Below are 57,671 nucleotides of genomic sequence, written 5' to 3'. Positions count from 1 at the left end.
CGCATCGTTTACTTGCAGAGGAAACGTATGTTGTTTTCGACGTTGAGACGACAGGTTTATCAGCTGTATACGATACAGTCATTGAGTTGGCTGCCGTAAAAGTAAAGGGTGGCGAAATTATTGATCGCTTTGAATCTTTCGCAAATCCACATCAACCATTATCAGCGACGATTATTGAATTGACAGGTATTACGGATGATATGTTAACTGATGCACCTGAAGTGGACGAAGTGTTTAAAAAGTTTGAGGAATGGATGGGCGACCATACACTTGTTGCCCATAACGCGAGCTTTGATATGGGCTTTATTAACGTAGGTTTTAAAAAGGCTGGACTAGAAAAAACGAATAATCCAGTTATTGATACGTTAGAACTTGCACGATTTTTATTCCCAGAAATGAAAAATCATCGATTAAATACGATGTGTAAAAAACTTGATATTGAATTAACACAACATCACCGTGCGATTTATGATACAGAAGCGACGGGATATTTACTTGTGAAAATGTTGAAAGACGTAATTGAAAAGGGATTTGAATATCACGATCAATTAAATGATAGCATGGGACAAGGGGATGCGTATAAGCGTGGCCGTCCAAGTCATATGACGTTACTTGCCACATCAGATGTTGGATTGAAAAATTTATATAAACTTGTTTCATATTCTCACCTTAATTACTTTTACCGTGTACCACGTGTGCCGAGATCACTATTAAAAAAATATCGTGAAGGGATTTTAGTAGGAACGGCTTGTGATAAAGGTGAAGTGTTCGAGGCAATGATGCAAAAGGCACCTGAAGAGGTAGAAGAAATTGCCCAGTTCTATGATTACATTGAAGTAATGCCTCCAGAGGTGTTGCGTCATTTAGTAGAACGTGAGCTTGTTCGAGACGAAGGTCAATTAAAAACAATTATTTCTAATTTAGTAAAACTAGGTGAGACGTTAGATAAACCAGTTGTTGCTACAGGAAACGTGCATTATTTAGACCCTGAGGATGCGATGTATCGTAAAATTCTAGTCAGTTCGCAGGGCGGAGCCAATCCGTTAAATCGACATTCATTACCGCCAGTACATTTCCGTACAACTGATGAGATGTTAGAATGTTTTTCATTCTTAGGTGAAGACAAAGCGAAAGAAGTTGTTGTAACAAATACACAAAAGATTGCGTCATTAATTGGTGATGTGCATCCAGTAAAAGACGATCTATACACACCGAAAATTGAAGGTGCTGATGATGAAACGCGTGATATGAGTTATAAAATGGCGCGTAGCATTTATGGTGAAGAGCTACCGGAAATTGTAGAAGCACGTTTAGAAAAAGAATTAAAAAGTATTATTGGGCATGGATTCGCCGTAATTTATTTAATTTCACATAAGCTTGTGAAAAAATCGTTAGTAGACGGATATCTAGTAGGTTCGCGTGGATCGGTAGGGTCATCATTTGTTGCAACGATGATGGAAATTACAGAAGTAAACCCATTACCACCACACTATGTATGTCCGAAGTGTAAGCAATCAGAATTCTTTAATGATGGTTCTGTAGGTTCTGGTTTTGACTTACCAGATAAAGAATGTCCTGCTTGTAATATTCCATATGTAAAAGATGGACATGACATTCCTTTCGAAACGTTCCTTGGATTTAAAGGAGATAAGGTGCCCGATATCGATTTGAACTTCTCCGGGGAATACCAACCACGTGCCCATAACTATACGAAAGTCCTGTTCGGTGAAGACTATGTATATCGTGCAGGAACGATTGGTACAGTTGCGGAAAAAACTGCTTACGGATATGTAAAAGGTTATGCAAATGATCATAACTTAACGATTCGAAATGCAGAGATTGATCGCTTAGTAGCAGGGTGTACCGGTGTAAAACGTACAACAGGACAGCATCCAGGCGGTATTATCGTTGTGCCAGATTACATGGATATCTTTGATTTCTCACCAATACAGTACCCAGCTGATTCAATTGGTGCTGAATGGAGAACAACGCATTTTGATTTCCACTCGATTCATGATAATTTATTAAAACTTGATATACTAGGACACGATGATCCGACCGTTATTCGTATGTTACAAGATTTAAGTGGTATTGATCCGAAAACAATCCCAACGGATGATCCAGAAGTAATGAAAATTTTCTCTGGTCCAGAATCGTTAGGGGTAACGGAAGAGCAAATTAACTGTAAAACAGGTACACTTGGTATACCAGAGTTTGGTACAAAATTCGTAAGACAGATGTTAGAAGAGACAAAACCGACGACATTCTCAGAGTTAGTCCAAATTTCTGGACTATCACATGGTACTGACGTATGGCTTGGTAATGCAAACGAGTTAATTTATAACGGTACATGTACGCTGAGCGAAGTTATCGGTTGTCGTGATGACATCATGGTATATTTAATCTATCAAGGTCTAGATCCATCATTAGCCTTCAAAATCATGGAGTCGGTTCGTAAAGGTAAAGGTGTACCGGAAGAATGGGAAGAAGACATGAAAAATAATAATGTACCAGGTTGGTATATTGATTCATGTAAGAAGATTAAATACATGTTCCCTAAAGCCCATGCGGCTGCTTACGTACTTATGGCTGTACGTATCGCATACTTTAAAGTACATTTTGCACTGTTATTCTATGCCGCATATTTTACAGTTCGTGCAGATGATTTTGATGTAGAGGCAATGGCGAAAGGTTCAGCATCTATACGTGCAAGAATTGATGAAATTGCTCAAAAGGGACTCGATGCTGCGCCGAAAGAGAAGAGTTTATTAACAGTACTAGAAATGACACTTGAAATGTGTGAGCGTGGATACTCATTCCAAAAGGTGGATTTATACCGCTCACATGCAACAGAATTTATTATTGATGGAGACACATTAATTCCTCCATTTAATGCGGTACCTGGTCTTGGTACAAACGCAGCTTTAAGTATTGTGGAAGCACGTAAAAATGGAGACTTCTTATCAAAAGAGGACTTGCAGCAGCGTAGTAAGGTTTCGAAAACAATTATTGAGTATTTAGATAGTCAAGGTTGTTTAGGAGATTTACCGGATCAAAACCAGTTATCACTGTTCTAGTAGGTAGGAAAAGTCTTTGCAAATCAACATTTCCTATGATATACTATTAACCGAGATAACCATGTCATGTATATTGTGTAAAGAAAAGAGTGGGGAAACCCACTCTTTCGTGTTACTATCTATGTTTTCTCTACGTAGATAGGTAAAAGATTTCTGTCGTATATACATATTTTGTTACAAGTTTTACTTCTTAAATTTGGTAATACTAAGACAGATAATCCCTGCTGAACAGCAGGGGCTTTTGTTAGCTAACGAGAAAGAATAAGATAGACCGTTTTTAAAGTGGCGGGGTCTTCTTCTTTTAAATGGTACATGACGGCAGGAAGGAGGCTGTTTATGGATAAGAAAGTCACAGAAGTTGTAGAAGCATTTGCGCAGCCGATCGTTGAAGAGTTAAATCTTGAACTTGTAGATGTAGAGTATGTGAAAGAAGGACAAGACTGGTTCTTACGCGTATTCATCGATTCTGAAAAGGGAGTCGACATTGAAGAATGCGGTGCGGTAAGTGAACGTTTAAGCGAAGCTTTAGATAAAGAGGATCCAATTCCTCATCTTTACTTTTTGGATGTATCATCTCCTGGAGCGGAACGCCCATTAAAGAAAGAAAAAGACTTCCAGCAAGCGGTAGGAAAACAAGTGGCAATTAAAACATATGAGCCGATTGATGGTGAAAAGATGTTTGAAGGAAAACTGCTTTCTTACGATGGTACAACAATAACATTATTATTAACAATTAAAACACGTAAAAAAGAAATCCAAATTTCGATGGATAAAGTCGCAAATGCGCGACTTGCTGTTACGTTTTAGTTAGAAGGGGGATCTTCATGAGCACTGAGTTATTAGATGCTTTGCTCGTATTAGAATCTGAAAAAGGCATTAGCAAAGACATTATTATTGATGCGATTGAAGCAGCTTTAATCTCTGCTTATAAGCGCAATTTTAATCAAGCACAAAACGTTCGTGTGAGCTTTAACCCAGAAGTGGGAACAATTCAAGTTTTAGCACGTAAAGACGTAGTAGACAATGTGTTTGATCCACGTCTTGAAATTTCTGTAGAGGAAGCAAGACAAATTAATCCAAACTACCAAGATGGTGACGTACTAGAAATTGAAGTAACACCAAAAGACTTTGGTCGTATTGCAGCACAAACTGCAAAACAAGTTGTCACACAACGAGTGCGTGAAGCAGAGCGCGGTGTTATTTACTCTGAGTTTAGTGACCGTGAAGAAGATATTATGGTAGGTATTGTACAACGTCAAGATGCTCGTTTCATCTATGTAAGCTTAGGAAAAGTAGAAGCTTTATTACCTGTAAGTGAGCAAATGCCTAATGAGCAATACAAACCACATGATCGTATTCGCGTATTCATTACGAAAGTAGAAAAAACGACAAAAGGACCACAAATTTACGTATCACGTACACATCCTGGTCTTTTAAAACGTTTATTCGAAATGGAAGTTCCTGAAATCTATGATGGAACTGTAGAAATTCGTTCTGTAGCACGTGAAGCTGGCGATCGCTCTAAGATCTCTGTATATGCAGAGAACACTGATGTTGATCCAGTTGGTTCTTGTGTAGGACCAAAAGGGCAACGTGTACAACGCATTGTAGACGAATTAAAAGGTGAAAAAATTGACATCGTCCGCTGGTCAAATGATCCAGTTGAATATGTTGCAAATGCATTAAGCCCATCACAAGTTGTTAAAGTACTTGTAGATGAAGAAGAAAAAGCGACAACAGTAGTTGTTCCAGACCACCAGTTATCATTAGCTATCGGTAAGCGTGGACAAAATGCACGTCTTGCAGCTAAATTAACAGGCTGGAAAATTGATATTAAGAGTGAGTCTGATGCGAAACAACTTGGTATTGTAACAGAAGAAGATAGCGTAATCGCATTTGGATTCGATTCAGTGGAAGACGAAATCGAATAGAGGTGATGAGTATGAGCAATCGAAAAGTTCCGTTACGAAAATGTGTTGCAACGCAAGAAATGAAATCAAAACGAGAGCTCGTTCGCATTGTTCGTTCCAAAGAGGGAGAAGTGTCCATTGATTTAACTGGGAAAAAATCAGGACGAGGTGCTTACTTGTCGAAGGACAAGGAGAGCATTCTTCAAGCTCAAAAGAAAAATGTTTTGGAACATCATCTAAAAGCGAAAATCGACGGTTCTTTATATGAAGAGCTTCTTGAGCTTGTTGAGAAGGAGTCGAAATAAGTGTCCGATTGGAAATCGTTTTTAGGACTAGCAAACCGGGCTCGGAAAATTATTTCGGGTGAAGAACTCGTTTTAAAAGAAGTACGAAGTGGCAAAGCAAAACTTGTATTGCTATCTGAAGATGCGTCAGTAAATACTACAAAACGCATCACAGATAAAACTAAGTACTACAACGTACCAATGAGAAAGGTCGAAAATCGACAACAATTAGGGCATGCGATTGGGAGAGATGAGCGAGTCGTTGTAGCTGTGTTAGATGTAGGCTTTGCGAAAAAGCTGCGTAGCATGCTCGATACAAATTACCGGGGGTGAAGGTATGAGTAAAATTCGAGTGCATGAATATGCAAAAAAACATAATATCTCAAGTAAAGATCTTATGACAAAACTAAAAGAAATGAATATCGAGGTTTCGAATCATATGACAATGTTAGACGATGAAGTAGTAAATAAATTAGATAATGAATATCAAACTGAAAAACCTTCTGTTGCAGATGAGTTTGAAGTAGAAGAAAAAGTTGTTCGCAGTAAAAAGAACAGCAATAAGAAAAAGAAAAAAGGCAAAGGAAACGAAGACAAACGTCAAGAGAACTTTGCTGGTAGACAACAAACTCAAATTGTAGAAACACCAGATAAAATTACTTTCTCTGGAAGCCTTACAGTAGGAGATCTTGCTAAAAAATTAAGCAAAGAGCCATCTGAAATTATTAAGAAGCTCTTCATGCTTGGAATTATGGCAACAATTAACCAAGACTTGGATAAAGATACAATTGAGTTAATTGCTAACGACTACGGTATTGAAGTAGAAGAAGAAGTAATTGTAAGCGAGACTGAGTTTGAAACATTCATTGATGAGCAAGATGATGAAGAGAACTTAAAAGAACGTCCAGCTGTAGTTACAATCATGGGACACGTTGACCATGGTAAAACAACATTACTGGATTCTATTCGTAACTCAAAAGTAACTGCAGGCGAAGCGGGTGGAATTACTCAGCATATCGGTGCATATCAAGTTGAAGTAAACGATAAGAAGATTACATTCTTAGATACACCTGGTCACGCAGCATTTACAACGATGCGTGCTCGTGGGGCACAAGTAACGGATATTACAATCCTTGTTGTTGCAGCGGATGACGGTGTTATGCCACAAACGGTTGAAGCAATTAACCATGCGAAGGCAGCAGGAGTACCAATTATTGTTGCTGTGAATAAAATGGATAAACCAGCTGCAAACCCTGATCGCGTAATGCAAGAACTAACTGAATATGAATTAGTTCCAGAAGCTTGGGGCGGAGATACTATTTTCGTACCAATTTCTGCAATTCAAGGCGAAGGCATTGACAACTTACTAGAAATGATCCTTCTTGTAAGTGAAGTAGAAGAATATAAAGCAAATCCAAACCGCTATGCAACTGGTACAGTAATCGAAGCACAGCTTGATAAAGGTAAAGGAACTATCGCGACATTACTTGTTCAAAATGGTACGCTTCGAGTTGGAGATCCAATCGTTGTTGGAACTTCATTCGGACGTGTTCGTGCAATGGTAAGTGATATTGGTCGTCGTGTAAAAGTTGCTGGTCCATCAACCCCTGTTGAAATTACTGGTTTAAACGAAGTACCACAGGCTGGAGATCGTTTCATGGCATTTGCTGATGAGAAGAAAGCTCGTCAAATTGGTGAATCACGTGCACAAGAAGCGTTAGTTGCACAACGTGGTGAGAAATCTAAATTAAGCCTTGAAGATTTATTCCAACAAATCCAAGAGGGCGATGTAAAAGAAATTAACTTAATCGTAAAAGCAGACGTACAAGGTTCTGTTGAAGCGATGGCAGCATCACTTCGTAAAATTGATGTTGAAGGCGTAAAAGTTAAAATCATTCACACTGGTGTAGGTGCGATTACAGAATCTGATATCATTTTAGCTTCTGCATCTAATGCAATTGTAATTGGATTTAACGTACGTCCAGATGTGAACGCGAAGCGTACAGCTGAATTAGAGAACGTTGATATTCGTTTACACCGTATTATTTATAAAGTAATCGAAGAGATTGAAGCAGCTATGCAAGGTATGCTTGATCCAGAATTCGAAGAAAAAGTAATCGGTCAAGCAGAAGTTCGTCAAACGTTTAAAGTAACAAAAGTTGGAACAATCGCAGGTTGTTACGTAACAGACGGTAAAATTACGCGTGATAGTGGCGTACGTATTATCCGTGACGGCGTAGTAATTTTCGAAGGACAACTTGATACGTTAAAACGTTTCAAAGACGACGTAAAAGAAGTTGCACAAAACTATGAGTGTGGTATTACAATTGAGAGATATAATGATCTTAAAGAAGGGGACATCATTGAAGCGTACATTATGGAAGAAGTGAAGCGATGATTATCGCTTCACTCTCATTCGAGTGTATGATTTACGATGTGCATTCTTTAAAAGAGAAACGTGCAATTTTACAACGTGTGTTAACTCGTGTAAAACAGCGCTATAATGTAGCTGTTTCTGAAGTTGGGCACCAAGATGTATGGCAACGTACAGAAATTGCAGTTGTTTCCGTATCCTCAAATCGTGTTATCTGTGAGAAAGAAATGAATCGTGTACTTGAGTACATCGATTCATTTCCTGAAATTGAACGTACAATAACACATTTGGAATGGTATTGAATGAGGTGAAGAGTTATGAAATTACGTGCGAACCGTGTGGGCGAGCAAATGAAAAAAGAATTAGGCGACATTATCAGTCGTAAAATTAAAGACCCACGTATTGGATTTGTTACAGTAACTGATGTACAAGTGAGTGGTGATTTACAAATTGCTAAAGTATATATTTCTGTTTTAGGTGATGAAGAACAGAAAGAAAATACTTTAAAAGGTTTAGCGAAGGCAAAAGGCTTTATTCGTTCAGAAATTGGCCAACGTATTCGTCTTCGTAAAACACCAGAAATTACCTTTGAGTTTGATGAGTCTATCGGATATGGTCATCGAATTGATACACTTTTACATGAAATTAATAAAGACGGTAAACGTGAAGAATAATGGATAGACATTTGTCTATCCATTTTTTCAATGCAAAATAAGTTTTGGATATTTACTACGAGAGAATTATGATGAGGTGAACATATATGGAAGGTGTAGTATTATTACATAAGCCAAAAGGCATGACATCACATGATTGTGTATTTAAATTAAGAAAGATATTGCGAGAAAAGAGAATTGGTCATACGGGAACATTAGACCCTGATGTAACAGGAGTATTACCAATTTGCGTTGGAAGAGCAACGAAAATTGCACAATTTTTAACAAGTGAAACGAAAACATATGAAGGTGAAGTAACATTAGGGTTTTCAACGACAACTGAAGATGCTTCTGGTGAGGTTGTTGAAACGAAAAATGTAGATCGTACTATTACTCGTAAGGAAGTAGAGAAAGTCCTTGCGGAATTAACAGGCACGATTGAACAAATGCCACCAATGTTCTCGGCTGTAAAAGTAAACGGGAAAAAATTATACGAATATGCAAGAGCAGGGCAAGAGGTGGAACGTCCAGTTCGTACAATTACAATTCATGAATTCATATTACTTGATGATCGTGAAGTTTTTGAAGGAGAAAATATTTCATTCCGTTTCCGTGTAACGTGTAGTAAAGGAACATATGTAAGAACGTTAGCTGTAATGATCGGGGAAAAACTTGGTTTCCCATCACATATGTCGCACCTTATAAGAACGGCATCTGGTGAATTTTTATTAGAAGATTGCATATCATTTGAAGAAATTGAAGAAAACGTGCAAAATGGAACAGTAGAGTCTATCTTCATTTCAATTGATGAAGCATTAAGTAAGTTTCCAAAAATGGTTGTAGATGAAAAGCAAGCAGAGAAAATAAAGAATGGTATGTTCTTAAAAAATGAATTAGAAATAACAGCACCATTTATTACAGTGTTTGATAAAAATGATCGTTGCTTAGCAATTTATGAACATCATCCGAAACATCCTGGTATGTTAAAGCCGATGAAAGTACTTGTGAATAATCAAGAACTAAAGCTATAATGAATTATTGGAAGGATTATTACAGAAAAAGGTGAATTCAAGCGTGAAACTTATTCATTTAACTCATCCACATGAACAAAATAAATTAGAATTACCACCTACTGTAATGGCATTAGGATTTTTTGATGGCATTCATTTAGGACATCAATGTGTAATTCGAACTGCGAAAAAAATAGCGGACGACCGAGGATATAAAAGTGCAGTTATGACATTTCATCCTCATCCATCTGTTGTTTTAGGAAAAAAGGATGCGCATGTGGAGTATATTACACCGATGCGCGATAAAGAAAAAATAGTCGAAAGCTTAGGAATCGATATATTATATGTAATTAAATTTGATGAATCATTTGCAGGGTTATTACCGCAACAATTTGTAGATGATTATATTATTGGTTTAAATGTAAAGCATGTAGTAGCAGGGTTTGATTATTCATATGGACGTTTAGGAAAAGGAAAGATGGAGACTTTACCATTTCATGCAAGAGGGGAGTTTACACAGACTGTGATTGAAAAAGTTGAATTTCAAGAAGAGAAAGTAAGTTCTACAGCATTACGAAAGTTAATTCGAAATGGCGAAATGGAGCAAATTCCATCTATTTTAGGTAGAGCCTATACTGTAGCGGGAACAGTTATACACGGCGACAAACGTGGACGTCAAATTGGTTTTCCAACAGCTAATGTAGGTTTAAGTGATGAGTATTTATTGCCACCTGTAGGTGTTTATGCAGTGAGATTAAAAGTTCACGGTGAATGGTACGATGGTGTATGTAATATTGGATATAAACCGACTTTTAAAGAAGATGAGCGTCAATTATCAATTGAAGTGCATTTATTTGAATTTAACAAAGATATATACGATCAAAATGTTACAGTAGAGTGGCATATGCGTATAAGAGCAGAAAAGAAATTCAACGGTATTGATGAGTTAGTTGAACAAATCGCAAAAGATAAGAAAACAGCCCAAGAATATTTTGTGAGCGAAAAGAATATACTTGCTTTTTCAAATGAAAAGTAGTATTCTATGTTATGTACTTTATGACAACCATTGCTTGGCATTGCGACTCACCGACGCTTGCTAGGTAATTGGGGGTTTAATTAATAGGAGGTGAAATAGGATGGCTTTAACACAAGAGCGTAAAAATGAAATCATTGCACAATTTAGAACTCATGAGACTGATACTGGTTCTCCAGAGGTTCAAATTGCTGTCCTAACGGAGCAAATTAACACTCTAAACGAGCACTTACGTACTCACAAGAAAGATCATCATTCACGTCGTGGTCTATTAAAGATGGTTGGTAAACGTCGTAACTTACTAACTTACCTTCGTAATAGCGATATCACACGTTACCGTGAATTAATCACAAAGCTTGGCTTACGTCGATAGTCAAAGAAGCGGGAATATTCCCGCTTTTTTGTTAGGTAAAAATATATCTTCTACGCTTTATAGCTTACTTAATTTTAGGCAATACTAGAGGTAGAATATTGTGATATACTATCCATTTACATAGAAGAATTGAATACTTTAAATTGAGAGGGGTACTTAAATGAGTCAAGAAAAGCAAGTCTTCTCGATAGATTTAGCTGGTCGCCAGCTAACAGTTGAAACTGGTCAGCTTGCAAAACAAGCGAACGGAGCAGTATTAGTAAGATATGGCGATACAGCGGTTCTATCTACAGCAACTGCATCAAAAGAAGCAAAAAATGTAGATTTCTTCCCACTTACAGTAAACTATGAAGAGCGTTTATATGCAGTCGGAAAAATTCCTGGCGGTTTCATTAAACGTGAAGGTCGTCCAAGTGAAAAAGCAATTTTGGCAAGTCGTTTAATCGACCGTCCAATCCGTCCACTTTTCGCAGATGGTTTCCGTAACGAAGTACAAGTTGTCAGCATCGTAATGAGTGTTGATCAAGATTGTTCTTCTGAAATGGCAGCTATGCTTGGTTCTTCATTAGCGTTATCGATTTCAGATATTCCATTTGAAGGTCCAATCGCGGGTGCAACAGTTGGTCGTATTAACGGCGAATTCGTTATCAACCCAACAGTAGAACAGCAAGAACAAAGTGATATTCACCTTGTTGTAGCTGGTACGAAAGATGCAATTAACATGGTTGAAGCAGGAGCAGATCAAGTGCCTGAGGAAACAATGTTAGAAGCAATTATGTTTGGTCATGACGAAATTAAACGTCTAATTGCATTCCAAGAAGAGATTGTACAAGCTGTAGGTAAAGAGAAATCAGAAGTGAAACTTTATGAAGTTGACGCTGATCTTAACCAAGCTGTACGTGAAATGGCTGAAGAAGATATGCATTCAGCAATTCAAGTACATGAGAAACATGCACGTGAAGATGCAATTAACGAAGTGAAAAAGCGTGTTATTGAGCATTACGAAGCGCAGGAAGCTGACGCTGATACATTAGGACAAGTAAATGAGATTTTATATAAAATTGTAAAAGAAGAAGTACGTCGTCTTATTACAGTTGAAAAAATCCGCCCAGATGGCCGTAAAGGTGACGAAATCCGTCCATTAGCATCAGAGGTTGGCATTTTATCTCGTACACACGGTTCTGGTTTGTTCACTCGTGGACAAACACAAGCATTAAGTATTTGTACATTAGGTGCATTAGGCGATGTGCAAATTTTAGATGGTCTTGGTGTAGAAGAATCAAAACGCTTTATGCACCATTACAATTTCCCATCATTTAGTGTTGGTGAAACTAGACCAATGCGTGGACCAGGTCGTCGTGAAATCGGTCACGGTGCACTAGGAGAACGCGCACTTGAGCCTGTAATTCCATCTGAAAAAGATTTCCCATACACAGTACGTCTTGTATCTGAAGTTTTAGAATCAAATGGTTCTACTTCACAAGCAAGTATTTGTGGTAGTACTTTAGCAATGATGGATGCTGGTGTTCCACTTAAAGCTCCAGTTGCAGGTATTGCAATGGGTCTAGTTAAAACTGGTGAGCATTACACAATTTTATCTGATATTCAAGGTATGGAAGATCATTTAGGTGATATGGACTTTAAAGTAGCAGGTACAGCACAAGGTGTAACTGCACTACAAATGGACATTAAAATCGATGGTCTATCTCGTGAGATTTTAGAAGAGGCATTACAACAAGCGAAAGTTGGTCGTGTGCACATTCTAAATCATATGTTATCTGTTATTCCAGAGCCACGCACTGAATTATCAGCGTACGCTCCAAAGATTATTACAATGACAATTAATCCAGATAAAATCCGTGACGTTATCGGACCGAGCGGTAAACAAATCAATAAAATTATTGAAGAAACTGGCGTTAAAATTGACATCGAGCAAGATGGCACAGTATTCATTTCTTCAATAAACCAAGAAATGAACGACAAAGCTAAGAAAATTATCGAAGATATCGTTCGCGAAGTACAAGTAGGTGAAATCTACGAAGGAAAAGTGAAACGTGTTGAGAAATTCGGTGCTTTCGTTGAATTATTCAGCGGTAAAGATGGATTAGTTCACATTTCTGAACTTGCACTTGAGCGTGTAGGTAAAGTAGAAGACGTTGTAAAAATCGGTGACGTAATTACGGTTAAAGTTATCGAGATTGACAAGCAAGGTCGTGTTAATCTATCTAGAAAAGTATTGCTAAAAGAAGAGCAAGAAAAAGAAGCTGCTAAAGAAGAAAACAAACAAGAGCAGCAATAAGCGAAAGCCAGTTTAACTGGCTTTTTTTGTTATGTAAAAATATGATTTATATATATTTTTATGTCAGTATAGGTATAGTTTTCATTATAACGCTCAAATTAACAAAGATAAGAAGAAAAATGTTTTTTTATATAGTTAATTTGGGAGGGTTTATATGAAAGTTCGTATATTGGCATACATATGTATATTTTCTTTATATGTCAGTTTAGGCTCTTATTCTGTTTTTGCACAGGATAACTTATATGAAGAAATTCAAAAGCATGCAAAACAATATGAGATTGCACCTCAAAATGCGATGATTGATAAGATATGGAAAGCAACACCAGGATATAATGGAAGACAAGTTGATATGGAAGCATCCTATAACAATATGAAGAAGCTAAAGGAATTTGATCAAAAACACCTTGAATTTAAGGAAGTATCACCGAGTGTCCACTTAGAAGATTTATCACCTGCTCCAATTTATAGGGGGCATCCGAATAAAAAGATGGTGGGATTAACAATAAATGTGGCATGGGGAAACGAGTATTTGCCTCGTATATTAGAAATATTGAAAAAGCATGATGTGAAGGCGACTTTCTTTTTAGAAGGACGTTGGGTGAAAGAAAATTTACGATTTGCAAAAATGATTGTCGATGCAAATCAAGAAGTCGGAAATCATTCTTATACGCACCCTAATATGAAAACGCTATCGTCTGATGAAATACGAGAGCAGTTACAAAAAACAAATCGAATGATTGAAGCTGCTACGAATCAAAAGGTGAGATGGTTTGCCCCGCCGAGTGGAAGTTTTCGGGATGAAGTCGTGAAAATCGCTGATGATTTCCAAATGGGAACGATTATGTGGACTGTCGATACAATCGATTGGAAGCGACCTGAGCCAGATGTACTATTGCAGAGAGTAATGAGAAAAATACACCCAGGTGCTATCGTATTAATGCATCCTACTTCGTCAACGGCAGAAGCATTAGATACAATGATTAAAAAATTGAAGGAACAAGGATATAAAGTAGGGAATATAACAGAATTACTGGATGAAAAACGTGTGGATTAAATACATTTGCATGACATTCATCCTTAAACTTGTTATCATTAAATAATAGCACTTATTTAGAGAAACTGGCAGTAGGAGGAAAGTTTTTGATTAAAAAATATACTTGTAAAAATGGTGTAAGAATAGTTATGGAGAATATACCAACTGTAAGATCGGTTGCGATTGGTATTTGGATCCATGCGGGATCAAGAAATGAAAATGAAAAAAATAACGGGATTTCTCACTTTTTAGAGCATATGTTCTTTAAAGGGACAGAAACACGTAGTGCACGCGAAATTGCAGAATCATTTGATAGTATTGGTGGGCAAGTGAATGCTTTTACTTCAAAAGAGTACACTTGTTACTATGCAAAAGTGCTAGATGAACATGCTAAATATGCTTTAGATGTATTAGCTGACATGTTCTTTAATTCAACATTTGATGAAGAAGAATTGAAAAAAGAGAAGAATGTCGTATGTGAAGAAATTAAAATGTACGAAGATGCTCCAGACGATATTGTGCATGATATGTTAACGAAAGCAACATATGAAACGCATCCGCTTGGATATCCTATTTTAGGAACAGAAGAAACACTTGATACGTTTACAGGTGATACGCTACGCCAATATATTAAGGATCATTATACACCTGAAAATGTAGTTGTTTCAGTTGCAGGAAATATTGATGAAGCCTTCTTACAAACGGTAGAGCAATATTTCGGTAGTTATGAAGGAACAACAAACCGTGAACAAGTACATAGTCCAATTTTCCATTTTAACAAAGTAGCACGTAAAAAGGAAACAGAACAAGCTCATTTATGTTTAGGATATAAAGGCTTACAAATGGGACACGAAGATATTTATAACTTAATTGTATTAAATAACGTTTTAGGCGGTAGTATGAGTAGCCGTTTATTCCAAGAAGTACGTGAGCAACGTGGGTTAGCTTACTCAGTATTTTCTTACCATTCTTCTTATGAAGATACAGGTATGTTAACACTGTATGGTGGAACAGGTAGTCAACAATTAGATACACTGTATGAAACAATGCAAGAAACATTAGAAACATTGAAAAATACAGGTATTACAGAAAAAGAGCTTATTAATAGTAAAGAGCAATTAAAAGGAAACTTAATGTTAAGTTTAGAAAGTACGAATAGTCGTATGAGCCGTAATGGTAAAAATGAATTGCTACTTCGTAAGCATCGTTCACTTGATGAGATTATCGAAAGTGTAAACACTGTAACAAAAGAAAATGTAGATGGGTTAATTCGTAACATGTTTACAGATGAATTCTCTGCAGCATTAATTAGTCCAGATGGAAAACTTCCAAAAGGAATAAAACTATAATCAACTTTTACGATGTATCTGAAAATAACCTTCTCTCTTTTTAAATGAGAGAAGGTTATTTTTTTTATACATATAGAATAGGTACTAATTATAGACAATGCAAATGAAAAATTTAGTAGGGGAGTGGAGTGAGTATGCGATTAAGTGAATTAAGCGGTAAAGAGGTTGTAGATATAGAAAAAGCGGAAAAAATGGGAGCCTTAGGTTATATGGATTTAGAGATTAATGAGAAAGACGGACAAATACAAACACTTATAATACCTGTAGGGAAGTGGGGAGGTTTTAAAAAGGAACCACAAGAAGTAAGAGTGGCATGGAGTCAAATAAAGAAAGTCGGACACGATATGCTTCTTTGTGATAGTATAGATCGTTCAAATTCGGAGTGAAGGATGGCCATTTTGGTCATCTTTTTTTGTATCTACATAGAAACCTGATAAATCATATGTGCATTTGGATTTTCAATCACCATAAACTCGTACATTACATATGATGTGGAGGAAAAAGAAAAAGTAGGCACTTTTCTTATAAATGACAGAAAAAGAAGGTGAATTAGGGAATGTTGACTGAGATGCATATTGCTGTCATAGGAGGAGATGCAAGGCAGCTAGAAGTAATTCGTAAGCTAGTTGAATTGGATGCGAAACTTTCTTTGATAGGTTTTGATCAGTTAGATCATGGTTTCACAGGGGCAGCAAAAGAAAGTATACAAAATTTAGATTTCACTTCTGTAGACGCAATTATTTTGCCGGTTGCCGGTACAAATGCCAAAGGAGAAGTAGATACTATTTTTTCAAATGAAAAAGTTTCAATAACGAAAGAACAAATTGAAAATACACCAGAACACTTTACTATATATTCAGGTATTGGTACACCTTACTTGGAAAATCTCGTATCTACTACGAATCGAAAACTTGTTAAATTATTTGATCGTGATGATGTAGCAATATACAATTCTATTCCAACGGTAGAAGGTACATTAATGATGGTAATTCAACATACCGACTATACAATTCATGGGTCCAATGTAATGGTTCTAGGATTTGGGAGAACAGGAATGAGTGTTGCGAGAGCATTTCAATCATTAGGAGCCCATGTCAAAGTTGGAGCAAGACGATCTGAACATATTGCACGTATTACAGAAATGATGTTTTCTCCTTTTCATATGCAAGACATAGAGAAAGAAGTAGGAAATATCGATATTGTAATTAATACGATTCCGCATCTCGTTGTAACAGCGAATGTTATTGCAAAAATGCCAGCTCATACGTTAGTGATTGATTTAGCTTCTAAACCAGGCGGTACCGACTTTAGATATGCGGAAAAAAGAGGAGTCAAAGCATTGCTAGCACCTGGATTACCAGGTATTGTTGCCCCAAAAACGGCTGGGCAAATTTTAGCAAATGTTCTTTCTCAGTTATTAGCAGCAGATGCAATTGCAAAGGAGGAGGAAAAGAAATGAGTTTGAAGGGGAAACGAATTGGTTTCGGATTTACAGGTTCACATTGTACGTACGAAGAAGTAATGCCTCATTTAGAAAAATTAATTGCTGAGGGAGCAGAAGTACGTCCTGTTGTTTCTTACACTGTTCAATCAACAAATACTAGATTTGGAGAAGGAGCAGAGTGGATTAAGAAGATTGAAGAAATAACAGGTTTTAAAGCAATTAATTCAATCGTTGGTGCAGAACCACTAGGACCTAAAATTCCACTAGATTGTATGGTAATTGCACCACTAACAGGGAATTCTATGAGTAAATTTGCAAATGCAATGACAGACTCTCCAGTATTAATGGCAGCGAAAGCGACGTTAAGAAATGGCAAGCCTGTCGTATTGGCTGTTTCGACGAATGATGCTCTAGGGCTTAATGGAGTAAATCTCATGCGCCTAATGGCAACAAAAAACATCTACTTCGTCCCATTCGGCCAAGATGCACCAGAGAAAAAACCGAACTCAATGGTAGCTCGTATGGAGCTGCTGGAAGATACAGTGTTAGAAGCGCTGCAAGGGAAGCAATTGCAACCGGTGGTCGTAGAAAAATTCAGATATATGAATTAAAAAACGAAAAAAAACGGACAATTTTTGATGAAACCATCATTCTTACTGTAGAATATGATAAAATTAACGTTATTAAGATTAGAAGGGGTATTGTATACTCCTTCTGATTCTAAGTTATAGAAGGATTGGTATCTAGAAAGGGGCATAGTGATGGAAAAGCAAAAAACTTTTCATGTCGCTGTAGTTGGAGCAACCGGCGCAGTTGGTGAACAAATGTTAAATACTTTAGAGAAACGAGAATTTCCAATCGGGAAATTAACGTTACTTTCATCTAAACGATCTGCAGGTAAGAAACTTGTATTTAAAGGCGAAGAATTTACAGTTCAAGAGGCAACTCCTGAAAGCTTTGAAGGAGTAGATATCGCACTATTTAGTGCTGGTGGATCTGTATCGAAACAATTAGCGCCAGAAGCAGCAAAACGCGGTGCGATTGTTGTTGATAATACAAGTGCATTCCGTATGACAGAAAACGTGCCACTTGTTGTACCTGAAGTAAATGAAAACGACTTAAAAGAACATAATGGTATTATTGCAAATCCAAACTGTTCTACAATTCAAATGGTAGTAGCTCTTGAGCCAGTTCGTCAGCAATATGGTTTAAAACGAGTAATCGTTTCCACATATCAAGCTGTATCAGGTGCTGGTGCGGCAGCTATTGAAGAACTGCATGAACAATCACAAGCAATCTTAAATGGCGAAGAAGTTAAGGCAAATGTTCTTCCTGTATCAGGTGATAAGAAGCATTTCCCAATTGCTTTTAATGCGATTCCACAGATTGATAAATTCCAAGATAATGGATTTACGTTTGAAGAAATGAAAATGATTAACGAAACGAAAAAAATTATGCATATGCCTGAATTAGAAGTAGCGGCAACATGTGTACGTTTACCAGTTGTATCAGGACACTCTGAGTCTGTTTACATCGAAGTAGAAAAAGAAGGCGTAACAGTAGCAGAATTAAAGAGCTTACTTGCAAATGCGGAAGGTATTGTTCTGCAAGATAATCCAGAAGAGCAGTTATATCCAATGCCAGCTACTGCAGTAGGTAAAAACGAAGTATTCGTTGGAAGAATCCGTAAAGATTTAAATAACGATAAAGGATTCCATCTTTGGGTCGTATCTGATAACTTATTAAAAGGCGCTGCATGGAATTCTGTTCAAATTGCAGAGCGCTTAGTAAAATTACAATTAGTGTAAACGGCTAAGAGAAGGTGCAAAATATGAAAATAATTGTTCAAAAATTTGGTGGCACATCAGTACGTGATGATAATGGACGTAAGCATGCGCTTCATCATATAAAAAAATCATTAGCTGCTGGTTATAAAGTAGTTACTGTCGTATCTGCTATGGGCCGTAAAGGTGAACCATATGCAACGGATACGTTATTAAGTCTTGTAAATCAAGAGGAATCTACTATTTCTAAACGTGAGCAAGATTTATTATTATCGTGTGGAGAGTTAATCTCTGCAATTGTTTTCTCTAATATGTTGAATGAGAACGGTATAAAAGCAGCAGCATTAAATGGTGCACAAGCTGGTTTTGTAACGAATGATGACTTTACGAATGCAAAGATTATTGAAATGAATTGCGATCGTATACATGAAGAGTTAGAAAATGTAGATGTAATCGTTGTTACAGGATTCCAAGGGCAAACGAAAAAAGGTGATACGACAACACTTGGACGCGGAGGTAGTGATACTTCAGCTTCAGCATTAGGTGTTGCACTTCATGCTGAATACATCGATATATTCACTGATGTAGAAGGTGTTATGACTGCAGATCCTCGTATTGTAAAAGATGCACGTCATCTTCAAACTGTAACGTATAACGAAATTTGTAACATGGCTTATCAAGGTGCGAAAGTCGTTCATCCACGTGCAGTTGAAATTGCGATGCATGCAAAAGTGCCACTTCGTGTACGTTCTACGTATTCTGATAGTGAAGGTACGCTTATTTCAGCATATGACGGTGCTACAAGAGGTCGTGATGTAGAAGAACGTCCTGTTACGGGCATTGCTCACGTATCAAACGTAACGCAAATTAAAGTGCTTGCAAAAGAAACGGCATATGATTTGCAACAACATGTGTTTAAAGAGATGGCGAACGAAGGAATAAGTGTTGATTTAATTAATATTTCACCTACTGGCGTAGCATATACGGTGAGTGATAATGTATCAAGTCATGCAGTTAAATTATTACAGAACCTTGGATATGAGCCAATTGTGACAGAACACTGTGCAAAAGTATCTATCGTTGGGGCTGGAATGGCAGGATACCCAGGGGTTACTGCGAAAATCGTTACAGCTTTAGCGGAAAAAGGTATTCAAATCCTGCAATCGGCAGATAGTCATACAACAATTTGGGTTCTTGTAAAAGAGACTGATTTAGTGGAGGCTGTAAATGCATTACATAGTGCGTTTGAGCTTTCAAAAGAAAAGCAACTGGAACAATAAGGAGTGAGACCATGATAGATTTTGGGACAATTGCAACCGCGATGGTAACACCGTTTGATATAAACGGGAATATCGATTTTGCAAAGACAACGAAATTGGTAAATTATTTAATTGATAACGGTACAACAGCAATCGTGGTAGGAGGAACGACAGGAGAATCTCCTACATTAACTTCAGAAGAGAAAGTAGCGTTATATCGCCATGTCGTATCTGTTGTCGATAAAAGAGTGCCCGTAATCGCTGGAACAGGTAGCAATAATACGCATGCTTCTATTGACTTAACTAAAAAGGCAACAGAAGTTGGTGTGGATGCAGTAATGCTAGTAGCACCGTATTATAACAAACCGAGTCAAGAAGGAATGTATCAGCATTTTAAAGCAATTGCTGAAAGTACGCCGCTTCCGGTTATGCTATATAACGTTCCAGGACGATCTATTGTACAAATCTCCGTTGATACAGTTGTTCGTTTATCAGAAATAGAAAACATTGTTGCTATTAAAGATGCCGGCGGCGATGTGTTAACAATGACAGAAATCATTGAAAAAACAGCGGACGACTTTGCGGTATACAGCGGTGATGACGGTTTAACGTTACCAGCTATGGCAGTTGGAGCGAAAGGTATCGTTTCGGTAGCCTCTCATGTTATCGGAAACGAAATGCAAGAAATGATTACAGCATTTCAAGCAGGAGAATTTAAGAAGGCACAAAAATTACATCAATTACTTGTAAGAGTAACTGATTCATTATTTATGGCGCCAAGTCCAACTCCAGTAAAAACAGCGTTACAAATGGTTGGATTAGATGTAGGTTCTGTACGTTTACCACTTCTTCCATTAACAGAAGAAGAAAGAGTAACGTTACAATCTGTAATGCAATCTATCCCTCGTTAATAAAAAATGACCTAGTGTAGAACTAGGTCATTTTTTATTATATGCAAATCTTTTCCTCTTTTTCTCACTTATATGTGTTCTTATAAGAATATTAATCGCTTCTTCATTATGTGTATAAGAAAATAATTGTACCCCTTTAACTGAGTCAAAAAATGATAGATATTATGGCATAAACGTAATAAACTACGGTGTCTATTTTTAGAGAAATCCCCTCAAATGTGACGTAATTCATAAAAAAACTCCATTTTGTAAGTGTTTTTGTTGGATTCTAGAAAAATAAATCTTGAAACTCCCTATTATGAAATGAATTTAGCGTATGTATGGCTAGTTTTTCAAAATAATATGGAGTATAAAATCGGAGTAAATATAAAGGAAATACGTTCGATACTTTTGTTGTCATTCCGTTCTTTTACTCTTTCTTTCGCACGATTTAACTTGTGTTCTATTTCTTGTATCAGGTATAATATGGCTAAGTAGCTTAGTACGGGTATGCTTAGCAAAATTGGGAAAAATTATAATTTAATTAAATTTTCATATCATATCGAATAAGATATTTGATTTATATAATGAAAGAGAGGTGAAACCTGGTTTAAAAAATAAACAAGGACATGATATCGCATAACGGTAAGGACATTCGTCTTGGACGGTGAAAATATGGTGGTTGTAGAGTTTCCCCTGGTGTCTCTGCAATTTTAGTGAAATCAGTGTTTGCAAGATTTTTAAACCAGGCAACAACATGAAGAGAAAAGAGAATGAGTCTGTTAAAGTATTTGCTCTTGGTGGAGTAGGTGAAATCGGGAAAAACATGTACTGTGTTGAAATTGATTCTGAAATCTTTATCGTAGATGCAGGGTTAATGTTCCCGGGAGATGAAATGTTTGGAATTGATATCGTTATTCCTGATATTACATATTTAGTGGAAAATCAAGAGCGAGTAAAAGGTTTATTTATTACTCACGGTCATGAAGATCATATTGGTGGAATTGTGTATGTACTTCGTAAATTATCTATTCCAGTCTATGCAACGAAATTAACAGTAGGACTTATACAAGAAAAACTTGGTGAAGCGGGCATGTTAGGCCGTGTAGACCTAAAAACAATCGATTCAAATTCAACAGTAGAATTTAACACTACAACGGTGTCATTCTTCGGAACGACACATAGTATTCCGGATTCTGTTGGCGTTTGTTTCCATACATCAAAAGGTGCAGTCGTATATACGGGAGACTTTAAATTCGATCAAACTCCAATTGGAAATAGTGGAGCAGACCTTGGGAAAATGGCGCAAATCGGAAATGAAGGCGTACTTTGCTTATTATCTGATAGTACAAACGCAGAGCGCCCAGGCTATACAGGTTCAGAAAAAGAAGTTGGTGTAGAAATCTCTAAAGTGTTCTACAGCGCAGAAGGTCGTATTATCGTTGCTTCATTTGCATCGAATGTACATCGTATTCAACAAGTATTTGATGCAGCTGCTGAAACAGGGCGAAAAGTAGCGGTAGTAGGACGTAGTATGGTGAAAGTAGTAGACATTGCAAGACGTCTTGGTTATTTAGATGTTCCAGAAGGTATGGTTATTTCATTACAAGAAGTAGACAACTTTCCAGAGAAGAAGGTAGCTATTTTAACGACAGGTAGTCAAGGTGAACCGATGGCTGCTCTATCTAGAATGGCAAAACAAGCACATAAACAAATTTCAATTCGTAAAGGTGATACTGTTATCATTGCTGCTTCGCCAATTCCGGGTAATGAAATATCTGTATCAAAAATTATTGATTTGTTATTTAGAGCTGGAGCTGAAGTTGTTTATTACGGCGAACGAAAAGTTCACGTGTCAGGTCACGGTAGCCAAGAAGAGTTAAAATTAATGTTAAATTTAATGAAACCAAAGTACTTTGTACCCGTACATGGTGAGTTCCGTATGCAAAAAGCACATGCATATTTAGCTGAAGATGTAGGTATTACAAGAGAAAATATCTTTATCGTAGAAAAAGGCGATGTAATTGCTTTTGGTGACGATGAAGCGAACTTAGTCGGTAAAGTACAAGCTGGTAATGTTTTAATTGATGGATTAGGTGTAGGTGACGTTGGTAATATCGTTCTTCGAGATAGAAAGATGTTATCTCAAGATGGAATACTAGTAGTTGTTGTAACGCTTGGTAAAGATGAAAAGAAAATTATCTCTGGTCCAGAAATCATTTCACGTGGTTTCGTATATGTTCGTGAATCAGAAGCGTTAATTGAACGATCTACAGAGATTGTACGTATGATTGTTGAGCAGTCAATTAAAGAATATTCAATTGAATGGTCAATGTTAAAACAAAATATTCGTGAATTATTAGGACAGTTCTTGTACGAAGAGACAAAGAGAAAACCTATGATTTTACCGATTATTATGGAAGTATAAAAAGATCACCCTTATGGGTGATCTTTTTTCTTTTTAACCCTATCGAATGAAATTTATAACTTAAGAAATAATAGTTATATACGAGTGAAAGGGGATGCGAAATGACAGAACGTGATCGATATACAAATGAAGAAAAAGAAGCTGAGCCAAAAGAAGCTGGAAAAGAGGCTTCAATAGTTGAAAAAATTCAACAGCTTGGACAGACAAATGTACCACAGATGAATGAATCACGTATTCATTGTTTAACGATTATCGGACAAGTGGAAGGTCATGTTCAATTACCACCGCAAAATAAAACAACAAAATATGAGCATATCATTCCACAAATTGTTGCGATTGAACAAAATCCGAAAATTGAAGGTTTGCTTTTAATATTAAATACGGTTGGAGGTGACGTTGAAGCTGGGCTAGCAATTTCTGAAATGGTAGCTTCACTTTCAAAACCAACAGTATCTCTAGTTTTAGGTGGGGGACATTCCATCGGTGTACCGATTGCTGTTTCTACTGACTATTCGTTTATTGCGGAAACTGCGACGATGACAATTCATCCAATTCGTTTAACAGGTCTTGTCATAGGTGTGCCACAAACATTTGAGTATTTGGATAAGATGCAAGAAAGAGTCATTCGTTTTGTGACGAAGCACTCGAAAGTAACAGAAGATCGTTTTAAAGAGCTTATGTTTGCGAAAGGAAATTTAACGCGAGATATTGGGACGAATGTAATTGGTGGGGATGCAGTAAAGTACGGTCTTATAGATGATGTCGGCGGTATTGGAAATGCAATTCGAAAATTAAACGAATTAATAGATGTTCGTGCGGAAGATAGTACAGAAGGGACAATGCTACAATGATTTTATATACAATTATGCCAGAGCAACTTGTGTATCCGGCCGATTATTCACAATGTGAAAGTCAAAAAGTTGTAAATATAAATGGTGTGGAATTAATGGTTTCTGAAGAGGAACATGGATGTTATTCTATTGTACGTGTGCTAAGTACGGACCCACTTCACTATTTAGAGTTTGAGCCCGGTCAGAAAATAACCTTTTAGCAAAAAGAAGGATTTTGTTTAGAAGCTATGGTATAATATAAAAAACAAGACGGTTGAGCAGCCATGAGTAGGCTGCTTTCTTCTGTTTATTTAGCATTTTACAAGAAGTGTAAAAATAGAAGATATAAAGACCTGAAAAATAGAGAAAACAGACATATAAATAGAGCATTTTGAGGGGAGCTTTATTTATATGTAGAACGCGAGGTGAAGAAATGGCAAAACAAAAGCAAAGAGGGACGAAGGCAAAGGCAAGGCGTACGATAAAGCCAACTTTGTATTATGAAATTGTCGGTTTAACTCTTTTTGCACTTTCAATCATTACGATTTTACAGCTAGGCGTTGTAGGAAAATCGTTTGTGTTATTTTTTCGCTTCTTCTTTGGTGAGTGGTACATAATTGGTGTGTTAGGTGTAATAGCTTTATCGGTTTCCTTTGTTATAAAACGCGGATGGCCGAACCTTTTAAATAAACGATTAATTGGATTTTATTTAATTGTATTGGCGATATTAATGTTTAGTCATATTACATTATTTAACCTTCTTACAAAAGATGGAGCAGTGCAAAATACTTCTGTTATTGTGAGTACGAAAGATAACTTCTTTCTTGAAATGAAAAAGGGGCCAGATAGCGTTCATTTAGGTGGTGGTATGTTTGGTGCGCTTATGTTCGCAACATGTTACTTCTTATTTGACGAAGTAGGAGCTTATATCATTGGTATTATTCTAGTTATTCTCGGTATACTTTGTATAACAAATAAGCATATTGGAGAAGTGTTAGCGCCAGTTGGTAGAATTCTTAGAAGTCAATTTCAAGTGATGCAAGGGGATTATAAAGATTGGAGAGCTAAAAGAACGGCTGAACAAACAGAAAAGAAAAAAACAACAAGAAGCACAAGAAGCAAACGTGCTGCAGAACAAGAAGAAATTATTGAGCCGATGGAAGAAATCTCAATTGATCCTCCGATTATTTCGAATTTCACTGAGAATTATCCTGTAAATGAAGAAGAGGATAAACGAATCGAAGTAGAGGAAGAAGATTTGATCACTTCACCGTTTATTGAAGAGACTCCGCCAATTGAAGAACCAAAGAAAAAGCGTGGAGAAAAAATTGTTGAATCGTTAGAGAGTGAAGCGCAAGCACCTCCTATGCAATTTTCAAATGTAGAAAATAAAGATTACAAGCTTCCTTCACTTGATATATTAAAATTTCCAAAGAATAAGCAAGTTACAAATGAAAATGCGGAAATTTATGAGAATGCTCGTAAATTAGAACGTACATTCCAAAGTTTCGGAGTGAAAGCGAAAGTAACAAAAGTACATAGAGGTCCTGCAGTTACAAAATATGAAGTGTATCCTGATATGGGGGTAAAGGTAAGCAAAATTGTCAGTTTAAGTGATGATTTAGCCCTTGCTTTAGCTGCAAAGGACATTCGTATTGAAGCGCCAATTCCCGGGAAATCAGCTGTAGGGATCGAAGTTCCGAACTCAGAAGTTTCGATGGTAACACTGAGGGAAGTGCTTGATTCTAAGGCTAATAACCATCCGGAAGAGAAGTTGTTAATTGGTCTTGGCCGAGATATTACAGGTGAAGCTGTATTAGCCCGTCTAAATAAAATGCCCCATTTACTCGTAGCTGGTGCGACAGGTAGCGGGAAAAGTGTATGTATTAACGGTATTATTGTTAGTATTTTAATGCGTGCAAAACCACATGAAGTAAAATTAATGATGATTGACCCGAAAATGGTAGAGTTAAATGTATATAACGGTGTGCCTCATTTGTTAACGCCAGTTGTAACTGATCCGAAAAAAGCATCGCAAGCATTGAAAAAAGTTGTGAGTGAAATGGAACGTCGTTATGAATTGTTTGCTCATAGTGGTACACGTAACATTGAAGGATACAACGATTATATAAAAGAGCATAATAGTCAATCAGAAGCGAAACAACCCGAATTACCTTATATTGTAGTAATTGTGGACGAGTTAGCAGATTTAATGATGGTTGCTTCGTCTGATGTAGAGGATGCGATTATGCGTCTAGCGCAAATGGCTCGTGCTGCTGGTATTCATTTAATTATTGCAACGCAACGTCCGTCAGTTGACGTTATTACGGGTGTTATTAAAGCAAATATTCCATCACGTATTGCATTCGCTGTATCTTCTCAAACAGATTCTCGTACAATTCTTGATGGTGGTGGTGCAGAGAAGCTACTAGGTCGTGGAGACATGCTGTTTATACCAATTGGTGCATCGAAACCTGTACGTGTACAAGGCGCATTTTTATCAGATGATGAAGTTGAGAGAGTTGTAGAATATGTTATTGGACAGCAAAAAGCACAATATCAAGAAGATATGATTCCGCAAGATGTTCCCGATACGAAGCAGGAAGTAGAAGATGAATTATATGATGAAGCGGTTCAACTTGTAGTGGAAATGCAAACAGCATCTGTTTCTATGTTACAACGTAGGTTTAGAGTAGGTTATACGCGAGCTGCTCGCCTAATTGATGCAATGGAAATGAATGGTGTAGTAGGTCCATATGAAGGTAGTAAACCGAGAGAAGTGCTCATTAATGATGTACAAGAAAAAAGTTCTTAAAAAAAGCCTAATTGTTTTTACAATTAGGCTTTTTTATATAGTGTTTTTGTTATATACTATACTCAGTAATAAAGAAAGGGCTTACATTCAGGGGTGCTCTTTAGAATACGAATACTTTGAGTATGTTTTATGTAAATGTTCGATATTTAATGCGGAAAAATGTTAGATTTTGTTGACACGTATGAGAGCAAGTGGTAAGATTACTTCGAAAAGAATCACTGCCTCATATAATCTTGGAGATAAGGTCCATAAGTTTCTACCTGGCAACCATGAATTGCTAGACTATGAGGGGAAAAGTGTGTAACAAAGGATGTAAAGGATCTTTGTGCCGAACTTTTTCTCGAAATGAGGAATGTTTATGGTGCAAAGTTTTTTTTATGCAATAAAGAGTGAAAATTTTATTAAAAAAAATTATTATTATTTATTCGACAATTACGCTTATTTTGGTGTTTAGTCATTTGTACTATGTTGTAGGTTGAAAAAAGAGAAAAGAAGTCTTACATCAGAGGTCGAATAATTGAAATGCGGGGGAGTCTTATGTCAGTAAAATCCGATAGTCGTCACCTATATCTACGGGTGATTGATCACATCAAAGAAAAAATTAAAGATGGGGCTTATAAAGAACGACAAAAGTTACCATCAGAGTTTGATTTAGCGAAAGAACTTGGCGTAAGTAGAGCGACTTTAAGGGAAGCGTTGCGTATTTTAGAAGAAGAAAATGTTGTCATTCGTAGACATGGTGTAGGGACATTTGTAAATGCAAAGCCATTATTTTCTTCTGGAATAGAACAACTTTCTAGTATTACAGATATGATTTCTAGTGTGGGGAAAACACCAGGAACAATCTTTTTATCATCATCTACTACAACTTTAACAGAAGAGGAAAAAGAGAAGTTTAATAGTGAAGATGGTTTTAATGCAGTGATGATTGAACGCGTGCGTACAGCAGATGGGGAACCTGTTGTGTATTGTATCGATAAACTTGCAAAAGAAATATTGCCAGATTTATCGGGTTACAATGAGGAATCATTATTAACGGTGATACATAATAACACACATAAGCGCATAACATATGCGGTTGCCCACATTGAGCCAATTGGCTATCACCCTAAAATCTCACCGATTTTAGAATGTGAGCCTGAAACAGCACTGCTTGTATTAAAACAAATGCACTATGATCAAAATGATGAGCCAATCTTATATTCTATCAATTACTTTAGAGCTGATAAATTTAGCTTCCACGTATTAAGAAAGCGTATGTAGGTAAATTCCTTTTTAGGGAGGTGACAGCAAGAAGTAAGGAACAGCAGCGTAAGAATAAATAAATATATATCATTTTTGGAGGGGTTTCTAGTATGAAGAAAAAAGCAGGCCTTTTATTATCATTAACATTAGCAGCAAGTACAGTTTTAGGTGCATGTGGTAACTCGGATAAGGCGAGCAGTGACAAGAAAGACGCGAAAGACAATAAAGATTTCAAGGTTGGTCTTGTAACGGATGTTGGGGGCGTTGATGATAAGTCATTTAACCAATCTTCTTGGGAAGGGTTACAAAAGTTTGGTAAAGATAATGGTTTAAAAGAAAAGACAAATTATCGTTACCTTCAGTCTGAAAAAGAAGCTGATTATATTCCGAATTTAAAAAAATTCTCAAAAGATAAATATGATTTAACATTCGGAATTGGTTATAAATTAGAAGGTGCAATTAAAGAAGTAGCAAAAGAATCTTCAAAACAACAATTTGCAATCGTAGATACTGTTGTAGATGCACCGAACGTAACGAGCATTACGTTTAAAGATCATGAAGGATCATTCCTTGTAGGTGCGGTAGCAGCTATGTCAACAAAATCGAATAAAGTAGGATTTGTTGGTGGAATGAAAAGTGATTTAATTAGTAAATTTGAAAATGGATTTAAAGCTGGTGCAAAGGCAGTAAATCCAAACATTGAAATCGTATCTGAATATGCAGAAGCATTCGATAAGCCTGAAAAAGGTACAGTTCTTGCTTCAGCAATGTATGGTCAAGGCGTAGACGTAATTTATCATGCTGCTGGTGGTACAGGTAACGGTGTGTTCACAGAAGCGAAAAACCGTAAGAAAAAAGGTGAAAATGTTTGGGTAATCGGTGTTGACCGTGACCAACATCAAGAAGGTATGCCTGAAAATGTAACATTAACTTCAATGATTAAACGTGTTGATGTAGCAGTAGAAAAAGTAGCTAAAGAAGCAAAAGATGGGAATTTAAAAGGTGGGAAAATTGAAGAGTTTGGCTTAAAAGATGACGGTATTGGTATTTCAAAAACAACTGATAACGTGAAAAAAGTTAACCCTGAAATTTTAACAAAAGTAGAAGAGCTTGAAAAGAAAATTACAGCCGGTGAAATTAAAGTGCCAGCTACAGATAAAGAGTATAAAGAATACGAAGCTTCTCTAAAAAAATAAATAGAGAAATAGCAAAGGTTAGTTCATAGAACTAACCTTTGTATGTATAAAACTTCCGAATTGCTTAATAAGTTAATAGTGTAATAGGGAATGTTCCCTGTTAAAAGGAGGAACACAATGGAATACGTAATTGAGATGAATAACATTACGAAAGTATTCCCAGGCATTGTAGCGAATGATGATATTACGCTGCAAGTAAAGCAGGGTGAGATACATGCTTTACTTGGAGAAAATGGTGCAGGGAAATCCACATTGATGAATGTACTATTTGGTTTGTACCAACCAGAGCAGGGTGAAATTAAAATTAAAGGTAAACCTGTAAAAATTACAAATCCGAATATAGCAAATGACCTTGGTATTGGAATGGTCCATCAACACTTTATGCTTGTTCATAATTTTACAGTTACAGAGAATATTATTCTCGGAAATGAACCGAAGAAAAAAGGGAAAATTGCTGTTGAGGATGCTGCTAAAGAAATTCAAAAACTGTCTGAACAATACGGTTTGGCTGTAGATCCATATGCGAAAATACAGGATATTTCAGTGGGTATGCAACAGCGTGTTGAGATTTTGAAAACTCTTTACCGCGGTGCAGAAATTTTAATATTTGATGAACCGACAGCTGTGTTAACACCACAAGAAATTCATGAGCTAATTCAAATTATGAAAAAGCTTGTACAAGAAGGAAAATCTATTGTTCTTATTACACATAAGTTGAAAGAAATTATGGAAGTTTGCGATCGTTGTACGATTATTCGTAAAGGAAAAGGGATTGGAACGGTTGACGTTGCAAATACGGATGAAAATAAACTTGCAGAATTAATGGTCGGACGTCAAGTGAATTTTAAAACAGAAAAAATAGACGCGAAGCCAAAAGAAGAGGTACTTTCAATTGAAAACCTTGTTGTTCACGATGCACGTCAACTACCTGCTGTAAAAGGCCTTGACTTAACTGTTCGTGCGGGGGAAATTGTTGGGATTGCAGGGATTGATGGAAACGGACAAAGTGAATTAATAGAAGCGATTACTGGTTTACGAAAAGTTGAGTCAGGTTCTATTGCAATTAAAGGAAAAGAAATAACAAATTGGCCTGTTAGAAGAATAACAGAAGAAGGAATTGGTCATATTCCAGAAGATCGTCATAAACACGGACTCGTTCTTGATTTTTCTGTTAGAGATAATATAGTTCTTCAAACGTACTATAAAAATCCGTTTTCAAAGAAAGGGATTTTAAATTTCAGCAAAATTACAGAAAAAGCAAAGTCTCTTATTGAACAGTTTGATGTACGTACACCTAGTGAGCAAACGTTAGCACGCGCCCTATCTGGGGGCAATCAACAAAAAGCAATTATTGCACGTGAAGTAGACCGAAATCCAGATTTATTAATTGCGGCACAGCCAACACGTGGTTTAGATGTAGGAGCAATTGAATTTATTCATAAGAGATTAATAGAGCAAAGGGATAAAGGAAAAGGTGTATTACTTTTATCATTAGAGTTAGATGAAATCTTAAATGTTAGCGATCGAATTGCTGTTATTTATGAAGGGGAAATTGTAGCAATAGTTGATGCGAAAGAAACGAATGAACAACAGCTTGGATTGTTAATGGCTGGAGGAACAAAGAAGGAGCAGGTGGGTACAAATGGCTAAAAAACTTTTAACAGAACGAACGATAAATATTTTAGTCCCAGTACTATCCGTTATTTTCGGCTTACTTGTAGGAGCGATTGTAATGCTAGTTAGTGGCTATGATCCAATTGTTGGTTATAGTGCACTTTGGACAGGAATGTTCGGCAGCGCAAGTGCGATTGGTGAAACGCTCCGTACAATGATACCGCTTATTCTTGCTGGCTTATCGGTGGCGTTTGCATTTCGTACAGGTTTATTTAATATCGGGGTAGAGGGTCAATTGTTAGTTGGTTGGCTTGCGGCGGTTTGGTTCGGTTATGCAGTCTCACTACCAGCGTTCCTTCATATTCCATTATCGATTTTATTTGCCGCATTGGTGGGCGGAATTTGGGGCTTCATTCCGGGATATTTAAAAGGGAAGTTTCAAGTGAATGAAGTTATTGTAACTATTATGATGAACTATATTGCGTTGTATGTAACGTATGACATCATTAAGCGTTTCTTACATGCGGGTAATGACAAAACGTATGATATTAAAGAGAGTGCGTCACTATCTTCAGACTGGCTTGCTTCTATTACTGACGGTTCACGTCTACACTGGGGAATTATTGTAGCAATTTTAATCGCTATTTTAATGTGGTTCTTATTAGATCGAACAACTTTAGGTTACGAATTAAAGTCTGTAGGATTTAATCAGCATGCTTCTCAATATGCAGGTATGAAAGTTTCTCGTAATGTAGTATTCTCTATGACAATTGCTGGTGCATTTGCGGGGATTGGTGGAGCGATGGAAGGATTAGGGACATTCCAGAGTATGACAGCGATGTCTTCGTTTACAGGAGTAGGATTTGATGGGATTGCCGTAGCATTACTTGGAGGGAATAATCCGTTTGGTATAATCCTTTCAGCTTTATTATTTGGTGGTTTGAAAAGTGCTTCCCCTCAAATGAACTTTGAGGCAGATGTACCGTCAGAGCTTATTAATGTAATTATTGCATGTATCATCTTCTTTGTTGCATGTAGTTATGTGTTAAGATGGGCGCTTACACGCATGAGCAAGGAGGGGAAATAAATGAGCTTTTTAGATATATTAGCCATTCTTGTGACGGGTACGTTATATACATCGGCACCTATCATTTTCACAGCACTAGGTGGTGTATTTAGTGAACGATCAGGTGTTGTAAATATCGGATTAGAAGGACTAATGCTATTTGGTGCATTTATTGGAGTTGTTACAAACTTATTGATGGGTGATACTTGGGGAACGATGACTCCATGGATTGCGTTATTATTTGCGGCAATTGGTAGTGGATTATTTGCATTACTTCATGCGGTAGCTTCTATTACATTCCGAGCAGATCAAGTTGTAAGTGGTGTAGCCATTAACTTCTTATCTCTTGGTTTAACAGTATTTGCAATTAAGAAGATTTTTGATAAAGGGCAGACTGACTTTATTCAGTATCGTATTGAAAAGATTGATATTCCAGGCCTTTCGGATATTCCGGTTTTAGGGAAAATATTTTTCTCGAACGTACCAATAACGTCGTATATTGCCATTATTTTAGCATTCGTTGTTTGGTATGTTATTTATAAAACACCGTTCGGTCTTCGTCTACGTGCTGTTGGTGAACACCCAATGGCAGCGGATACGATGGGGATTAATGTATATAAAATGCGTTATATTGGAGTCTGTATTTCAGGAGTGTTTGCTGGAATCGGTGGAGCGATTTTTGCAATGTCAATTTCTAATAACTTCTCAGGGGCAACTATTACAGGACAAGGTTTCTTAGCTTTAGCTGCTATGATTTTTGGGAAGTGGAATCCACTAGGCGCATTAGGTGCAGCTCTATTCTTTGGTTTTGCGCAATCTCTAAGTGTAACGGGCGGAACAATTCCTGTATTAGATCAAATTCCAAGTGTTTTATTAACGATATTACCATATGTATTCACAATATTAGCGCTTGTTGGTTTTGTAGGTCGTTCTGAAGCTCCGAAAGCATTAGGAACTCCTTATGAAAAAGGAAAACGATAAGTATTTTATAAGTATAAAAAAGCTCGCACATTAGTGTGGGCTTTTTTACATAGAATATATTTAATACGGAATTTTACTATGTTCCTTACATATTAAAGTTTTTAGAAAGAATCATATGTAAGCATAATAAGGGAGAAAAGTTGATTTTTTATTTCTAAAAACTGTATATTGAAGAGGAATATTCCTATATACGTAAAGGAGGGCTATAAATGAAACTAATGGAACAACAACTACATGAGTTAGATGGTTTGCGCGTACATATTATTCCGACTGATAAATATAAAACGAATACCTTTGTATTTCGTTTTAAAGCGCCTTTAAATGAGGAGACGGTGACAGAGCGTGCCTTATTGCCATACGTATTGCAAAGTGCGACAGAAAAATTACCTTCTGTAATTCGTCTTCGTCAATATTTAGAAGAATTATACGGATCTTCTTTAGCGGTAGATGTAAGTAAAAAAGGGGAAGACCATATTATCTCCATTTATGTAGACATTGCAAATGAAGTTTACTTACATGATGCACCACCGTTATTTGAAAAAGCGCTTTCTATGTTGTCAGATATTGTGTTACATCCAGCAACGGAGGGCAACGGTTTCCTATCTTCTATCGTAGAAAGTGAAAAAAGAGCACTGTTACAGAGAATTGAAGCTACTTATGACGATAAAATGCGTTATGCAAACGAGCGTTTAATTGAAGAAATGTGCAAAGTAGAACCGTATCGTTTAAGTGCAAATGGAAAAAAAGAGAGTGTTATGTCTATTACAAATGAAAGTCTGTATCAATATTATCAAAAGGTGTTAGCGGAAGATGAAATGGATCTATATATTATTGGTGATATTTCAGAAAACGCCGTTGATCTTGTAAGTAAGTATTTTTCTATTTCAGCTCGTCCAGTGAGAGAAAGAAATGTACTCCTTCATAGACGAAATAATGAAGAAAAAGAAGTTGTTGAAAAACAAGAATTAAAACAAAGTAAATTACACATCGGTTATCGTACATTTGTCACATATAAAGATGAAGATTATTTTGCATTGCAATTGTTCAATGGATTGTTTGGTGGCTTTTCTCATTCGAAGTTATTCGTAAATGTGCGTGAAAAAAATAGTTTAGCGTACTATGCAGCATCGCGCTTTGAAAGTCATAAAGGTTTATTATTTGTTATGTCAGGAATTGAAGCGAAAAATTATGAAAAAGCAGTTGAGATTATTAAAGAACAAATGCTTGCGATGCAAAACGGAGAGTTTTCTGAAGAAGAAATACATCAAACAAAAAGTGTCATCCAAAATCAAATATTAGAGGCAATTGATACACCACGTGGCTTTGTAGAAATGCTATATCATGGTATTATTTCAGATCGTACACGTCCAGTTGAAGAATGGCTTACAGGTATAGAAAGTGTGACAAAAGAAGAAATTGTAAAAGTTGCTAAAAATATTGAACTAGATACAATTTACTTTTTACAAGGAACGGAGGGAGAGTAAGTGGAGAAAATTGTTTATGAGCAATTAAAAGAAACACTCTATTATGAAAAACTTCCTAATGGATTAGATGTATATGTTTTACCGAAACAAGGATTTAATAAAACATTTGCGACGTTTACGACGAAATATGGTTCTGTAGATAATACATTTATACCATTAGGGAAAGAAGAAATGATTCGTGTGCCAGATGGGATTGCACATTTTCTTGAGCATAAATTATTTGAAAAAGAAGATCACGATGCTTTCCAATTGTTTAGTAAACAAGGAGCATCGGCAAATGCTTTTACATCCTTCACACGAACAGCTTACCTTTTTTCAGGTACTTCAAACGTAGAACAAAATTTAAATACATTGCTAAACTTCGTACAAGAGCCCTATTTCTCTGAAAAAACGGTTGAAAAAGAGAAGGGGATTATTGGGCAAGAAATTCAAATGTATCAAGATAACCCAGATTGGCGTTTGTACTTTGGGTTAATTGATAGCTTATTTGTAAAACACCCAATTAAAATTGATATTGCGGGGACAATCGAATCTATTAGTAAAATTACGAAAGATTTATTATATGAATGTTATGAAACATTTTATCATCCGAGCAATATGTTATTATTTGTTGTGGGTGCAATTGATCCAGAGAAAACAACGGATTTAGTACGTGAAAATCAAGCGAAAAAAGATTATAAAAACCAGCCAGAAATTGTGCGTTCATTTGAAGAAGAACCAAATGAGGTAAATGAAAAGAAAAAAATTATTTCAATGCCTGTGCAAACACCGAAATGTTTAGTTGGTATTAAAGCGACTAATTTAAAAGAAAAGGGGCAAGCGCTTTTAAAACAAGAAATTGCGCTTACGTTACTTTTAGATTATTTATTTGGAAAAAGTTCTGTTCATTACGAAGCTTTATATAATGAAGGACTTATTGATGATTCATTCTCGTATGACTATACAGAAGAAAATAACTTCGGTTTTGCAATGGTTGGCGGTGATACGAAACAACCTGATGAATTGGCAGATCGTTTAAAAGATATTTTATTAAAAACAGATTATGATCAATTAGATGCGGCGGCATTAGAACGAGTGAAGAAAAAGAAAATTGGTGGTTTTTTACGCTCGTTGAATTCACCAGAATATATTGCAAATCAATTTACACGATACGCGTTTAATGAATCTAGCCTATTTGACGCATTGACTGTATTAGAAGGACTAACGGTTCAAGACTTACAAGAAGTAGCGAAATTATTGTTATCAGAAGAAAAAATGAGTATTTGTCAGGTGTTACCGAAAAAATAAAATTAAAAAGATACCCTCATCTTATCATTGAAAAATTGTAAGATGAGGGTATTATTTAGTTGTGTGAAAATTGAACTTGTAGAGATAAGAGAGGGACTTTATGAAAAAGTATGCGTTAGTAACTGGAGGGAGCGGAGGAATTGGCTCTGCTATTTCGAAACAATTAATTCAAGATGGATATACAGTTTATGTTCATTACAATAACAGTGAAGAAAAGGTATTGGAATTGCAGAAGGCATGGGGAGAAGTTATCCCTGTTCAAGCTAATTTAGCTTCTAGTGATGGAGCAGAGCAATTGTGGGGACAAATTGAACATCCTATTGATGTTATTGTATACGCAGCTGGGAAGAGTATTTTTGGATTAGTAACAGATGTAACAAACGATGAATTAGATTATATGGTAGAACTTCAAGTGAAGAACGTATATAAATTACTTTCAATGGCACTTCCGCCTATGATTGAGAGAAGAAGTGGTAATATTGTAATTGTTTCATCTATATGGGGACAAATAGGGGCTTCTTGTGAAGTACTTTATTCAATGGTAAAAGGGGCGCAAAATTCATATGTGAAAGCTTTAGCGAAAGAAGTTTCTTTAAGTGGATTACGTGTGAATGCAGTAGCACCAGGAGCAATTGAAACGGAAATGTTAAGTGTTTTTTCTGAAGAAGATAAAATGGGAATTGCTGAAGATATACCATTAGGTAGAATAGGATTACCAGAAGAAGTAGCGAAAACAGTTTCATTTCTCGTATCACCAGGAGCGTCTTACATAACTGGACAAATTATCGGAGTGAATGGCGGTTGGCACTGCTAAAAAATTCTTACATAAAAAATGAATAGTTGCACAAATTAAGGATGATTTTATTACTCAATAGTGAGGTGCTTAATTATGTCAGTATTAGATAATTTTGATCAGTGGAAGAGCTTTTTAGGAGAACGTTTAGAGCAAGCGCAAGACAAAGGTTTAGATGGCGGTGCGGTATCAGATATGGCATTTCGTGTTGGCGACTATCTTGCTAATGAAGTAGAAGGACGCAATGACCAAGAGAAATTATTAGCTGAGCTTTGGAAAGTTGCTGATGAACAGGAGCAACATACAATTGCAAATTTAATGGTTAAGTTCGTACAACATAAGTAAAAGTAGAGAGGAGATTCTCCTCTCTACTTTTTTTGTATAATAATTACACAGGATAGATTATACATTTAGCTTCCCTATTAGGGTGAAATCATATAATATAGTACGTAGGTGTAAAGTAAGCAAGGGGAGTGATCTTGGATGATTGAATGGTATTTTGAATATGAAATACATAAAAACCGACCTGGCTTGCTTGGTGACGTTTCTTCGTTAATCGGTATGCTCGGCATTAATATTGTCACAATTAATGGTGTAGATAATGCACGACGTGGGTTACTTCTTATGTGTGATAATCAAGAGCAAATCTCTAGACTTGAATCAATTTTAAATACGATGGATAACATAACGGTAACGAAATATCGTCCGCCCAAGCTAAGAGATAAGCTAGCGGTTAGGCATGGTAGGTACATACAACGAGATGCAGATGATAAGAAAACATTTCGATTTGTGCGTGATGAATTAGGCTTACTTGTAGACTTTATGGCAGAAATCATGAAAAAAGAAGGCCATAAACTAATTGGGATACGCGGAATGCCTCGTGTCGGAAAAACAGAATCCATTGTTGCTGCAAGTGTTTGTGCAAATAAAAGGTGGTTATTTGTATCATCTACTCTTATTAAGCAAACTGTTCGCAGTCAATTAATTGAAGATGAGTATAGCGATGACAATATTTTCATCCTAGATGGAATTGTGTCAACGAAGCGTGCTAACGAAAGACATTGGCAGCTCGTTCGTGAAATTATGAGATTGCCTGCAACGAAAGTTGTGGAACATCCTGATGTATTTGTGAGTCAGTCAGAATACACATTGGATGATTTTGATTATATTATCGAGTTGCGTAACGATTATGATGAAGAAATACAATATAATTTAGTAGATGAAATTGAGCAAGGTACGCAAAATAATTTCTCTATGTTTGACTTTTAAAGAAATATTGAGGTGTTAGTAGTGACGGAATTGGGACAAAAGCTGAAAGAAGCAAGAGAAGCGAAAGGCTTGTCTATTGATCAGCTGCATGAGATTACAAAAATTCAAAAACGCCATTTAGTGGCAATTGAAGAAGGCAATTATGATGTATTGCCAGGAGCTTTTTATGCGCGTGCATTCATTAAACAATACGCAGATGCGGTTGGATTAAATGGAGAGGAACTGCTTGTAGAACATCAGAGTACGATACCACAATCTGAAAAGCGTGAAGTTCCGCAAGTATCAACGGGACAAAAAACACAAGAAACAATGCAAAAATCTTCATCATGGCCAATTGCAGATCACATGCCGAAAATCTTAGTTGCGCTGTTAGTCATCGCAGTTGGAGTGGTAATCTGGTTTGTGTTTCAAGCGTTAACTGGAAAAGATGATGAAAAAGTTCCAAGCGCTCAAAGTGAGAAAATTGAAGTTCAAAAAGCGAAAGATTCTCCGTTAGATACGAAGAAAGATGAAGTGAAAGCGGAAGAGCCAAAAAAAGAGGAACCAAAGAAAGAAGAACCAAAGAAAGAGGAGCAACCAGCACAACCAACTGGACAGCAAGAAGTGAAAGTAGTTGGAACAACTGGAAAGGTATCCACTTTGGAAATTCATAATAATAAAACATTAGAACTGGAAATTTCAGCTAAGGGTACAAGTTATGTAGATGTTAAGGATGATGCGGGTAACGAAATTCTAAATACTACAGTACAAAGCGGTCAAACAGAGAAACGCGATGTATCAACATTAAAAGAAGTACGACTTAATATTGGAAGTGCACCGAATGTTGAAATTAAACTGAATGGCCAAGTGCTTGCTTTCCCGTTAGATCCACAAAAAGAATATCACCAAAGATTGGTGATTAAAAACCAAGGGATAGAGCAACCAGCACAATAACAGTCATCGCTTCGATGACTTTTTTTCGATGAACAAATGTTTTTGATATGATGGAGGAATAGCTGTGAATTTACCAAATAAAATTACAATATCTAGAATCTTCTTAATTCCAATTTTTATGGTAATTATGTTAGCGCCCTTTGATTGGGGTTCATACAAAATTGGTGATGTTGATTTGCCAATTCAACATTTAGTGGGGGCACTTATCTTTATCATTGCTTCAGCTACAGATTGGATTGATGGACATTACGCAAGAAAGTATAATCTTGTAACGAATTTAGGGAAGTTTCTTGACCCGTTAGCTGATAAATTGCTTGTTTCGGCAGCACTTATTACATTGGTAGAGATGCAATATGTACCGGCTTGGATTGTTATTGTAATTATCAGTCGTGAGTTTGCGGTAACTGGTTTACGTCTTGTACTTGCTGGAACAGGGGAAGTAGTTGCAGCAAATCAGCTAGGGAAAATTAAGACATGGACACAAATTATTGCGATTGCAGCATATTTATTACACGATGTACCTTTAAATTTAATCCATATTCCAGTTGCGGATATCTTCATATGGATTGCATTAATCTTTACTGTTATTTCAGGATGGGATTATTTCTGGAAAAATAGAGCTGCTTTTGTAAACTCAAAATAGAAGTTTATGGGGGAATTGGGATGAATGCTGAGATTATTGCGGTTGGAACTGAATTATTACTTGGACAAATTGCAAATACAAATGCCCAGTTTTTATCTGAAAAGTTAGCTTCAATCGGAATTAACGTGTACTATCATACTGTTGTTGGTGATAATAATAAGCGACTGCAAAAGGCGATTGAAGCTGCGGAAGAACGTGCTGATATACTTATTTTTACAGGTGGCTTAGGACCGACAAAAGATGATTTAACGAAAGAAACGATAGCTGCTAGTTTAGATGAAGAGCTTGTGTATGATGAAAAGGCATTAGCCTTAATAAGTAATTACTTTAAGCGTACAGGCCGTGAATTTACGGAGAATAATAAAAAGCAAGCGCTCGTTTTAAATGGAGCAACAGTATTTGCAAATGACCACGGTATGGCGCCTGGTATGGGGGTAAATAAGAACGGAAAAGTTTATATTTTATTACCAGGGCCGCCAAAAGAAATGAAACCAATGTATGTAAGTTACGTAGAGCCTTTTTTACGTAATTTTACAACAGGAGAAAACATTTATTCTCGTGTGCTTCGTTTCTTTGGTATTGGGGAGTCCCAATTAGAGGTGAAAGTGCAAGATTTAATTGATGGACAAACAAACCCAACAATTGCCCCGTTAGCAAATGATGGAGAAGTGACATTACGTTTAACCGCTAAGCATCAAAATGTTAGCGAAGCGGAGAAACTAATTCAACATGTGGAAGATTTGATTTTAGAAAGAGTAGGAGAATTTTTCTACGGATATGACCAAGAATTTTTGCATTATAAGGCAATCGAGTTATTGAAGAGAAAAGGGTTAACTTTAGCGTGTGCAGAAAGTTTAACAGGTGGTCTTTTTGGAAATCAAGTAACTGAAAACGCTGGTGTTTCTTCTGTATTTAAAGGCGGTGTCATTTGTTATCATAATGATGTGAAGCAACATGTTTTACGTGTGCCTGAAGAAGTATTGCATACTGATGGTGCAGTTAGTAAAGAATGTGCTCGTTATCTTGCTGAAAATGTTAAGGATGTATTAAAAGCGGATATCGGAATTAGTTTCACTGGGGTAGCAGGGCCAGATGCTTCAGAACAGAAAGAACCAGGAACAGTATTTGTTGGGCTTTCGGTTAAGGATGAGCCAACTGTAGTCTTTCCTCTTAATTTAAGCGGAAGTCGTCAACAAATTAGAGAACGAACAGTAAAATATGGATTTTATCATTTATATAAAAAGCTAGAAGAGATATAAGTTTCTTCTAGTTTTTTTACGGTTAAATTTAGATATTATTTGATAGAAAATAAAAAAATCGAATAAATGTTCGATTTTTATTGGCAAATTGAATTGAAAATAGGTATAATAAGATTAGCAATTCAGTTAAGGAGGAATTTTGAATGAGTGATCGTCAAGCAGCGTTAGATATGGCGTTAAAACAAATAGAGAAGCAATTCGGTAAAGGTTCAATTATGAAATTAGGAGAACAAGCGGAGCGTAGAGTTTCTACGGTTTCTAGTGGTTCTTTAGCACTTGATGTGGCACTAGGAGTAGGCGGATATCCACGTGGCCGTATTATCGAAATTTACGGACCTGAAAGTTCAGGTAAAACGACAGTTTCATTACATGCAATTGCAGAAGTACAACGTCAAGGTGGACAAGCAGCATTCATCGATGCGGAGCACGCAATGGATCCTGTATATGCACAAAAATTAGGCGTTAACATAGATGAATTACTATTATCACAGCCTGATACAGGGGAGCAAGGATTGGAAATCGCGGAAGCACTTGTACGAAGTGGTGCGGTTGACATTATCGTAATTGACTCTGTAGCAGCTCTTGTACCGAAAGCAGAGATTGAAGGCGACATGGGTGACTCACACGTAGGTTTACAAGCGCGTTTAATGTCACAAGCACTTCGTAAGCTTTCAGGAGCAATCAACAAATCAAAAACAATTGCAATCTTTATTAACCAAATTCGTGAAAAAGTTGGGGTTATGTTCGGAAATCAACTACAAGTTGCTTAATCGAAAAGATTAAGGAGTTTACCATGGGTTTCCCTTGCTAGTGATAGCATGTTAAAAAACCTTGTGAACCTTATTGCCTAAGGGTGTAACTATCCATATAGTTGCTAACGGTGAAGCCCACCATTATTTAGGGTAATACCGTGCCAAGCTCCATAGTGATATGGGGAAGGTGTAGAGACTACCGAAAAGGACTTTTAGTTAACTGAGTAGGGTACGGCAGATGATAGGCTACTGCTGGAAGTGCAAGGCTCTCTGTAAAGAGATGAAGAGATAGTCCAGACTATAGAGATGGAAAATCTATAGATAGTGCCAGAAACAACTCCAGGTGGTCGTGCGTTGAAATTCTATTCAACTGTTCGTCTTGAAGTGCGTCGTGCGGAGCAATTAAAGCAAGGTAACGACATCGTTGGTAATAAAACAAAAGTAAAAGTAGTGAAAAATAAAGTAGCACCACCATTCCGTGTTGCGGAAGTTGATATTATGTACGGAGAAGGTATTTCAAGAGAAGGTGAAATCTTGGATATGGCTTCTGAGCTTGATATTGTTCAAAAGAGCGGTGCTTGGTATTCTTATAATGAAGAACGCCTAGGACAAGGTCGTGAAAATTCGAAGCAGTTCTTAAAAGAAAATACAGATTTAAGAGAAGAAATTGCCTTCTTTATTCGTGAGCATCACGGAATTAGTGAAGATTCTGGTGCTGAGGGCGCAGAAGATTCAACTCTTCTTGATTAAAAAAATAAAAGACACGGCCTCGTGTCTTTTATTTTTTTATCTACTATTAAGGAGCATAATACTATAGATAAAAATATTTTTTTACTTCAAATGGGTTGTGTAAAGAGGGATATTTAAATATTTTAAGGAAAAGAAATGGGAATTACTAAGGTTTTCCAGTATAGTAGGCTCCTTACTTTTTAAATTTAGGTCACATTCAAGGCTGAAGGTAAAGAAAGTAAAAGTAGACAACGCTTGACAATGAAAATTACGATAGATACAATGAGAATGTATATTTTTTCTTATATACAATATACTCTTCTCAAGAAGAGAAGTAATATTCGGAGTAAGGTTTAAATCTTACCGAAATAATAATATGACATTTTAATTGTGAAATGAAGAAAGTCCCTTAAAAAAGCGGGACGACGGTCTTTGCTGTATGTTGTAATTCAATGTACATGCCGACAGTCTTTTTTCATTCATAGCAAGGGGAGGTGAAATCATGAGTAGTACAGTTTGGATACTCATCTCCATTTTGCTTGCAACAACAGTCGGTGCAGTTGTTGGCTTTTTTGTTCGAAAGTCTATTGCTGAAGCGAAGATTAATGGTGCGGCTAATGAAGCAAAACGTATTCTAGACGAAGCGAATCGTGAGGCTGAAGCACTTAAGAAAGAAGCGCTTTTAGAAGCAAAGGATGAAATTCATACACTTCGTACAGAAGCTGAATTAGAAATTCGTGACCGTAGAAGCGAATTACAAAAACAAGAAAATCGTTTAATGCAAAAAGAAGAGAACCTTGATCGTAAAGACGAAACGCTCGATAAACGCGAGCAACAGTTAGAGAAGAAAGAGGAATCTCTTGTAGCGAGACAACAACAGATTGAAGAGTTGGAAAGCAAAGTGGGAGAGTTAGTTCAAAAGCAACAAACAGAATTAGAGCGCATTTCCAATCTGACACGCGAACAAGCGAAAGCAATTATTCTTGGTAAAGTAGAAAATGAAGTTTCTCATGAAATCGCTGTTATGGTAAAAGAAAGTGAAGTTCGCGCGAAAGAAGAAGCGGATAAGAAAGCAAAAGAGATTTTATCTCTTGCAATGCAAAGATGTGCAGCTGATCATGTTGCTGAAACAACCGTTTCGGTTGTAAATCTTCCAAATGACGAAATGAAGGGACGTATTATCGGGCGTGAAGGTCGTAATATTCGTACGTTAGAAACGTTAACGGGTATTGACTTAATTATCGATGATACACCAGAGGCGGTAATCCTTTCTGGATTCGACCCAATTCGTCGTGAAACAGCTCGTATCGCTCTTGATAAACTAGTACAGGACGGACGTATTCACCCAGCGCGTATTGAAGAGATGGTCGAAAAATCAAGACGTGAAGTGGACGAGTATATTCGCGAAGTCGGAGAGCAAACAACGTTTGAAGTGGGTGTTCATGGATTACATCCAGATTTAATTAAAATTTTAGGTCGTTTAAAATACCGTACAAGTTATGGTCAAAACGTCTTAAAACACTCTATGGAAGTTGCATATTTAACTGGACTTATGGCGGCAGAGCTTGGCGAGGATGAAAAACTAGCAAGACGTGCAGGTCTATTACATGATATCGGAAAAGCGATTGACCATGAAGTAGAAGGAAGCCACGTTGAAATTGGTGTTGAACTTGCAACGAAATATAAAGAGCATCCTGTAGTTATAAACAGTATCGCATCTCACCATGGTGACACAGAACCAACTTCTATCATTGCAGTTTTAGTTGCAGCAGCAGATGCTTTATCAGCTGCAAGACCGGGAGCTCGTAGTGAAACACTTGAAAACTATATTCGTCGTCTTGAAAAGTTAGAAGAGATTTCAGAGTCTTATGAAGGCGTTGAAAAATCATTTGCAATTCAAGCAGGACGTGAAGTTCGTATTTTGGTAAAACCAGATACAATCGATGACTTAGAAGCTCATCGTTTAGCTCGTGATATCCGAAAACGTATTGAAAATGAACTGGATTACCCAGGACATATTAAAGTAACTGTTATTCGTGAAACACGTGCAGTGGAATACGCAAAATAAAGTGGTGAAACACCACTTTATTTTTTTGTGTTGGAATTGGATAAAATAAAGACAGTTAGTTATATAGCATAAAAGTGAAACAAACTTATAATAAAGATATTATAAGGAATTTACTTGATGCTATAGCAATAAAAAATGCAGTACATAGAAAGGGTAAGACATATGAGAATATTATTTGTTGGGGATGTAGTAGGATCTCCTGGTAGAGGTATGATTCAACAATACGTACCGGCATTAAAGAAAAAATATACACCTACAGTAACAATCATTAATGGAGAAAATGCAGCAGGTGGCCGTGGGATTACAGAAAAAATATATCGAAACTTTTTAGAGTGTGGGGCGCAGGCAGTTACACTTGGAAACCACGCTTGGGATAATCGTGAAGTATTTGAATTCATCGATGATGCAAAATATCTTGCAAGACCAGCTAACTTCCCAGAAGGAACTCCAGGAAAAGGACTTATCTTTGTGAACTGTAATGGAACAGAAGTTGCAGTTATTAATTTACAAGGACGTACTTTCCTTCCTCCAATTGATTGTCCATTCCGTAAAGTGGATGAATTAATTAATATTGCGAAAAAACGTACGAATATTATATTTGTTGATTTCCATGCGGAGACTACAAGTGAAAAACAAGCGCTAGGTTGGTATGTAGATGGACGTGCTACAGCAGTAGTAGGTACGCATACGCACGTCCCTACAGCGGATAACCGTATTTTACCAAGCGGAACGGCATACATTACAGATGTTGGGATGACAGGGCCGTATGACGGAATATTAGGTATGGACAGAGAAGCAGTATTGAAGAAGTTTTTAACAAACTTACCAGTACGATTTGAAGTAACAAATGGTAGAACGCAATTAAGTGCAGTGTTAATTGATGTGGATCCAAATACAGGAAAAGCAAAGAAAATTGAACGTATTTTAATTAATGATGATCAACCATTTTTTGAGTAAATTTTCGTTAAATTTTAGATAAGTTATTATATTTTAATTTTTTAGAAAAATTACGAAAATTTAGCAGGAATACGCGCCATTCCTCGTGAATATAAGTTAAAGTGAAATAATTGCTAATACTTTTTAAAGAAACGAGGAGGAAACGCGGAATGGAAATATTAAAAGTTAAAGCAACGTCGGTCCCTAATTCTGTAGCTGGTGCACTTGCAGGTGTTATTCGCGAACGCGGAACAGCAGAAATTCAAGCTATTGGTGCAGGTGCATTGAACCAAGCTGTAAAGGCAGTAGCAATCGCAAGAGGATTTGTAGCGCCTAGTGGTTTGGACCTGATTTGTATCCCAGCGTTTACAGATATTATGATTGATGGCGAAGAGCGTACAGCAATAAAATTAATTGTAGAACCTCGTTAAGTTTAAACAACCTGTTTGCAGTATGCAAACAGGTTGTTTTTATAATGGAGGAATGAAAATGAAAATTTTTGATGCTCATTGTGACGTGCTTCTTCAGTTATGGAGTGCACAAGGGAAAAGGGATTTTAAAGATGATTCACAATTACATATTACATTTGAACAGTTAAAGAGAAGAAAAGGAAGTATACAATGTTTTGCTATATATGTACCAGAAACAGTGGCATATGAAAACCGATTTGAAGTAGCATTACAAATGGTAGATATTTTTTATAATGAGATTTTATCCCTACCAGGTGTGAAGTTTATTCAGACAAAAGATGATATTAACATATTAAAACAGGACGAGATTGGAGCGATATTAACAATAGAAGGATGCGAAGCAATTGGAAAAGATGCAATGAAATTACGGTTGTTGTATCGCCTAGGAGTACGTTCTTTTGGACTAACATGGAATTATGCCAATCTCTTAGCTGATGGTGCGCTAGAGACACGTGGGGCGGGTTTAACGACTTTTGGTAAACATGTTGTACAAGAACTGAATACGTTACATGTATGGACTGATGTGTCTCATTTGAATGAAAGAAGTTTTTGGGATGTTATAGAGATTGCAAAAAATCCTATTGCTTCCCACTCAAATTGTATGAAACTTTGCGAGCACCCACGTAATTTAAACGATGAACAACTTAAAGCTCTTATAAAGCGAAATGGCATGATTGGTGTCACTTTTGTACCGCAGTTTCTAACAAATGAAAAACAAGCGAATGTAGCAGATATAGTAAGACATATCGAATATATTTGTTCATTAGGTGGAGAGCGCAATATAGGATTTGGTTCCGATTTTGATGGGATTTTAGAAACAGTTGTAAATGTATCAGCGTATCGAGATTATGAAAATGTAATGAATGAGCTTTGTAAACACTATGCTGCATCTACTGTAGAACGATTTTTATATGATAATTTTGTAGAACATATGAGTTTTTAAATCCCGATTTAAAATTCAGAAAAATTAAAATTAATTCATTTGATTTTATTGCTTTTTTTAAGACCTAATACTAGAATGAAAAACAAAATAGCTTTATACTAAAGATTCAGGGAAATCAGAAGAGGCATAATTTGCGTCCATTGTAGTTTATTTGCATAAAAAATGCTAAACTATTACTGTAAAAAAATACACTACAATGAATGCAGCCAAAAGGGGTGTAGGAGATGATTAGTCAACTTTCATGGAAAGTTGGAGGCCAACAAGGTGAAGGAATTGAAAGTACAGGAGAAATCTTCTGTATTGCATTAAACCGATTAGGATATTACCTATACGGTTACCGCCACTTCTCATCACGTATAAAAGGCGGCCATACAAATAATAAAATTCGTGTAAGTACAACAGAAGTACGAGCGATCTCAGATGATTTAGATATTTTAATTGCTTTTGACCAAGAAACAATTGATTTTAATTTCCACGAACTACGTCCAGGTGGAATTGTAGTTGCGGATGCGAAATTTAATCCAACAATACCTGACAATACAGATGTAAATCTATATGTGATACCGTTTACAGATATTGCTTCAGAATTAGGCACATCATTAATGAAAAACATGGTTGCTGTTGGAGCATCAAGTGCAGTATTAGGATTAGATGAAACAGCTTATTTAGATGTTGTTGAAGAAATCTTTGGTCGTAAAGGAGAGCAAGTCGTTCAAAAGAATATGGACGCAATTAAACGCGGCTCTCAATATATGAAAGAATTACTAGGTGAGAAAGTAAACATGATGCAGCTTGAAAAAGCTGATGGTAAAAAACGCATGTTTATGATTGGAAACGATGCAATCGCATTTGGTGCGGTAGCTGGTGGTGCTCGTTTTATGTCAGCATACCCAATCACACCTGCATCAGAAATTATGGAATACTTAATTAAAAAATTACCGAAAGTCGGCGGAACAGTAATCCAAACTGAGGATGAAATCGCAGCTTGTACAATGGCAATCGGTGCAAACTATGCTGGTGTTCGTACATTAACGGCATCTGCTGGTCCTGGTCTTTCATTAATGATGGAAGCAATCGGTTTAGCGGGTATTACAGAAACCCCATTAGTAATTGTTGATACACAACGTGGCGGCCCAAGTACAGGATTACCAACGAAACAAGAACAGTCTGACTTAATGGCGATGATTTACGGTACGCATGGTGAAATTCCAAAAATCGTAATGGCGCCAAGTACAGTTGAAGAAGCTTTCTATGACATTGTAGAAGCATTTAACTTATCTGAAGAATATCAAGTTCCTGTTATTTTCTTAACAGATTTACAGCTTTCGTTAGGAAAACAAACAGTAGAACCACTTAAATTAGATAAAGTGGAAATTCGTCGTGGTAAGCTTGATTTAGAAGCAGAATTACCAGAACGTGAAAATAAAGCATACTTCAAGCGTTATGAAGTAACAGAAGACGGCGTTTCACCACGTGTTTTACCTGGTATGAAAAATGGTGTTCACCATGTTACAGGTGTAGAACATGATGAAACTGGAAAACCGTCGGAATCAGCAATAAACCGTAAAGATCAAATGGACAAACGTTTCCGTAAAATGGAGAACTTGAAGTTTAATACCCCTGTTTATAAAAATGTTAAGCATGAAGAAGCAGACGTATTGCTTGTTGGATTTAACTCAACTCGTGGTGCGATCGAAGAGGCAATGACGCGTTTAGAACAAGAGGGTATGAAAGTAAACCATGCTCATGTGCGTTTAATTCACCCGTTCCCAACAGCTGAAATCGATCCACTTGTGAAAAAGGCGAAGCGTGTTGTAGTAGTAGAAAACAATGCAACAGGTCAGCTTGCTAACATTATGAAAATGAATCTTGGTAATGGTGAGAAAATTTCTAGTCTTTTAAAATATGATGGAAACCCATTCTTGCCGAAAGAGATTTACAACGAATGCAAAAAAGGGGTTGTATTAAATGGCAACATTTAAGGACTTTCGTAACAGTGTAAAGCCAAACTGGTGCCCAGGTTGCGGAGACTTCTCAGTGCAAGCTGCAATTCAACGTGCGGCAGCTAACGTTGGCCTAAATCCAGATGAACTTGCTGTTATTTCTGGTATCGGCTGTTCAGGCCGTATTTCAGGTTATATTAATTCATATGGTGTGCATAGTATTCATGGTCGTGCCCTTCCGATTGCACAAGGTGTGAAAATGGCAAATCGTGATTTAACAGTTATCGCTTCAGGTGGTGACGGTGATGGATTTGCGATTGGTATGGGACATACAATCCATTCTATTCGTCGTAATATCGACATTACGTACATCGTAATGGATAACCAAATTTATGGATTAACAAAAGGGCAAACTTCACCACGTAGTGAAGCTGGATTTAAAACGAAAAGCACACCACAAGGTTCAATTGAACCATCACTAAATGTAATGGAAATGGCCTTAACAGCTGGTGCGACATTTGTGGCGCAAAGCTTTTCGAGTGATTTAAAAGAATTAACACAAATTATTGAAGCTGGTATTAACCATAAAGGATTTTCATTAATTAACGTATTTAGCCCATGTGTTACTTACAATAAAGTAAATACTTACGATTGGTTTAAAGAGAACTTAACGAAACTAAGCACAGTAGAGGGATATGATCCATCTAATCGCATGATGGCTATGCAAACTTTAATGGAAAATAACGGTTTAGTAACAGGGTTAATTTATCAAAATACTAAGCAACCATCATATCAAGAACTTGTTAAAGGCTATAGTGAAGAGCCTTTAGTGAAATCTGATTTAAATATGGATCAGAAAATGTTTGATGAGCTTGTTGCTGAATTTATGTAATGTAAGAAAAAAAGGTTGCCGATTTGGCAACCTTTTTTTATGTACAAAATATAGGGTAGCCTTATTTACTTAGAAAATTCAGAATGATAAAATAATATATAAATCGTTGTATGAAAATGGCAAGTTCATTGCTTATGAAATGTAAGGTAATAAAAGGCCTTTGTATTGTTAAGATTGGCGAAACACGTCATACTATGGTAATGTTTATAGGGATAAAGCAATATGCTTTTGGGTAGGACAACAAGAAATGATAAAAAGGGAATGTCTATTTGCGTGGGGAAGACTTCATTCTTATGAATGATTAGATTGATTACTCAAGTTTCAAAGGACAAGTTATCTCTCCAGCTATCTAACCATTTTTGAGGTGAGTCTAAGCGCATTAAAATGGACTATAGAGTGTGTATAGTTAAGGGTGAAAGGAGATTACCGATGAACGAGCAACAACGATTAGCAAGTCAACAAGCAAATTCCTCTATGAAAAAAGAAGAGAAAGATTATAGTAAATACTTTGAAAGTGTATATCAACCACCTTCCTTAAAGGATGCGAAAAAGCGTGGGAAAGAAGAAGTTAAAATTGAACGGGATTTTGGCTTACCTGAAGAGTTTCGCAATTTTGGTACAGGAAGAAAGTTCTATATTCGTACATATGGTTGTCAAATGAATGAGCATGATACGGAAGTAATGGCAGGTATTTTCACAGCACTTGGATATGAACCAACTTTTTCAACTGAGGATGCAGATGTAGTTTTATTAAACACTTGTGCAATTCGTGAAAATGCTGAAAATAAGGTGTTTGGTGAGCTAGGCCATTTAAAGTCACTCAAACGAAGAAATCCAGACCTTTTAATTGGTGTATGTGGTTGTATGTCTCAAGAGGAATCTGTTGTAAATAAAATTATGCAAAAAAATCAGCATGTAGATATGGTATTTGGAACGCATAATATTCATAGACTACCGTACATTCTAAAAGATGCGATGTTCTCGAAAGAGACGGTAGTTGAAGTATGGTCAAAAGAAGGTGACGTAATTGAAAACCTTCCGAAAGTACGTCGTGGTGATATTAAAGCTTGGGTAAATATTATGTATGGCTGTGATAAATTCTGTACGTATTGTATTGTACCGTATACACGCGGAAAAGAGCGAAGTAGACGTCCAGAAGATATTATCCAAGAGATTCGTCATTTAGCTGCAAATGGTTATAAAGAAATTACGTTACTTGGACAAAACGTAAATGCATATGGTAAAGACTTTGAAGATATAGAATACGGTCTTGGCGATTTAATGGACGAACTTCGTAAAGTTGATATTGCCCGTATTCGTTTTACAACGAGCCATCCACGTGATTTCGATGATCACTTAATTGAAGTGCTTGGAAAAGGTGGCAACCTAGTAGAACATATCCATTTACCAGTTCAATCTGGAAGTACAGATATGCTGAAAATTATGGCACGTAAATATTCGCGTGAGCATTATTTAGAACTTGTAAGAAAAATTAAAGAAGCAATTCCAGATGTAGTATTAACAACAGATATTATCGTTGGTTTTCCAAATGAAACAGATGAGCAATTTGAAGAAACGATGTCGTTATATCGTGAAGTAGGGTTTGATACTGCCTTTACATTCATTTATTCTCCTCGCGAAGGTACACCAGCTGCAAAAATGAAAGATAATGTACCGATGGAAGTAAAGAAAGAACGTCTTCAGCGCTTAAATACACTAGTAAATACGTTGGCAATTGAAAAGAATAGTCGTTACAAAGGTCAAATTGTAGAAGTGTTAGTTGATGGGGAAAGTAAAAATAATCCGGAAGTACTTGCAGGTTATACTCGTACGAATAAACTTGTAAACTTCGTCGCTTCAAAATCTTTAATTGGTCAGCTTGTGAAAGTGAAAATAACGGAAGCAAAAACTTGGTCTCTTAACGGGGAATTAGTTGAAGAGCCGATTGAGGTGAAATAATAGATGAAAGTATATTCGAAAGATGACATTGTTGAACAAGCGAAAGAATTAGCAAAAATGATTTCTGAAACAGAAGAAGTTGATTTTTTTAAGAAAGCAGAGGCGCAAATTCATAAAAATGAAAATGTAAAGCGCGCAATCGATGAAATTAAAGCACTGCAAAAACAAGCAGTAAACTTGCAACATTACGGGAAATGGGAAGCTTTAAAAAAGGTAGAAGCTGAAATTGATGCATTGCAAGATAAGTTAGACAGTATTCCAGTCGTACAACAATTTAAATCTTCACAAACATACGTAAATGACTTATTACAGTTAGTTGCTAGTACAATTTCTAACAACGTAACAGATGAAATATTAATTTCAACTGGTGGCGATGTACTAAAGGGTGAAACTGGCGCAGCGGTAGAAAGTAAAAAAGGAAATTGTGGTTGTTAAAGAGATGTCATATTGACATCTCTTTTTTTTGTGGATTAAACGTAAGTTCTTCTCAAAAAAAGAATGACACATTCCGCTATTGTCACGCATATGATTAAGTGAATAGTGATTGAGGAGGGTTACGAATGTCCGAATTTAGAGAGATTATTACAAAAGCAGTGGTTGGAAAAGGACGTAAGTATACAAAGTCAACGCATACATGTGAATCGAATAATGAGCCAACAAGTATTTTAGGGTGCTGGGTAATTAACCACTCGTACGAAGCAAGAAAGAATGGAAAACATGTGGAAATTGAAGGTTTCTATGATGTGAACACTTGGTATTCATTTGATGGAAATACAAAGACTGAAGTTGTAACAGAACGTGTGAACTACACGGACGAAGTAAGTATTGGTTATCGTGATAAAAACTTTTCTGGTGACGATTTAGAAATTATTGCTCGTGTTATTCAGCCGCCAAATTGTTTAGAAGCACTTGTATCACCAAATGGTAATAAAATTGTTGTAACTGTAGAACGTGAATTTGTAACAGAAGTAGTTGGAGAAACGAAAATTTGTGTAAGTGTAAATCCTGAAGGCTGCGTAGAATCAGATGATGATTTCCAAATTGCTGATGATGAATTTGAAGAATTAGATCCGAACTTTATAGTTGATGCAGAAGAAGAGTAATAGAAAGCTAGGGAGAAGTTCTTCCTAGCTTTTTACTTTACATAAGTGGGGCTGAATGAACATGATTCTTTATGAAATATGTTATAATGAAGAAAGACTCCTGAAATAGGAGATAAGAGTGTCCGTGAAATGCGACATATATGAAAATAGATTATCATGTAAGAATTATGGAGGAAAAGTATGACTCAATATACGCCTATGATACAGCAATATTTAAAGGTTAAGGCAGATTATCAAGATGCCTTTTTATTTTTTCGCTTAGGCGATTTTTATGAAATGTTCTTTGAGGATGCTGTAAAAGCAGCTCATGAACTTGAAATTACATTAACGAGCCGAGATGGCGGTAGTAGTGAACGTATACCAATGTGCGGTGTACCGTATCATGCGGCTAAAAACTATATTGAACAACTTGTTGAAAAAGGATATAAAGTAGCTGTTTGTGAGCAAGTAGAAGATCCGAAAACAGCTAAAGGTGTAGTACGTCGTGAAGTAGTACAATTAATTACGCCAGGAACGATGATGGAAGGGCGTACAATTGATGAGAAAGAAAATAACTTCTTAGCCGCATTAACACATTTTGAAGATGGATCATATGCATTAGCTTGTAACGACTTAACGACTGGACAAAATACAGTAACGTTATTGACTGGTTCAGTAGAAGATATTTTATTAGAAGTGTATGCAACTGGTTCGAAAGAAATTGTTGTTGATTCTTCATTTTCTAAAGATGAACTAAACAAGTTAACTGAAACATTGAAAATGACGATTTCGTATGAAGATGCAACGGCAATTCCGGAAGGATTAGAACATCTTGTGAAAAATGTTTCACAAGCAAAATTAATTAAAGCAGTTGGACGTTTATTTAACTATGTAATAAGAACGCAAAAACGTTCTTTAGATCATTTGCAACCAGTAGAAATTTATTATACGAATCAATTTATGAAAATTGATGTACATTCAAAGCGAAATTTAGAACTGACAGAAACACTTCGAACGAAAGAAAAAACAGGATCACTATTATGGTTATTGGACAAGACGAAAACAGCTATGGGTGGTCGTATGTTAAAACAGTGGATGGAACGTCCACTTATACAGAAAGAAAGAATTGAAGAGCGTTTAGAAATGGTTGAAACGTTTGTAAATGATTACTTCTTACGTGAAGATTTAAAGGAAAAGTTAAAAGAAGTATATGATTTAGAACGCTTAGCAGGAAAAGTTGCATTTGGTAACGTAAATGCAAGAGACTTATTACAATTAAGACGTTCATTGCTTCAAGTACCAGCTATTTTAGAAGCAATTAGTTTGTTAGATAACGCTTATGCATCGAGATTAATTCAAGGTGCAGATCCATGTGAAAGCTTAACAGAATTACTAGGAAGAAGTATTCAAGAAAACCCACCGCTTTCGATTAAAGATGGAGATATTATTAAAGATGGTTATAATGACAAGCTTGATCAATATCGTTACGTTAGTAAAAACGGGAAAACGTGGATTGCTGAGCTTGAAAAAAGAGAACGTGATATTACCGGAATTAAATCATTAAAAATCGGATACAACCGTATTTTCGGTTACTACATTGAAGTAACGAAAGCGAATCTTGCAGCACTTCCAGAAGGTCGCTATGAGCGTAAACAGACGCTTGCTAATGCTGAACGTTTCATTACAGATGAACTGAAAGAAAAAGAAACGTTAATCTTAGAAGCTGAAGAAAAAATTGTACAGCTAGAATACGATTTATTTACAGCACTTCGTGAAGAAGTAAAAGTATTTATTCCGAAATTACAACATTTAGCGAAAGTAATTAGTGAATTAGACGTACTGCAAAGTTTTGCAACAGTTAGTGAAGAAGAACAGTTTGTAAAACCTGTACTGACAACGAAGCGCGAAATCTTTATTAAAGATGGTCGTCATCCTGTTGTTGAAAAAGTATTGAACGGGAAATTGTATGTACCGAATGATTGTATTATGCCAGAGAATATGGATGTCTTTTTAATTACAGGGCCGAACATGTCTGGTAAAAGTACGTATATGAGACAATTAGCACTTGTAACGGTTATGTCGCAAATCGGTTGTTTCGTACCAGCAACAGAAGCAGTATTACCTGTATTTGACCAAATCTTTACGAGAATTGGTGCAGCGGATGATTTAATTTCAGGTCAAAGTACATTTATGGTCGAAATGTTAGAAGCGAAAAATGCAATTGCAAACGCATCAGAAAGAAGTTTAATTTTATTCGATGAAATTGGACGCGGTACATCTACGTATGATGGTATGGCACTTGCACAAGCGATTATTGAACATATTCATGACCAAATTGGTGCAAAAACGTTATTCTCTACGCATTATCACGAATTGACGGTGTTAGAAGAGAGTTTAAATCAACTGAAAAATGTACACGTTTCAGCAATTGAAGAGAATGGAAAAGTAGTATTCCTTCATAAAATTCAAGATGGAGCAGCTGATAAAAGTTACGGAATTCACGTTGCGCAACTTGCGGAGCTTCCAGATAGCCTAATCGCTCGTGCGAAAGAAGTGTTAGCACAGCTAGAAGGACAGGAAGAAATTATTATTCCAAAGCGAGTAGAAGTGAAAGTACAAGAAGCTACTCCAGAACCTGTAGTTGTAAAAGAAGAAATAGCAGAAATACAGGAAACGAAAGTAGAGACTGAAGAAGAATCGCAACTATCTTTCTTTGGAGGAGAACAGTCTTCGAAGAAACAAGAAAAGCCTCTGCTAGATCAAAAAGAAACAGCAGTACTGGCGCAAATTAAAAAAATCGATTTACTTGATATGACACCTTTAGAAGCGATGAACGAATTGTATCGCTTACAGAAAAAGTTAAAGAAAGGATGAGTAAGTAGATGGGGAAAATTCGCAAACTCGATGACCAACTCTCTAACTTAATTGCGGCAGGGGAAGTAGTAGAGCGCCCTGCTTCAGTCGTAAAAGAACTTGTGGAAAATTCTATCGATGCGAATAGTACATCTATTGAAATCCACTTAGAAGAAGCTGGGTTATCGAAAATTCGTATCATTGATAATGGTGATGGTATTGCAGAAGAAGACTGTATCGTCGCTTTTGAACGCCATGCAACGAGTAAAATTAAAGATGAAAACGATCTGTTCCGCATAAGAACACTCGGTTTCCGCGGTGAGGCATTGCCAAGTATTGCCTCAGTTAGTGAATTAGAATTAATTACTAGCACAGGTGATGCGCCTGGTACACACCTTATTATTAAAGGTGGAGACATTATAAAGCAAGAGAAGACTGCGAGCCGAAAAGGAACAGATATTACAGTACAAAACTTATTCTTTAATACACCAGCACGTCTTAAATATATGAAAACCATTCATACAGAGCTCGGAAATATTACAGATATCGTGTATCGTATTGCAATGTCACATCCAGAAGTATCGTTAAAACTATTTCATAATGAAAAGAAATTGCTTCATACGTCAGGTAACGGTGATGTAAGACAAGTACTTGCATCGATTTACAGTATTCAAGTTGCGAAGAAGCTTGTTCCAATTGAAGCTGAATCTTTAGACTTTACAATTAAAGGTTATGTAACATTACCAGAAGTAACGAGAGCATCTCGTAATTATATGTCAACGATTGTAAATGGTCGTTACGTTCGAAACTTTGTATTAATGAAAGCAATTCAGCAAGGATACCATACATTACTGCCAGTTGGCCGGTATCCAATTGGTTTCTTATCGATTGAAATGGATCCAATGCTAGTTGACGTTAACGTACATCCAGCGAAATTAGAAGTTCGTTTTAGTAAAGAACAAGAATTGCTAAAGCTGATCGAAGAAACATTGCAAGCTGCATTTAAAAAAATACAGCTTATTCCAGATGCAGGTGTAACAACGAAGAAAAAAGAAAAAGACGAAAGTGTGCAAGAACAGTTCCAGTTTGAGCATGCGAAGCCAAAAGAACCATCTATGCCGGACATCGTTTTACCGACTGGCATGGATGCAAAACAAGAAGAACCGCGGGCTGTGAAACAGCCTGCGCAGCTTTGGCAACCACCGAAGCAAGAATGGCAACCACCACAGTCGCTCGTGAGAGAAGAACAAAGTTGGCAACCATCCACTAAACCGATAATCGAAGAGCCAATTCAAGAAGAGAAATCGTGGGACAGTAATGAAGAGGACTTTGAACTAGAGGAATTAGAAGAAGAAGTTCGGGAAATAAAAGAGATTGAGATGAACGGGAATGACTTACCACCGCTTTATCCAATTGGACAAATGCATGGAACATATATTTTCGCTCAAAATGATAAAGGATTATATATGATTGACCAGCATGCCGCGCAGGAACGTATTAATTATGAATACTTCCGTGATAAAGTAGGAAGAGTAGCGCAAGAAGTACAAGAGTTACTTGTACCGTACCGTATTGATCTATCTCTTACTGAATTTTTACGTGTCGAAGAGCAGTTAGAAGAACTAAAAAAAGTCGGGCTATTTTTAGAACAATTCGGCCATCAATCCTTTATCGTCCGCTCGCATCCAACATGGTTCCCGAAAGGACAAGAAACAGAAATCATCGATGAAATGATGGAGCAAGTTGTTAAACTAAAAAAAGTTGATATTAAAAAGTTACGTGAAGAAGCAGCCATCATGATGAGCTGTAAAGCATCCATTAAAGCGAATCAATATTTAACGAACGATCAAATATTTGCTTTACTGGAAGAACTACGTACAACAACAAACCCGTACACATGCCCGCACGGAAGACCAATTCTTGTGCATCATTCTACTTATGAGTTGGAGAAGATGTTTAAGAGGGTTATGTAGAGTGAATAGATTACATTTCAAAAGGGAGTAACATTTACTGTTGCTCCCTTTTCATATGTAGATTTAATTGTAAACGAGAATATGGTGGAGTAATTTTGTATTGTATTTCTTGGTTGCGTTAACTTAAATTTATCTATGTATAAAAAAGCGCTGTATACAGCACTTTTTAAAAGGTGCATGAATTGTATCATTACTAACTAAATAACTATGCATGGCCAAATGTTGCTTCTTATTTAGCCAATTGTCATAAGGATCTATACAATTACTTATTTTTATTATTATTAATTTTTTCAGTGTATAGAACTTGCTCTTTATAGTGCTTCTTAATTGGGAAGTTATGTGTACCTGTGCCGTTCTTGAATTTTTTGTCAATGGGGTTCTTTAGAGGAACTGTTGTAGTTTCAGTAAATTCATATGGGTAATTTATTTTAGATTTATCTTCAAACATGAAAATGC

General features: G+C 36.5%; 49 protein-coding genes, 2 pseudogenes and 1 riboswitch (1 of these 52 running past the window's edge). Of the genes and pseudogenes, 50 read left to right on the top strand and 1 reads right to left on the bottom strand.

Annotated elements, in window-relative coordinates:
* The 50 genes and pseudogenes from ACQGSG_RS00255 to mutL all read left to right on the top strand — a co-directional run.
* Positions 1 to 3,077: the 3' portion of a PolC-type DNA polymerase III gene (locus ACQGSG_RS00255; protein WP_000060005.1), read on the top strand. It extends 1,225 nt beyond the left edge of the window; the window shows 3,077 of its 4,302 coding nt (coding positions 1,226–4,302); its start codon lies beyond the left edge, outside the window; its stop codon occupies positions 3,075 to 3,077.
* Positions 3,078 to 3,413: 336 nt separating this feature from the next.
* Positions 3,414 to 3,884, top strand: coding sequence for a ribosome maturation factor RimP (gene rimP, locus ACQGSG_RS00250; protein ID WP_000359096.1), 471 nt, complete (start codon positions 3,414 to 3,416; stop codon positions 3,882 to 3,884).
* 17 nt (positions 3,885 to 3,901) lie between these two features.
* Positions 3,902 to 5,008 carry a transcription termination factor NusA gene (gene nusA / locus ACQGSG_RS00245; RefSeq protein ID WP_000102604.1) on the top strand — a complete coding sequence of 369 codons (1,107 nt, stop codon included), beginning with the start codon at positions 3,902 to 3,904 and terminating at the stop codon, positions 5,006 to 5,008.
* Between the two features lie 11 nt (positions 5,009 to 5,019).
* The gene (gene rnpM, locus ACQGSG_RS00240; protein ID WP_000071127.1) at positions 5,020 to 5,292 is read left to right on the top strand and encodes an RNase P modulator RnpM; all 273 of its coding nucleotides are present in this window, start codon (positions 5,020 to 5,022) and stop codon (positions 5,290 to 5,292) included.
* On the top strand, positions 5,293 to 5,604 hold the full coding sequence (locus ACQGSG_RS00235) for a YlxQ family RNA-binding protein (protein ID WP_098605490.1): 312 nt from the start codon (positions 5,293 to 5,295) through the stop codon (positions 5,602 to 5,604).
* 4 nt (positions 5,605 to 5,608) lie between these two features.
* Positions 5,609 to 7,669: a translation initiation factor IF-2 gene (infB, locus tag ACQGSG_RS00230; protein ID WP_000036343.1), complete on the top strand. Its 2,061-nt coding sequence runs from the start codon at positions 5,609 to 5,611 to the stop codon at positions 7,667 to 7,669.
* Entirely contained in the window at positions 7,666 to 7,947 is a 282-nt protein-coding gene (locus ACQGSG_RS00225; RefSeq protein ID WP_000582367.1) for a DUF503 domain-containing protein, read from the top strand. The genes infB and ACQGSG_RS00225 overlap by 4 nt, the downstream gene beginning before the upstream one ends.
* Before the next feature lie 15 nt (positions 7,948 to 7,962).
* Positions 7,963 to 8,319, top strand: a complete 357-nt coding sequence (gene rbfA / locus ACQGSG_RS00220) for a 30S ribosome-binding factor RbfA (protein ID WP_000776437.1) — start codon at positions 7,963 to 7,965, stop codon at positions 8,317 to 8,319.
* 86 nt (positions 8,320 to 8,405) lie between these two features.
* Positions 8,406 to 9,329, top strand: coding sequence for a tRNA pseudouridine(55) synthase TruB (truB, locus tag ACQGSG_RS00215; RefSeq protein WP_000399348.1), 924 nt, complete (start codon positions 8,406 to 8,408; stop codon positions 9,327 to 9,329).
* 43 nt (positions 9,330 to 9,372) lie between these two features.
* Positions 9,373 to 10,344: a bifunctional riboflavin kinase/FAD synthetase gene (gene ribF / locus ACQGSG_RS00210; protein WP_000766704.1), complete on the top strand. Its 972-nt coding sequence runs from the start codon at positions 9,373 to 9,375 to the stop codon at positions 10,342 to 10,344.
* 100 nt (positions 10,345 to 10,444) lie between these two features.
* On the top strand, positions 10,445 to 10,714 hold the full coding sequence (gene rpsO, locus ACQGSG_RS00205) for a 30S ribosomal protein S15 (protein ID WP_001229392.1): 270 nt from the start codon (positions 10,445 to 10,447) through the stop codon (positions 10,712 to 10,714).
* Positions 10,715 to 10,874: 160 nt separating this feature from the next.
* Positions 10,875 to 13,013, top strand: a complete 2,139-nt coding sequence (gene pnp, locus ACQGSG_RS00200) for a polyribonucleotide nucleotidyltransferase (protein ID WP_000076737.1) — start codon at positions 10,875 to 10,877, stop codon at positions 13,011 to 13,013.
* 154 nt (positions 13,014 to 13,167) lie between these two features.
* Positions 13,168 to 14,067 carry a polysaccharide deacetylase family protein gene (locus tag ACQGSG_RS00195; RefSeq protein WP_000868232.1) on the top strand — a complete coding sequence of 300 codons (900 nt, stop codon included), beginning with the start codon at positions 13,168 to 13,170 and terminating at the stop codon, positions 14,065 to 14,067.
* Between the two features lie 86 nt (positions 14,068 to 14,153).
* Positions 14,154 to 15,395, top strand: coding sequence for a M16 family metallopeptidase (locus tag ACQGSG_RS00190; protein ID WP_000592989.1), 1,242 nt, complete (start codon positions 14,154 to 14,156; stop codon positions 15,393 to 15,395).
* 134 nt (positions 15,396 to 15,529) lie between these two features.
* Positions 15,530 to 15,781 carry a YlmC/YmxH family sporulation protein gene (locus ACQGSG_RS00185; RefSeq protein ID WP_001239756.1) on the top strand — a complete coding sequence of 84 codons (252 nt, stop codon included), beginning with the start codon at positions 15,530 to 15,532 and terminating at the stop codon, positions 15,779 to 15,781.
* A 170-nt stretch (positions 15,782 to 15,951) separates the two neighbouring features.
* Positions 15,952 to 16,854 carry a dipicolinic acid synthetase subunit A gene (gene dpaA, locus ACQGSG_RS00180; RefSeq protein WP_000954735.1) on the top strand — a complete coding sequence of 301 codons (903 nt, stop codon included), beginning with the start codon at positions 15,952 to 15,954 and terminating at the stop codon, positions 16,852 to 16,854.
* The gene (gene dpaB, locus ACQGSG_RS00175; RefSeq protein ID WP_000053596.1) at positions 16,851 to 17,450 is read left to right on the top strand and encodes a dipicolinate synthase subunit B; all 600 of its coding nucleotides are present in this window, start codon (positions 16,851 to 16,853) and stop codon (positions 17,448 to 17,450) included. The genes dpaA and dpaB overlap by 4 nt, the downstream gene beginning before the upstream one ends.
* Before the next feature lie 150 nt (positions 17,451 to 17,600).
* Complete coding sequence (asd, locus tag ACQGSG_RS00170) at positions 17,601 to 18,647, top strand: aspartate-semialdehyde dehydrogenase (RefSeq protein WP_000414846.1); 1,047 nt, start codon at positions 17,601 to 17,603, stop codon at positions 18,645 to 18,647.
* 23 nt (positions 18,648 to 18,670) lie between these two features.
* Positions 18,671 to 19,903, top strand: a complete 1,233-nt coding sequence (gene dapG / locus ACQGSG_RS00165; RefSeq protein ID WP_000692451.1) for an aspartate kinase — start codon at positions 18,671 to 18,673, stop codon at positions 19,901 to 19,903.
* Between the two features lie 11 nt (positions 19,904 to 19,914).
* Entirely contained in the window at positions 19,915 to 20,793 is an 879-nt protein-coding gene (gene dapA / locus ACQGSG_RS00160; protein ID WP_000564763.1) for a 4-hydroxy-tetrahydrodipicolinate synthase, read from the top strand.
* Positions 20,794 to 21,529: 736 nt separating this feature from the next.
* Positions 21,530 to 23,200 carry a ribonuclease J gene (locus tag ACQGSG_RS00155; RefSeq protein ID WP_000823098.1) on the top strand — a complete coding sequence of 557 codons (1,671 nt, stop codon included), beginning with the start codon at positions 21,530 to 21,532 and terminating at the stop codon, positions 23,198 to 23,200.
* 101 nt (positions 23,201 to 23,301) lie between these two features.
* Positions 23,302 to 24,051: a translocation-enhancing protein TepA gene (gene tepA / locus ACQGSG_RS00150; RefSeq protein ID WP_000139806.1), complete on the top strand. Its 750-nt coding sequence runs from the start codon at positions 23,302 to 23,304 to the stop codon at positions 24,049 to 24,051.
* Positions 24,048 to 24,251 carry a YlzJ-like family protein gene (locus ACQGSG_RS00145; protein WP_000605020.1) on the top strand — a complete coding sequence of 68 codons (204 nt, stop codon included), beginning with the start codon at positions 24,048 to 24,050 and terminating at the stop codon, positions 24,249 to 24,251. Before tepA ends, ACQGSG_RS00145 begins: the two co-directional genes overlap by 4 nt.
* Before the next feature lie 212 nt (positions 24,252 to 24,463).
* On the top strand, positions 24,464 to 26,845 hold the full coding sequence (locus ACQGSG_RS00140; RefSeq protein ID WP_001118776.1) for a DNA translocase FtsK: 2,382 nt from the start codon (positions 24,464 to 24,466) through the stop codon (positions 26,843 to 26,845).
* A gap of 203 nt (positions 26,846 to 27,048) precedes the next feature.
* A riboswitch (purine riboswitch) is annotated at positions 27,049 to 27,150 on the top strand.
* A 232-nt stretch (positions 27,151 to 27,382) separates the two neighbouring features.
* Positions 27,383 to 28,108, top strand: a complete 726-nt coding sequence (locus ACQGSG_RS00135) for a GntR family transcriptional regulator (protein WP_000114182.1) — start codon at positions 27,383 to 27,385, stop codon at positions 28,106 to 28,108.
* 92 nt (positions 28,109 to 28,200) lie between these two features.
* Positions 28,201 to 29,286: a BMP family lipoprotein gene (locus tag ACQGSG_RS00130; protein ID WP_065703368.1), complete on the top strand. Its 1,086-nt coding sequence runs from the start codon at positions 28,201 to 28,203 to the stop codon at positions 29,284 to 29,286.
* Between the two features lie 117 nt (positions 29,287 to 29,403).
* Positions 29,404 to 30,936 carry an ABC transporter ATP-binding protein gene (locus ACQGSG_RS00125; protein ID WP_000456909.1) on the top strand — a complete coding sequence of 511 codons (1,533 nt, stop codon included), beginning with the start codon at positions 29,404 to 29,406 and terminating at the stop codon, positions 30,934 to 30,936.
* Entirely contained in the window at positions 30,929 to 31,987 is a 1,059-nt protein-coding gene (locus ACQGSG_RS00120) for an ABC transporter permease (RefSeq protein ID WP_001085254.1), read from the top strand. The genes ACQGSG_RS00125 and ACQGSG_RS00120 overlap by 8 nt, the downstream gene beginning before the upstream one ends.
* A complete protein-coding gene (locus ACQGSG_RS00115; protein ID WP_000008857.1) occupies positions 31,988 to 32,947 on the top strand; it encodes an ABC transporter permease in 960 nt (319 codons plus the stop codon). It begins immediately after the preceding gene.
* A 209-nt stretch (positions 32,948 to 33,156) separates the two neighbouring features.
* Positions 33,157 to 34,431: an EF-P 5-aminopentanol modification-associated protein YfmF gene (yfmF, locus tag ACQGSG_RS00110; RefSeq protein ID WP_000772405.1), complete on the top strand. Its 1,275-nt coding sequence runs from the start codon at positions 33,157 to 33,159 to the stop codon at positions 34,429 to 34,431.
* Positions 34,432 to 35,718, top strand: coding sequence for an EF-P 5-aminopentanol modification-associated protein YfmH (gene yfmH / locus ACQGSG_RS00105; protein WP_325843036.1), 1,287 nt, complete (start codon positions 34,432 to 34,434; stop codon positions 35,716 to 35,718).
* A 100-nt stretch (positions 35,719 to 35,818) separates the two neighbouring features.
* On the top strand, positions 35,819 to 36,532 hold the full coding sequence (ymfI, locus tag ACQGSG_RS00100) for an elongation factor P 5-aminopentanone reductase (RefSeq protein ID WP_048567510.1): 714 nt from the start codon (positions 35,819 to 35,821) through the stop codon (positions 36,530 to 36,532).
* Positions 36,533 to 36,607: 75 nt separating this feature from the next.
* Positions 36,608 to 36,856 carry a DUF3243 domain-containing protein gene (locus tag ACQGSG_RS00095; RefSeq protein WP_000114450.1) on the top strand — a complete coding sequence of 83 codons (249 nt, stop codon included), beginning with the start codon at positions 36,608 to 36,610 and terminating at the stop codon, positions 36,854 to 36,856.
* A gap of 138 nt (positions 36,857 to 36,994) precedes the next feature.
* On the top strand, positions 36,995 to 37,780 hold the full coding sequence (locus ACQGSG_RS00090; protein ID WP_000574107.1) for a DUF3388 domain-containing protein: 786 nt from the start codon (positions 36,995 to 36,997) through the stop codon (positions 37,778 to 37,780).
* Between the two features lie 21 nt (positions 37,781 to 37,801).
* Positions 37,802 to 38,713, top strand: a complete 912-nt coding sequence (locus ACQGSG_RS00085; RefSeq protein WP_048567511.1) for a helix-turn-helix domain-containing protein — start codon at positions 37,802 to 37,804, stop codon at positions 38,711 to 38,713.
* Positions 38,714 to 38,777: 64 nt separating this feature from the next.
* The gene (gene pgsA, locus ACQGSG_RS00080) at positions 38,778 to 39,356 is read left to right on the top strand and encodes a CDP-diacylglycerol--glycerol-3-phosphate 3-phosphatidyltransferase (protein WP_001052967.1); all 579 of its coding nucleotides are present in this window, start codon (positions 38,778 to 38,780) and stop codon (positions 39,354 to 39,356) included.
* Positions 39,357 to 39,376: 20 nt separating this feature from the next.
* The gene (locus tag ACQGSG_RS00075; protein ID WP_000990689.1) at positions 39,377 to 40,615 is read left to right on the top strand and encodes a competence/damage-inducible protein A; all 1,239 of its coding nucleotides are present in this window, start codon (positions 39,377 to 39,379) and stop codon (positions 40,613 to 40,615) included.
* Between the two features lie 143 nt (positions 40,616 to 40,758).
* Positions 40,759 to 41,367, top strand: a pseudogene (gene recA, locus ACQGSG_RS00070) (recombinase RecA); the annotation flags it as partial.
* A gap of 327 nt (positions 41,368 to 41,694) precedes the next feature.
* Positions 41,695 to 42,117 (top strand): annotated as a pseudogene (locus tag ACQGSG_RS00065) (recombinase RecA); the annotation flags it as partial.
* Positions 42,118 to 42,598: 481 nt separating this feature from the next.
* The gene (rny, locus tag ACQGSG_RS00060; protein WP_000099770.1) at positions 42,599 to 44,164 is read left to right on the top strand and encodes a ribonuclease Y; all 1,566 of its coding nucleotides are present in this window, start codon (positions 42,599 to 42,601) and stop codon (positions 44,162 to 44,164) included.
* Between the two features lie 162 nt (positions 44,165 to 44,326).
* On the top strand, positions 44,327 to 45,121 hold the full coding sequence (locus ACQGSG_RS00055; RefSeq protein ID WP_001221095.1) for a TIGR00282 family metallophosphoesterase: 795 nt from the start codon (positions 44,327 to 44,329) through the stop codon (positions 45,119 to 45,121).
* Between the two features lie 149 nt (positions 45,122 to 45,270).
* The gene (spoVS, locus tag ACQGSG_RS00050; RefSeq protein WP_000404341.1) at positions 45,271 to 45,531 is read left to right on the top strand and encodes a stage V sporulation protein SpoVS; all 261 of its coding nucleotides are present in this window, start codon (positions 45,271 to 45,273) and stop codon (positions 45,529 to 45,531) included.
* Positions 45,532 to 45,589: 58 nt separating this feature from the next.
* On the top strand, positions 45,590 to 46,513 hold the full coding sequence (locus ACQGSG_RS00045; protein ID WP_000688038.1) for a dipeptidase: 924 nt from the start codon (positions 45,590 to 45,592) through the stop codon (positions 46,511 to 46,513).
* 224 nt (positions 46,514 to 46,737) lie between these two features.
* The gene (locus ACQGSG_RS00040) at positions 46,738 to 48,495 is read left to right on the top strand and encodes a 2-oxoacid:acceptor oxidoreductase subunit alpha (protein ID WP_000625417.1); all 1,758 of its coding nucleotides are present in this window, start codon (positions 46,738 to 46,740) and stop codon (positions 48,493 to 48,495) included.
* On the top strand, positions 48,482 to 49,348 hold the full coding sequence (locus ACQGSG_RS00035; protein ID WP_000190155.1) for a 2-oxoacid:ferredoxin oxidoreductase subunit beta: 867 nt from the start codon (positions 48,482 to 48,484) through the stop codon (positions 49,346 to 49,348). Before ACQGSG_RS00040 ends, ACQGSG_RS00035 begins: the two co-directional genes overlap by 14 nt.
* A 429-nt stretch (positions 49,349 to 49,777) precedes the next feature.
* Positions 49,778 to 51,307, top strand: coding sequence for a tRNA (N6-isopentenyl adenosine(37)-C2)-methylthiotransferase MiaB (gene miaB, locus ACQGSG_RS00030; protein WP_001005375.1), 1,530 nt, complete (start codon positions 49,778 to 49,780; stop codon positions 51,305 to 51,307).
* Between the two features lie 3 nt (positions 51,308 to 51,310).
* The gene (locus tag ACQGSG_RS00025) at positions 51,311 to 51,742 is read left to right on the top strand and encodes a RicAFT regulatory complex protein RicA family protein (protein WP_000870461.1); all 432 of its coding nucleotides are present in this window, start codon (positions 51,311 to 51,313) and stop codon (positions 51,740 to 51,742) included.
* 125 nt (positions 51,743 to 51,867) lie between these two features.
* Positions 51,868 to 52,410: an outer spore coat protein CotE gene (gene cotE / locus ACQGSG_RS00020; RefSeq protein WP_001288799.1), complete on the top strand. Its 543-nt coding sequence runs from the start codon at positions 51,868 to 51,870 to the stop codon at positions 52,408 to 52,410.
* Between the two features lie 180 nt (positions 52,411 to 52,590).
* Entirely contained in the window at positions 52,591 to 55,263 is a 2,673-nt protein-coding gene (mutS, locus tag ACQGSG_RS00015) for a DNA mismatch repair protein MutS (RefSeq protein WP_000196029.1), read from the top strand.
* Positions 55,264 to 55,271: 8 nt separating this feature from the next.
* A complete protein-coding gene (mutL, locus tag ACQGSG_RS00010; RefSeq protein WP_000516467.1) occupies positions 55,272 to 57,215 on the top strand; it encodes a DNA mismatch repair endonuclease MutL in 1,944 nt (647 codons plus the stop codon).
* A 262-nt stretch (positions 57,216 to 57,477) separates the two neighbouring features.
* Here the strand turns inward: mutL and ACQGSG_RS00005 are convergent, their stop codons facing one another.
* Entirely contained in the window at positions 57,478 to 57,663 is a 186-nt protein-coding gene (locus tag ACQGSG_RS00005) for a hypothetical protein (RefSeq protein ID WP_000461138.1), read from the bottom strand.
* Between the last annotated feature and the right edge of the window lie 8 nt (positions 57,664 to 57,671).

The organism is Bacillus sp. GMa5/1, from assembly GCF_050172015.1.
Classification (GTDB): Bacteria; Bacillota; Bacilli; order Bacillales; family Bacillaceae_G; genus Bacillus_A; species Bacillus_A cereus.
This window is presented reverse-complemented; position numbering and strand designations above follow the sequence as displayed.

Excerpts from the sequence above, each read along its gene's own strand:
- rimP (WP_000359096.1), top strand. The coding sequence starts at position 3,414 with ATGGATAAGAAAGTCACAGAAGTTGTAGAAGCATTTGCGCAGCCGATC.
- nusA (WP_000102604.1), top strand. The coding sequence starts at position 3,902 with ATGAGCACTGAGTTATTAGATGCTTTGCTCGTATTAGAATCTGAAAAA.
- rnpM (WP_000071127.1), top strand. The coding sequence starts at position 5,020 with ATGAGCAATCGAAAAGTTCCGTTACGAAAATGTGTTGCAACGCAAGAA.
- infB (WP_000036343.1), top strand. The coding sequence starts at position 5,609 with ATGAGTAAAATTCGAGTGCATGAATATGCAAAAAAACATAATATCTCA.
- ACQGSG_RS00225 (WP_000582367.1), top strand. The coding sequence starts at position 7,666 with ATGATTATCGCTTCACTCTCATTCGAGTGTATGATTTACGATGTGCAT.
- rbfA (WP_000776437.1), top strand. The coding sequence starts at position 7,963 with ATGAAATTACGTGCGAACCGTGTGGGCGAGCAAATGAAAAAAGAATTA.
- truB (WP_000399348.1), top strand. The coding sequence starts at position 8,406 with ATGGAAGGTGTAGTATTATTACATAAGCCAAAAGGCATGACATCACAT.
- rpsO (WP_001229392.1), top strand. The coding sequence starts at position 10,445 with ATGGCTTTAACACAAGAGCGTAAAAATGAAATCATTGCACAATTTAGA.
- pnp (WP_000076737.1), top strand. The coding sequence starts at position 10,875 with ATGAGTCAAGAAAAGCAAGTCTTCTCGATAGATTTAGCTGGTCGCCAG.
- ACQGSG_RS00195 (WP_000868232.1), top strand. The coding sequence starts at position 13,168 with ATGAAAGTTCGTATATTGGCATACATATGTATATTTTCTTTATATGTC.
- ACQGSG_RS00185 (WP_001239756.1), top strand. The coding sequence starts at position 15,530 with ATGCGATTAAGTGAATTAAGCGGTAAAGAGGTTGTAGATATAGAAAAA.
- dpaA (WP_000954735.1), top strand. The coding sequence starts at position 15,952 with ATGTTGACTGAGATGCATATTGCTGTCATAGGAGGAGATGCAAGGCAG.
- dpaB (WP_000053596.1), top strand. The coding sequence starts at position 16,851 with ATGAGTTTGAAGGGGAAACGAATTGGTTTCGGATTTACAGGTTCACAT.
- asd (WP_000414846.1), top strand. The coding sequence starts at position 17,601 with ATGGAAAAGCAAAAAACTTTTCATGTCGCTGTAGTTGGAGCAACCGGC.
- dapG (WP_000692451.1), top strand. The coding sequence starts at position 18,671 with ATGAAAATAATTGTTCAAAAATTTGGTGGCACATCAGTACGTGATGAT.
- dapA (WP_000564763.1), top strand. The coding sequence starts at position 19,915 with ATGATAGATTTTGGGACAATTGCAACCGCGATGGTAACACCGTTTGAT.
- ACQGSG_RS00155 (WP_000823098.1), top strand. The coding sequence starts at position 21,530 with ATGAAGAGAAAAGAGAATGAGTCTGTTAAAGTATTTGCTCTTGGTGGA.
- tepA (WP_000139806.1), top strand. The coding sequence starts at position 23,302 with ATGACAGAACGTGATCGATATACAAATGAAGAAAAAGAAGCTGAGCCA.
- ACQGSG_RS00145 (WP_000605020.1), top strand. The coding sequence starts at position 24,048 with ATGATTTTATATACAATTATGCCAGAGCAACTTGTGTATCCGGCCGAT.
- ACQGSG_RS00140 (WP_001118776.1), top strand. The coding sequence starts at position 24,464 with ATGGCAAAACAAAAGCAAAGAGGGACGAAGGCAAAGGCAAGGCGTACG.
- ACQGSG_RS00135 (WP_000114182.1), top strand. The coding sequence starts at position 27,383 with ATGTCAGTAAAATCCGATAGTCGTCACCTATATCTACGGGTGATTGAT.
- ACQGSG_RS00130 (WP_065703368.1), top strand. The coding sequence starts at position 28,201 with ATGAAGAAAAAAGCAGGCCTTTTATTATCATTAACATTAGCAGCAAGT.
- ACQGSG_RS00125 (WP_000456909.1), top strand. The coding sequence starts at position 29,404 with ATGGAATACGTAATTGAGATGAATAACATTACGAAAGTATTCCCAGGC.
- ACQGSG_RS00120 (WP_001085254.1), top strand. The coding sequence starts at position 30,929 with ATGGCTAAAAAACTTTTAACAGAACGAACGATAAATATTTTAGTCCCA.
- ACQGSG_RS00115 (WP_000008857.1), top strand. The coding sequence starts at position 31,988 with ATGAGCTTTTTAGATATATTAGCCATTCTTGTGACGGGTACGTTATAT.
- yfmF (WP_000772405.1), top strand. The coding sequence starts at position 33,157 with ATGAAACTAATGGAACAACAACTACATGAGTTAGATGGTTTGCGCGTA.
- ymfI (WP_048567510.1), top strand. The coding sequence starts at position 35,819 with ATGAAAAAGTATGCGTTAGTAACTGGAGGGAGCGGAGGAATTGGCTCT.
- ACQGSG_RS00095 (WP_000114450.1), top strand. The coding sequence starts at position 36,608 with ATGTCAGTATTAGATAATTTTGATCAGTGGAAGAGCTTTTTAGGAGAA.
- ACQGSG_RS00090 (WP_000574107.1), top strand. The coding sequence starts at position 36,995 with ATGATTGAATGGTATTTTGAATATGAAATACATAAAAACCGACCTGGC.
- ACQGSG_RS00075 (WP_000990689.1), top strand. The coding sequence starts at position 39,377 with ATGAATGCTGAGATTATTGCGGTTGGAACTGAATTATTACTTGGACAA.
- rny (WP_000099770.1), top strand. The coding sequence starts at position 42,599 with ATGAGTAGTACAGTTTGGATACTCATCTCCATTTTGCTTGCAACAACA.
- ACQGSG_RS00055 (WP_001221095.1), top strand. The coding sequence starts at position 44,327 with ATGAGAATATTATTTGTTGGGGATGTAGTAGGATCTCCTGGTAGAGGT.
- spoVS (WP_000404341.1), top strand. The coding sequence starts at position 45,271 with ATGGAAATATTAAAAGTTAAAGCAACGTCGGTCCCTAATTCTGTAGCT.
- ACQGSG_RS00045 (WP_000688038.1), top strand. The coding sequence starts at position 45,590 with ATGAAAATTTTTGATGCTCATTGTGACGTGCTTCTTCAGTTATGGAGT.
- ACQGSG_RS00040 (WP_000625417.1), top strand. The coding sequence starts at position 46,738 with ATGATTAGTCAACTTTCATGGAAAGTTGGAGGCCAACAAGGTGAAGGA.
- ACQGSG_RS00035 (WP_000190155.1), top strand. The coding sequence starts at position 48,482 with ATGGCAACATTTAAGGACTTTCGTAACAGTGTAAAGCCAAACTGGTGC.
- miaB (WP_001005375.1), top strand. The coding sequence starts at position 49,778 with ATGAACGAGCAACAACGATTAGCAAGTCAACAAGCAAATTCCTCTATG.
- ACQGSG_RS00025 (WP_000870461.1), top strand. The coding sequence starts at position 51,311 with ATGAAAGTATATTCGAAAGATGACATTGTTGAACAAGCGAAAGAATTA.
- cotE (WP_001288799.1), top strand. The coding sequence starts at position 51,868 with ATGTCCGAATTTAGAGAGATTATTACAAAAGCAGTGGTTGGAAAAGGA.
- mutS (WP_000196029.1), top strand. The coding sequence starts at position 52,591 with ATGACTCAATATACGCCTATGATACAGCAATATTTAAAGGTTAAGGCA.
- mutL (WP_000516467.1), top strand. The coding sequence starts at position 55,272 with ATGGGGAAAATTCGCAAACTCGATGACCAACTCTCTAACTTAATTGCG.
- ACQGSG_RS00005 (WP_000461138.1), bottom strand. The coding sequence starts at position 57,663 with ATGTTTGAAGATAAATCTAAAATAAATTACCCATATGAATTTACTGAA.